At 72.4% G+C, this 54,482-nt stretch carries 61 protein-coding genes (2 of these 61 only partly in view); 35 read left to right on the top strand and 26 right to left on the bottom strand.

The genetic code is table 11. The annotated features are described in order from the left end of the window. On the top strand, nt 1-631 hold the 3' end of the coding sequence (locus tag AA23TX_RS06505) for a hybrid sensor histidine kinase/response regulator (protein WP_155541665.1). It extends 1,115 nt beyond the left edge of the window; only the last 631 of its 1,746 coding nucleotides appear in the window; its start codon lies off the left edge, out of view; it ends in the stop codon at nt 629-631. 1 nt (nt 632) lies between these two features. After that, nucleotides 633-2,183 carry a fused response regulator/phosphatase gene (locus AA23TX_RS06500; protein ID WP_155541664.1) on the top strand — a complete coding sequence of 517 codons (1,551 nt, stop codon included), beginning with the start codon at nt 633-635 and terminating at the stop codon, nt 2,181-2,183. A gap of 16 nt (nt 2,184-2,199) precedes the next feature. Here AA23TX_RS06500 and AA23TX_RS06495 read toward each other — a convergent pair whose 3' ends face one another. From AA23TX_RS06495 to AA23TX_RS06485, 3 genes are all read right to left on the bottom strand, one after another. Continuing rightward, complete coding sequence (locus AA23TX_RS06495) at nt 2,200-2,547, bottom strand: STAS domain-containing protein (RefSeq protein WP_155541663.1); 348 nt, start codon at nt 2,545-2,547, stop codon at nt 2,200-2,202. A 121-nt stretch (nt 2,548-2,668) separates the two neighbouring features. Further along, nucleotides 2,669-3,904, bottom strand: a complete 1,236-nt coding sequence (locus AA23TX_RS06490; RefSeq protein WP_155541662.1) for a cytochrome P450 family protein — start codon at nt 3,902-3,904, stop codon at nt 2,669-2,671. A gap of 124 nt (nt 3,905-4,028) precedes the next feature. Further along, nucleotides 4,029-5,138 (bottom strand): FAD-dependent oxidoreductase, encoded by a 1,110-nt coding sequence (locus AA23TX_RS06485; protein WP_155541661.1) that lies wholly within the window; start codon nt 5,136-5,138, stop codon nt 4,029-4,031. Between the two features lie 68 nt (nt 5,139-5,206). Here AA23TX_RS06485 and AA23TX_RS06480 point away from each other — a divergent pair, with 68 nt between their 5' ends. After that, nucleotides 5,207-5,887: a TetR/AcrR family transcriptional regulator gene (locus AA23TX_RS06480; protein ID WP_155541660.1), complete on the top strand. Its 681-nt coding sequence runs from the start codon at nt 5,207-5,209 to the stop codon at nt 5,885-5,887. A gap of 3 nt (nt 5,888-5,890) precedes the next feature. On the opposite strand, the gene AA23TX_RS06475 is transcribed toward AA23TX_RS06480, so the two are convergent. Next, nucleotides 5,891-6,481 (bottom strand): TetR/AcrR family transcriptional regulator, encoded by a 591-nt coding sequence (locus AA23TX_RS06475; protein ID WP_155541659.1) that lies wholly within the window; start codon nt 6,479-6,481, stop codon nt 5,891-5,893. 94 nt (nt 6,482-6,575) lie between these two features. On the opposite strand from AA23TX_RS06475, the gene AA23TX_RS06470 reads away from it, so the two are divergent. Both AA23TX_RS06470 and AA23TX_RS06465 read left to right on the top strand, forming a co-directional pair. Beyond that, nucleotides 6,576-8,519: a primary-amine oxidase gene (locus tag AA23TX_RS06470; RefSeq protein WP_277875405.1), complete on the top strand. Its 1,944-nt coding sequence runs from the start codon at nt 6,576-6,578 to the stop codon at nt 8,517-8,519. Between the two features lie 105 nt (nt 8,520-8,624). Further along, complete coding sequence (locus AA23TX_RS06465) at nt 8,625-10,061, top strand: APC family permease (RefSeq protein ID WP_155541657.1); 1,437 nt, start codon at nt 8,625-8,627, stop codon at nt 10,059-10,061. On the opposite strand, the gene AA23TX_RS06460 is transcribed toward AA23TX_RS06465, so the two are convergent. Next, nucleotides 10,046-10,345, bottom strand: a complete 300-nt coding sequence (locus AA23TX_RS06460; protein ID WP_155541656.1) for an EthD family reductase — start codon at nt 10,343-10,345, stop codon at nt 10,046-10,048. The genes AA23TX_RS06465 and AA23TX_RS06460 overlap by 16 nt on opposite strands. Before the next feature lie 126 nt (nt 10,346-10,471). Beyond that, complete coding sequence (locus AA23TX_RS06455) at nt 10,472-10,843, bottom strand: winged helix-turn-helix transcriptional regulator (RefSeq protein ID WP_155541655.1); 372 nt, start codon at nt 10,841-10,843, stop codon at nt 10,472-10,474. A 99-nt stretch (nt 10,844-10,942) separates the two neighbouring features. Here AA23TX_RS06455 and AA23TX_RS06450 point away from each other — a divergent pair, with 99 nt between their 5' ends. Further along, entirely contained in the window at nt 10,943-11,782 is an 840-nt protein-coding gene (locus AA23TX_RS06450; RefSeq protein WP_439328749.1) for an alpha/beta fold hydrolase, read from the top strand. 43 nt (nt 11,783-11,825) lie between these two features. Next, nucleotides 11,826-12,179: a hypothetical protein gene (locus tag AA23TX_RS06445; RefSeq protein ID WP_155541653.1), complete on the top strand. Its 354-nt coding sequence runs from the start codon at nt 11,826-11,828 to the stop codon at nt 12,177-12,179. Between the two features lie 9 nt (nt 12,180-12,188). Here AA23TX_RS06445 and AA23TX_RS06440 read toward each other — a convergent pair whose 3' ends face one another. Further along, a complete protein-coding gene (locus AA23TX_RS06440; RefSeq protein WP_155541652.1) occupies nt 12,189-13,235 on the bottom strand; it encodes a T6SS phospholipase effector Tle1-like catalytic domain-containing protein in 1,047 nt (348 codons plus the stop codon). Nucleotides 13,236-13,752: 517 nt separating this feature from the next. After that, the gene (locus AA23TX_RS06435) at nt 13,753-14,313 is read right to left on the bottom strand and encodes a hypothetical protein (RefSeq protein WP_230862372.1); all 561 of its coding nucleotides are present in this window, start codon (nt 14,311-14,313) and stop codon (nt 13,753-13,755) included. Between the two features lie 66 nt (nt 14,314-14,379). Between AA23TX_RS06435 and AA23TX_RS06430 the strand changes: the two genes are divergently transcribed. The 7 genes from AA23TX_RS06430 to AA23TX_RS06400 all read left to right on the top strand — a co-directional run bounded on the left by AA23TX_RS06430 (nt 14,380) and on the right by AA23TX_RS06400 (nt 19,589). Next, on the top strand, nt 14,380-14,598 hold the full coding sequence (locus AA23TX_RS06430; protein WP_155541651.1) for a hypothetical protein: 219 nt from the start codon (nt 14,380-14,382) through the stop codon (nt 14,596-14,598). A gap of 175 nt (nt 14,599-14,773) precedes the next feature. After that, nucleotides 14,774-15,439 (top strand): DUF4097 family beta strand repeat-containing protein, encoded by a 666-nt coding sequence (locus tag AA23TX_RS06425; protein ID WP_155541650.1) that lies wholly within the window; start codon nt 14,774-14,776, stop codon nt 15,437-15,439. Between the two features lie 87 nt (nt 15,440-15,526). Next, nucleotides 15,527-16,285: an IclR family transcriptional regulator gene (locus tag AA23TX_RS06420; RefSeq protein ID WP_439328748.1), complete on the top strand. Its 759-nt coding sequence runs from the start codon at nt 15,527-15,529 to the stop codon at nt 16,283-16,285. 84 nt (nt 16,286-16,369) lie between these two features. After that, a complete protein-coding gene (locus AA23TX_RS06415) occupies nt 16,370-17,401 on the top strand; it encodes a Rieske 2Fe-2S domain-containing protein (protein WP_155541648.1) in 1,032 nt (343 codons plus the stop codon). Then, nucleotides 17,398-17,562 carry a hypothetical protein gene (locus AA23TX_RS06410; RefSeq protein WP_155541647.1) on the top strand — a complete coding sequence of 55 codons (165 nt, stop codon included), beginning with the start codon at nt 17,398-17,400 and terminating at the stop codon, nt 17,560-17,562. The genes AA23TX_RS06415 and AA23TX_RS06410 overlap by 4 nt, the downstream gene beginning before the upstream one ends. Continuing rightward, nucleotides 17,559-18,488 (top strand): PDR/VanB family oxidoreductase, encoded by a 930-nt coding sequence (locus AA23TX_RS06405; protein ID WP_155541646.1) that lies wholly within the window; start codon nt 17,559-17,561, stop codon nt 18,486-18,488. The genes AA23TX_RS06410 and AA23TX_RS06405 overlap by 4 nt, the downstream gene beginning before the upstream one ends. A 48-nt stretch (nt 18,489-18,536) precedes the next feature. After that, nucleotides 18,537-19,589 carry a hypothetical protein gene (locus tag AA23TX_RS06400; protein ID WP_155541645.1) on the top strand — a complete coding sequence of 351 codons (1,053 nt, stop codon included), beginning with the start codon at nt 18,537-18,539 and terminating at the stop codon, nt 19,587-19,589. 3 nt (nt 19,590-19,592) lie between these two features. Here AA23TX_RS06400 and AA23TX_RS06395 read toward each other — a convergent pair whose 3' ends face one another. Continuing rightward, nucleotides 19,593-20,543 carry a zinc-binding dehydrogenase gene (locus AA23TX_RS06395; protein ID WP_439328747.1) on the bottom strand — a complete coding sequence of 317 codons (951 nt, stop codon included), beginning with the start codon at nt 20,541-20,543 and terminating at the stop codon, nt 19,593-19,595. Nucleotides 20,544-20,694: 151 nt separating this feature from the next. On the opposite strand from AA23TX_RS06395, the gene AA23TX_RS06390 reads away from it, so the two are divergent. From AA23TX_RS06390 to AA23TX_RS06380, 3 genes are all read left to right on the top strand, one after another. Further along, complete coding sequence (locus AA23TX_RS06390; RefSeq protein WP_155541644.1) at nt 20,695-21,816, top strand: serine hydrolase domain-containing protein; 1,122 nt, start codon at nt 20,695-20,697, stop codon at nt 21,814-21,816. 41 nt (nt 21,817-21,857) lie between these two features. After that, on the top strand, nt 21,858-22,016 hold the full coding sequence (locus AA23TX_RS06385; protein ID WP_155541643.1) for a hypothetical protein: 159 nt from the start codon (nt 21,858-21,860) through the stop codon (nt 22,014-22,016). A gap of 124 nt (nt 22,017-22,140) precedes the next feature. After that, nucleotides 22,141-23,805 (top strand): alpha/beta hydrolase, encoded by a 1,665-nt coding sequence (locus tag AA23TX_RS06380; protein WP_230862371.1) that lies wholly within the window; start codon nt 22,141-22,143, stop codon nt 23,803-23,805. Between the two features lie 61 nt (nt 23,806-23,866). Here AA23TX_RS06380 and AA23TX_RS06375 read toward each other — a convergent pair whose 3' ends face one another. Next, on the bottom strand, nt 23,867-24,763 hold the full coding sequence (locus tag AA23TX_RS06375) for an SDR family oxidoreductase (protein ID WP_155541642.1): 897 nt from the start codon (nt 24,761-24,763) through the stop codon (nt 23,867-23,869). Between the two features lie 119 nt (nt 24,764-24,882). Here AA23TX_RS06375 and AA23TX_RS06370 point away from each other — a divergent pair, with 119 nt between their 5' ends. Beyond that, nucleotides 24,883-25,470: a TetR/AcrR family transcriptional regulator gene (locus tag AA23TX_RS06370; protein WP_155541641.1), complete on the top strand. Its 588-nt coding sequence runs from the start codon at nt 24,883-24,885 to the stop codon at nt 25,468-25,470. Here AA23TX_RS06370 and AA23TX_RS06365 read toward each other — a convergent pair. Further along, nucleotides 25,446-26,216: a methyltransferase gene (locus tag AA23TX_RS06365; RefSeq protein ID WP_155541640.1), complete on the bottom strand. Its 771-nt coding sequence runs from the start codon at nt 26,214-26,216 to the stop codon at nt 25,446-25,448. The genes AA23TX_RS06370 and AA23TX_RS06365 overlap by 25 nt on opposite strands. Nucleotides 26,217-26,386: 170 nt before the next feature. Between AA23TX_RS06365 and AA23TX_RS06360 the strand changes: the two genes are divergently transcribed. Beyond that, nucleotides 26,387-26,776 (top strand): STAS domain-containing protein, encoded by a 390-nt coding sequence (locus tag AA23TX_RS06360; protein WP_155541639.1) that lies wholly within the window; start codon nt 26,387-26,389, stop codon nt 26,774-26,776. Then, nucleotides 26,766-27,554 (top strand): GAF and ANTAR domain-containing protein, encoded by a 789-nt coding sequence (locus AA23TX_RS06355; RefSeq protein WP_155541638.1) that lies wholly within the window; start codon nt 26,766-26,768, stop codon nt 27,552-27,554. The genes AA23TX_RS06360 and AA23TX_RS06355 overlap by 11 nt, the downstream gene beginning before the upstream one ends. Nucleotides 27,555-27,588: 34 nt before the next feature. On the opposite strand, the gene AA23TX_RS06350 is transcribed toward AA23TX_RS06355, so the two are convergent. Further along, nucleotides 27,589-27,957: an STAS domain-containing protein gene (locus AA23TX_RS06350; RefSeq protein WP_155541637.1), complete on the bottom strand. Its 369-nt coding sequence runs from the start codon at nt 27,955-27,957 to the stop codon at nt 27,589-27,591. A 117-nt stretch (nt 27,958-28,074) separates the two neighbouring features. On the opposite strand from AA23TX_RS06350, the gene AA23TX_RS06345 reads away from it, so the two are divergent. From AA23TX_RS06345 to infA, 9 genes are all read left to right on the top strand, one after another. Next, nucleotides 28,075-28,884, top strand: coding sequence for a MerR family transcriptional regulator (locus AA23TX_RS06345; protein WP_155541636.1), 810 nt, complete (start codon nt 28,075-28,077; stop codon nt 28,882-28,884). A 104-nt stretch (nt 28,885-28,988) separates the two neighbouring features. Next, the gene (locus tag AA23TX_RS06340; protein WP_155541635.1) at nt 28,989-30,971 is read left to right on the top strand and encodes an APC family permease; all 1,983 of its coding nucleotides are present in this window, start codon (nt 28,989-28,991) and stop codon (nt 30,969-30,971) included. Between the two features lie 160 nt (nt 30,972-31,131). After that, a complete protein-coding gene (locus AA23TX_RS06335; protein WP_155541634.1) occupies nt 31,132-31,938 on the top strand; it encodes a hypothetical protein in 807 nt (268 codons plus the stop codon). Continuing rightward, on the top strand, nt 31,938-32,372 hold the full coding sequence (locus AA23TX_RS06330; protein ID WP_155541633.1) for a phage holin family protein: 435 nt from the start codon (nt 31,938-31,940) through the stop codon (nt 32,370-32,372). Before AA23TX_RS06335 ends, AA23TX_RS06330 begins: the two co-directional genes overlap by 1 nt. Next, nucleotides 32,369-33,010 (top strand): DUF3618 domain-containing protein, encoded by a 642-nt coding sequence (locus AA23TX_RS06325; RefSeq protein ID WP_155541632.1) that lies wholly within the window; start codon nt 32,369-32,371, stop codon nt 33,008-33,010. The genes AA23TX_RS06330 and AA23TX_RS06325 overlap by 4 nt, the downstream gene beginning before the upstream one ends. Nucleotides 33,011-33,108: 98 nt before the next feature. Then, nucleotides 33,109-34,611, top strand: coding sequence for a phosphodiester glycosidase family protein (locus AA23TX_RS06320; protein WP_230862370.1), 1,503 nt, complete (start codon nt 33,109-33,111; stop codon nt 34,609-34,611). Nucleotides 34,612-34,639: 28 nt separating this feature from the next. Then, nucleotides 34,640-35,260, top strand: a complete 621-nt coding sequence (locus tag AA23TX_RS06315; protein ID WP_230862369.1) for a TMEM175 family protein — start codon at nt 34,640-34,642, stop codon at nt 35,258-35,260. A 175-nt stretch (nt 35,261-35,435) separates the two neighbouring features. Beyond that, nucleotides 35,436-36,218, top strand: a complete 783-nt coding sequence (locus AA23TX_RS06310; protein ID WP_155541631.1) for a GNAT family N-acetyltransferase — start codon at nt 35,436-35,438, stop codon at nt 36,216-36,218. Continuing rightward, nucleotides 36,208-36,429, top strand: a complete 222-nt coding sequence (infA, locus tag AA23TX_RS06305; protein WP_155541630.1) for a translation initiation factor IF-1 — start codon at nt 36,208-36,210, stop codon at nt 36,427-36,429. Before AA23TX_RS06310 ends, infA begins: the two co-directional genes overlap by 11 nt. A gap of 73 nt (nt 36,430-36,502) precedes the next feature. On the opposite strand, the gene AA23TX_RS06300 is transcribed toward infA, so the two are convergent. Further along, nucleotides 36,503-36,865, bottom strand: coding sequence for a VOC family protein (locus AA23TX_RS06300; protein WP_155541629.1), 363 nt, complete (start codon nt 36,863-36,865; stop codon nt 36,503-36,505). A gap of 76 nt (nt 36,866-36,941) precedes the next feature. Beyond that, nucleotides 36,942-37,829, bottom strand: coding sequence for a LysR family transcriptional regulator (locus tag AA23TX_RS06295; RefSeq protein ID WP_155541628.1), 888 nt, complete (start codon nt 37,827-37,829; stop codon nt 36,942-36,944). A 73-nt stretch (nt 37,830-37,902) separates the two neighbouring features. On the opposite strand from AA23TX_RS06295, the gene dapA reads away from it, so the two are divergent. Continuing rightward, a complete protein-coding gene (gene dapA / locus AA23TX_RS06290; RefSeq protein WP_155541627.1) occupies nt 37,903-38,778 on the top strand; it encodes a 4-hydroxy-tetrahydrodipicolinate synthase in 876 nt (291 codons plus the stop codon). Here dapA and AA23TX_RS06285 read toward each other — a convergent pair. Then, the gene (locus tag AA23TX_RS06285) at nt 38,726-39,454 is read right to left on the bottom strand and encodes a class I SAM-dependent DNA methyltransferase (RefSeq protein WP_155544290.1); all 729 of its coding nucleotides are present in this window, start codon (nt 39,452-39,454) and stop codon (nt 38,726-38,728) included. The genes dapA and AA23TX_RS06285 overlap by 53 nt on opposite strands. 96 nt (nt 39,455-39,550) lie before the next feature. Here AA23TX_RS06285 and AA23TX_RS06280 point away from each other — a divergent pair, with 96 nt between their 5' ends. Continuing rightward, on the top strand, nt 39,551-39,823 hold the full coding sequence (locus AA23TX_RS06280; RefSeq protein ID WP_155541626.1) for a hypothetical protein: 273 nt from the start codon (nt 39,551-39,553) through the stop codon (nt 39,821-39,823). A gap of 31 nt (nt 39,824-39,854) precedes the next feature. Further along, nucleotides 39,855-41,678 carry a glutamine--fructose-6-phosphate transaminase (isomerizing) gene (gene glmS / locus AA23TX_RS06275; RefSeq protein WP_155541625.1) on the top strand — a complete coding sequence of 608 codons (1,824 nt, stop codon included), beginning with the start codon at nt 39,855-39,857 and terminating at the stop codon, nt 41,676-41,678. A gap of 168 nt (nt 41,679-41,846) precedes the next feature. On the opposite strand, the gene AA23TX_RS06270 is transcribed toward glmS, so the two are convergent. From AA23TX_RS06270 to AA23TX_RS06240, 7 genes are all read right to left on the bottom strand, one after another. After that, entirely contained in the window at nt 41,847-43,019 is a 1,173-nt protein-coding gene (locus tag AA23TX_RS06270; RefSeq protein WP_155541624.1) for an NAD(P)/FAD-dependent oxidoreductase, read from the bottom strand. Beyond that, nucleotides 43,016-43,216, bottom strand: a complete 201-nt coding sequence (locus AA23TX_RS06265; RefSeq protein ID WP_155541623.1) for a ferredoxin — start codon at nt 43,214-43,216, stop codon at nt 43,016-43,018. Before AA23TX_RS06265 ends, AA23TX_RS06270 begins: the two co-directional genes overlap by 4 nt. Further along, entirely contained in the window at nt 43,213-43,869 is a 657-nt protein-coding gene (locus tag AA23TX_RS06260) for a TetR/AcrR family transcriptional regulator (RefSeq protein ID WP_155541622.1), read from the bottom strand. Before AA23TX_RS06260 ends, AA23TX_RS06265 begins: the two co-directional genes overlap by 4 nt. Before the next feature lie 7 nt (nt 43,870-43,876). Next, nucleotides 43,877-45,076, bottom strand: coding sequence for a cytochrome P450 (locus AA23TX_RS06255; protein WP_155541621.1), 1,200 nt, complete (start codon nt 45,074-45,076; stop codon nt 43,877-43,879). A 121-nt stretch (nt 45,077-45,197) separates the two neighbouring features. Then, nucleotides 45,198-45,629 carry a pyridoxamine 5'-phosphate oxidase family protein gene (locus tag AA23TX_RS06250; RefSeq protein ID WP_155541620.1) on the bottom strand — a complete coding sequence of 144 codons (432 nt, stop codon included), beginning with the start codon at nt 45,627-45,629 and terminating at the stop codon, nt 45,198-45,200. Nucleotides 45,630-45,633: 4 nt separating this feature from the next. Then, nucleotides 45,634-46,737, bottom strand: coding sequence for a cytochrome P450 (locus AA23TX_RS06245; protein WP_230862368.1), 1,104 nt, complete (start codon nt 46,735-46,737; stop codon nt 45,634-45,636). Further along, nucleotides 46,734-47,273 (bottom strand): TetR/AcrR family transcriptional regulator, encoded by a 540-nt coding sequence (locus AA23TX_RS06240; protein ID WP_230862367.1) that lies wholly within the window; start codon nt 47,271-47,273, stop codon nt 46,734-46,736. Before AA23TX_RS06240 ends, AA23TX_RS06245 begins: the two co-directional genes overlap by 4 nt. A 90-nt stretch (nt 47,274-47,363) precedes the next feature. On the opposite strand from AA23TX_RS06240, the gene AA23TX_RS06235 reads away from it, so the two are divergent. Then, nucleotides 47,364-48,383, top strand: a complete 1,020-nt coding sequence (locus AA23TX_RS06235; protein ID WP_155541618.1) for an aldo/keto reductase — start codon at nt 47,364-47,366, stop codon at nt 48,381-48,383. Beyond that, nucleotides 48,383-49,240, top strand: coding sequence for an LLM class flavin-dependent oxidoreductase (locus tag AA23TX_RS06230; RefSeq protein WP_155541617.1), 858 nt, complete (start codon nt 48,383-48,385; stop codon nt 49,238-49,240). Before AA23TX_RS06235 ends, AA23TX_RS06230 begins: the two co-directional genes overlap by 1 nt. 28 nt (nt 49,241-49,268) lie before the next feature. Here AA23TX_RS06230 and AA23TX_RS06225 read toward each other — a convergent pair whose 3' ends face one another. Next, nucleotides 49,269-49,952, bottom strand: coding sequence for a class I SAM-dependent methyltransferase (locus tag AA23TX_RS06225; protein ID WP_155541616.1), 684 nt, complete (start codon nt 49,950-49,952; stop codon nt 49,269-49,271). Continuing rightward, nucleotides 49,949-50,353 carry an SRPBCC family protein gene (locus tag AA23TX_RS06220; RefSeq protein WP_155541615.1) on the bottom strand — a complete coding sequence of 135 codons (405 nt, stop codon included), beginning with the start codon at nt 50,351-50,353 and terminating at the stop codon, nt 49,949-49,951. The genes AA23TX_RS06225 and AA23TX_RS06220 overlap by 4 nt, the downstream gene beginning before the upstream one ends. Nucleotides 50,354-50,406: 53 nt before the next feature. On the opposite strand from AA23TX_RS06220, the gene AA23TX_RS06215 reads away from it, so the two are divergent. Beyond that, nucleotides 50,407-50,823 (top strand): MarR family winged helix-turn-helix transcriptional regulator, encoded by a 417-nt coding sequence (locus AA23TX_RS06215; protein WP_155541614.1) that lies wholly within the window; start codon nt 50,407-50,409, stop codon nt 50,821-50,823. Between the two features lie 123 nt (nt 50,824-50,946). Here AA23TX_RS06215 and AA23TX_RS06210 read toward each other — a convergent pair whose 3' ends face one another. Together AA23TX_RS06210 and AA23TX_RS06205 are read right to left on the bottom strand one after the other, a co-directional pair. Beyond that, nucleotides 50,947-52,917 (bottom strand): cellulose binding domain-containing protein, encoded by a 1,971-nt coding sequence (locus AA23TX_RS06210; RefSeq protein ID WP_196425201.1) that lies wholly within the window; start codon nt 52,915-52,917, stop codon nt 50,947-50,949. Between the two features lie 81 nt (nt 52,918-52,998). After that, a protein-coding gene (locus tag AA23TX_RS06205) for an error-prone DNA polymerase (RefSeq protein WP_196425200.1) crosses the window boundary here: on the bottom strand, nt 52,999-54,482 show its 3' portion. It continues 1,822 nt past the right edge of the window; the window shows 1,484 of its 3,306 coding nt (coding positions 1,823-3,306); its start codon lies off the right edge, out of view; the stop codon is at nt 52,999-53,001.

Genomic DNA, 54,482 nt, shown 5'->3' with positions numbered 1-54,482 from the left:
GCACGTCCGCTTCACGGTCACCGACACCGGCATCGGCATCCCGGCCGAACAGCTCGAGCGCGTCTTCGAGGAGTTCCACCAGGTCCGGAACAAGCTGCAGGCGAAGACCTCCGGCACCGGGCTGGGTTTGTCCTACGCCCGGAAGCTGGCCGAGATCCTCGGCGGCGAGCTGACCCTGGCCAGCGAGGCCGGCCAGGGCACCACGGCGGAGCTGCGGTTGCCCGCCCGGCCGCCCGGCGGGGACATCACCGCGCTCGGCAGCGTGCTCGTCGTCGACGACGACCCGGTGTTCCGCGACGAGTTCACCCGCCGGATCGCCGACCTCTCCCCCGAGGTCCGGGTCGCCGGTGACGGCCGGGAAGCGCTGGAGACGCTGGGCGGGTTCCGGCCCGACGTGGTCTTCCTCGACCTGGCCATGGCCGGCATGAACGGCCGGGAGGTCCTCGCCGTGCTCCGCGCGAAGGACGAGCTGTGCGACCTGCCCGTCGTCGTGACCACCTCGGCCGTGCCCGACGGGCTCGACCTCACCGCGGCCGGGCTGCGCGCTGCCCTGCTGCTCAAGTCGCAGATCTCCGCCGAAACCGTCAGGCTCGCGGTCGGAGAAGCGTTCGCAGTAGTGCGGAGGACGTGACATGCCGGACCCGGCCGCGACGATCCTGATCGTCGACGACATGGAGGCCAGCCGTTACCTGGCCGGCAGCTGGCTGCGCCGCCACGGCTACCACGTCGTCGAGGCCGGCACCGGCGGTGCGGGGCTCGACGCGGTCGCCGAGCACCGGCCGGACCTCGTCCTGCTCGACGTCAACCTCCCCGACGTCAGCGGGATCGAGGTCTGCGAGCGGATCAAGGCGGACCCGGCGACCTCGGCGATCCCGGTGATCCACATGTCCGCCACGGCCATCGAGCCGGACGACCGGACCCACGGGCTCAACCGCGGCGCCGACGCCTACCTCGTCGAACCGGTGGACCCGGCCGAGCTGGTCGCGGTGGTCGAGTCGGCGCTGCGCTACCACCGCGCCCGCGCCGTGGCCGAGCGGCTGGCCCACCGGCTCACGAAGCTGACCGAAGCCACGCTCGCCATCAACTCCGCGACGACGTTCGACGGCTTCCTGGCGGCGGTCGCCGCGGGCGCGGCGGCGATCTTCGCGGCCCCGGCGGCGGCCCTGGCGACAACGCCGCAGGGCGCGGTGCGCACCGCGAGCGCCGCCGAAGACCACCGGGCGGCCACCGGCACCGAGCCTGCCGTCCTCGACCACCTGACCGCGTCGCTGCTGCAGCCCCACGTGCGCACGACCGTCAGCAGCGGCCACGAGCTCGCGTGGCGTCCCGGGCGCAGCTCCACGATCATGCTGGCCCGGGCGCGCCCCGGTGCCGACGTCGTGTGCGTCGCGGTCGACGACGAGGTGGCGGCCACCGACCAGGACCGGGACGTCCTGACCCAGCTCGGCCAGGTGAGCGCCCTGGCCGCCGACGCCCTGCGCACGCTGTCCCGGGAGCGCGATCTGGCCGTCGCGCTGCAGCGGAGCCTCCTGCCGCGCAGCCTGCCGAGCAGCCGGCAGCTGCCGATGGCGGCCCGCTACCTCCCGGCGTCGCGCCACACGGAGATCGGCGGCGACTTCTACGAGGTGACCGAGCTCGACGGGCGGCTGCTCATCGCGGTGGGCGACGTCTCGGGCCACTCGCTCCAGGCGGCGCTGGTGATGGGCGAGGTGCGGCACGCGTTGCGCGCCTACGCGGTCGAAGGGCACGGCCTGGTGGAGATCCTCGACCGCCTCGACGCGGTGGTGAGCCGCTTCCACCCCGACGGCCTCACGACGGCGTGCCTGATGCTGGTGGATCCCGCGACCGGCGCGACGGAGGTGGCCTGCGCCGGCCACATCCCGCCGCTGCTGGCCGACGCCGGTGGAACGCGCTTCATGGAGATCCGCGGGCCGCTGCTCGGTGTGGGCCTGCCCCGCCCGGCGGCGACGAAGATCGACCTCCCGGTCGGCACCCTCGCACTGTTGATCACCGACGGGCTCATCGAGCGATCCGGCACCGACCTCGACGCGGGAATGGCCGCACTGGCCGGCGCGGTCACGCACGACGCGGATCTGGAGGCGTTGTGCGACAAGCTGCTCGACGAGTTCGGCCGCGACGCCCAGGACGACATCGCCCTGCTCGCCTTCCGGCGCGACGCCTGAAGGTCTTTCCGGCGGTTCAGCGGTCGGTCAGCAGCGGAACCGCGGCCAGCCACGAAAGCGCTTCCCCCGTGTCCCGGTGGATCGGCAGCACCCGGCCCAGCCCGAGCAGCTCGATCGGCCGCAGCAGTACCCGGTTCCGGCCGGCGAGCGCGAACGGCACCCCGCGCAGCACGGCGTCGGCGGTCGCGTCCACCAGGATCGTCAGCACCCGCGCCGCGCAGAAGGTCACCGCCGCGGTGTCGACCACCAGGGCCGGCGGTCGCCGCCGGAGCTCCCGGTCCAGCAGCGCCTCGAGGACGTCCGTGACGGCGAGGTCGAGATCACCCGCCGCCGCGACGATCGTCGCCCCGGCGGTCCTGATCACCTCGAAGGAGCCTGGCACGGCGGGTGGGGCCTCCTGAACGGAAAACCGGCCCCGGGTGGGGACGCGGGGCGACGGCCCTGGAACGGAACCGGCGCTCCGCAACCGTACACGCCCCCGGTCGTCAGGCTCCCCCGCCGAGCACCGCCGGGATCGCCGTGTGGCCGTTGGACAGGAACGACGGGACGGTGGCCAGCTCCGCCGGGTCCACGGCCAGCCGGAGCCCGGGGAACCGGGCGAACAGCGCGGGCAGGGCGATCGCGGCCTCGAGGCGGGCGAGCGGGGCACCCATGCAGAAGTGCACCCCGTGCCCGAAGGCCAGGTGCTGCTTGTCTTCGCGGGACAGGTCGAACCGGCCGGCCGTCGCGCCGTGCTCGGCCGGGTCGCGGCCGGCCGCCGCGTACGCCGCGAGGATCGCCTCCCCCTTGGCGATGATCGTGCCGTCGTCCAGGGCGATGTCCTCGACCGCGTACCGCAGCGGCAGGTACGGGACGGGGGCCTGCCAGCGCAGCGTTTCCTCGATGACGTCGGCCCAGCTGTGGTCACCGCGCAGGACGGCGGCGAGCTGCTCGGGATGGGTCAGCAGGGCGGTGACCGCGTGGTCGAGCAGGTTGACCGTCGTCTCGTGCCCCGCCGTGAGCATGAGGATGAGGGTGTCGACCAGCTCGTCGGCGTCGAGCCGGGTCGCGTCCTCCGACCGTGCGGTGATCAGGGCGCTGGTCAGGTCGTCGGCGGGGTTCGCGGTCTTGTCGGCGACCAGGCCGCGCATGAGCTCGTACAGCTCGTGCGAGTTCGCCTGCGCCTGCTCGGCGGTGACGGTGGTGTCGAAGATGGTGTCGACGACCGAGCGCATCGCGGCCCGGCGGTCGACCGGCACGCCGAAGAGCCGGCAGATCACCTCGACCGGCAGCGGGTAGGCGAACTCCTCGCGCAGGTCGACGGGCTCGCCGCTCGCGCCCGAGTGCTCGAGCCGGTCGAGCAGCCCGGTCGTGATCTGCTCGATCTCCGGCCGCATGGCGTCGACCTGACGCGGGGTGAACGCCTTGGACACCAAGGCCCGCAGCCGCCGGTGGTCGGCGCCGTAGGTGGTGAACATGTTGCGCACCGACACCCAGATCAGCAGCGGCCAGTCCTCGCCGATCCGCCCTTCGCGCAACGCGGTCCAGTGCGCGCGGGGATCCTTCGACACCCGGGGGTCGGTGAGGAGCTTGCGCAGCGTGGCCGCGTCCGCGACCGCCCACGCCGGGACGCCGCCGGGCAGTTCCACGAGCCCGGCCGAGCCCTCGGAGCGCAGGAGCCGGCCTTCTTCGTGCACGTCCTGGCCGTTCACGTCGAGCCGCAAGACGTTGCCGCTGGTCATCTGGATTCCCTTCCACACCCCGGACCGGCCCACCCCGAACCGTAGGCCGTCCTTCCGGTTTTACCAGCAGCACAGGGGATTCCGGCACAGTGGTTCGAGAAAGAGGGGTGACCCCTGCTGCCCTTCAGCCCGGCTGGAAGAACGCGAGCAGTCTCCGGGCGGCGTCCGGAGACATCAGCATTTCCTTCATGTCCGCGGACTTCCGGGCGACGGCGGCGGTGCGTTCGAACATTTCGCTTTCGTATTCCTCGACGGCGGCGGGGAAGTCGTCCGGGTGCGCGGCCAGCGCGAGACCGAGCCGGGCGCCGTCGAGCAGGGCCATGTTGACGCCCTCGCCCACCGCCGGCATCAGGTGCGCGGCGTCGCCGAGCACCGTGACGTCCGGCCGCGACGGCCAGGTCAGGCCGACCGGGAGGGTGAAGAACGACCGCGGCACGACCGTGTCGTCGCAGGCTTCGATCAGCGCGGTGATCCGCGGGTGCCAGCCGGGGAGCAGCTCGATCAGCCGCGCGCGGGCGGCGGCCGGGTCGTCGAACGGGATCCCGCTGGTGGCGAACCAGTCCTCGCCGGTGTGGTAGAAGCTGACGCCGATGCGGACGCGGCCGTCGCCGTTGCGTTGTGCCGCCAGGGACTTCCCGTCGCCGAGCACCCAGTAGGTGCCGCGCCCGACCATCGCCGCGAGCTCGGGGTGCGTGCGGTCGATGTCGGGAATGCCGACCTCGACGGCGTTCTGGCCGATGTGCGCGGGGCGGGCGTCGGTGACCAGCGCGCGGACCCGGGACTGCGCGCCGTCCGCGCCGACCAGCAGGTCGTACTCCGCGCTGCTGCCGTCCGCGAAGTGCAGCAGGCCGTCTCCGGCGGATTCGAACGCGCGCCCCCAGCGCACCACGCCCTCGGGGAGGGAGTCCAGCAGCAGGTCGCGCAGATCGGCGCGGTCGACCTCGGGCCGGACGAGCGGGGCGTCGTCGGGCGTGTCCTCCTGCAGCAGCAGGGTGCCGTCCGGCTCGAGCAGGCGCATGTCCTGGCCTTCCCCGCGGGCGATCGCGAGGAATTCCGCCATCAGGCCGGCCTCGCGCAGCGCCTGTTGCCCGGAGTGGATGTCGAGCATGCCGCCCTGGCCGCGCGCGTCGCGGGAGGACTCCCGCTCGTACACGACGGCCTCGACGCCGTGGACGTGCAGCACCCGGGCGAGGGCCAGGCCGCCCGGCCCGGCTCCGACGATGGCGATCTTCATGGGAGCCCCTTCGATACACTGTATTGACAAATACACTGTATCGAAAGATGCGATGTACTGTCACTCGCATGTTGGTGTGGGAACGGCCGGAGCCGCCGGAACGACCGGTGCCGACCCCGCTGAGCAGGGAGCGGATCGTCCGGACGGCGATCCGGCTGGCGGACGCGGACGGCCTCGAAGCGGTGTCGCTGCGCAAGGTCGCCGCCGCGCTGGACGTCGGGCCGATGCGGCTGTACGGCTACATCGCCACGAAGGAGGAGCTGCTCGACCTGATGGTCGACGCGGTCTACGCCGAGATCCGCCCGTCCGGGGACGGCTGGCGGGAGGTGCTGACCTCCGTCGCCGAGCTGACCCGGCGCGCCGCGCACCGGCACGAGTGGCTGGCCGACCTGATCGGCGGGCGGCCCCAGCTCGGGCCGAACGCGCTGGCCAGGGGCGAGGCCGTGCTGGCCGCGCTCGACGGCGTCGACCTGGACCTGGTCATGCCGGTGGTCGGCGCGGTCGACGCGTACGTGATCGGCACCGTGCGCCGCGAGATCGCCGAACGCCGCGCCGAACGCGCGTCCGGGATGGACCAGCGGCAGTGGCAGGCCGCCTCCGGCCCGTACCTGGTGCGGATGTTCGCGACCGGCCGGTTCCCCGCGCTGGAGACCGTCATCCGCGACGCCGCCCACCTGGACGCCGACGAGACCTTCCGGATCGGCCTCGGCTTCCTCCTCGACGGGATCGGCGCCGGCATCCCGAGCTGACGCTCAGCGGCGGAGCCGGGCGAAGAACTCGTCGAGCTGACCGAGCTGCCGCTCCGGCGTCGCTTCCCGCGGCGAGAGGACGCCGAGGATCTGCAGGCCCATGAGCATCGAGAGCAGCTCGTCCACGACGGCGTCGATGCTCGGCAGCTCGCCGATCTCGCCGTCGGCCGTCGCCTCCGCCAGGAGAGCGCGCATCTCCACCCGCCAGCGGTTCATGAAGCCCGCGTGCATCTCGGCCTTTTCGGGGGAGTTCAGCGCCTGCTGCCAGAACGTGATCGCCAGCCGCGCTTCGGTGAGGCGCTCGTCGTCCAGCGGCATGATCTCCAGGCACAGCGTCCGGAGCCCGCTCAAGCCGTGGCGATCCCCCTCCGCCTTGTCGGCGCGGGTGTTCGTCGAGTCGAAGATGTGCTGGAAGGCGGCGGTGAGGACGGCGTCCTTGTTCGGGAAGTAGTAGAGCAGCGCCCCGTTCGCGAAGCCGGCCGCTTCGGCGATCCGCCGGGTGGTCACCGACTGGATGCCTTCCTCGGCGACGAGCCGCCACACCACCCCGATGATCTCCCGGCGGCGCGCGTCGTGATCGACAACCTTGGGCACGAACGTTCCCTTCCCGCCGGCGGCCTCTCCGTCCAGCCTAGGCCGTGACCCAGCCGTGACTTCCGCCCCTCTTTATTTTGTACAAGCGTTCAGTATAGTTGCCGCCACGCGCTCAAGGAGGACGCCGATGCCTCAGCATCCGCTCGCCCCGGTGACGGCCGAAGAGATCCGGACCGTCCGCGAAACCGCCGAGAATGCCGGACTGGTCGCCGAAAGCACCCGGTTCGTCTACGTCGGACTCGAAGAACCCCCGAAAACAGACGTGCTCGCCGGCACGGCGGGCCGCCGGTTCCGCGCGCTGCTGCTGGACCTGGCGACCCAGGAGTCGCGGGACGTCGTGGTCGACGTGCTCGCCGCCGAAGTCGTGTCCGCCACCGAGCTCGACACCGCGACCAGCGGCCAGCTTCCCGTGCTGGACGAGGAGTTCGAGCTGGTCGAACAGGTCCTCGCCACCGACGAACGCTGGCTCGCCGCCCTCGAAATCCGTGGGCTCGCGGTCGAAAACGTCCGCGTGGCCCCGCTTTCGGCCGGCGTCTACGCCGACGAGTACCCGGACGAGTCCGGCCGGCGGATCCTGCGCGGCCTGGCTTTCCTGCAGGAGAAGGAAAGCGACTCGGCGTGGGCCCATCCGATCGACGGCCTCGTCGCCTACGTCGACACGATGAACCGGGTCGTCGACCAGGTCATCGACAGCGGGCCCGTCCCGGTGCCGCGCGAGTCCGGCGACTACGACGACCCCGCGGTGCACGGACCGCTGCGCACCACGCAGAAACCGATCGAGATCACCCAGCCCGAAGGATCGAGCCTGCACCTCGACGGCAACCTCCTCACGTGGGAGAAGTGGTCGCTGCGCGTCGGGTTCGACGCTCGCGAAGGCCTTGTCCTGCACCAGATCGGCTTCGACGAGGGCGACGGCGTCCGCCCGATCGTCCATCGCGCCTCCATCGCCGAAATGGTGGTGCCCTACGCCGACCCGGCGCCGGTGCGGTCGTGGCAGAACTACTTCGACACCGGCGAGTACCTCGTCGGCCGGTACGCGAACGCGCTGGAGCTCGGCTGCGACTGCCTCGGCGAGATCACCTACCTGGACGCGGTGATCGCGGACGAACAGGGCGAGCCGAAGACCCTCCCGAACGCCGTCTGCCTCCACGAAGAGGACTTCGGGATCCTGTGGAAGCACACGGATCTGTGGTCCGGGTCCGCCCAGACGCGGCGTCAGCGCCGGCTGGTCGTGTCGTTCTTCACCACCGTCGGCAACTACGACTACGGCTTCTACTGGTACTTCTCCCTCGACGGCACGATCGCCTTCGAGGCCAAGGCGACCGGCGTCGTGTTCACCTCGGCCCACGACGGCGGCGACTACCCGTACGCATCGGAAATCGCCCCCGGGCTCGGCGCGCCGCTGCACCAGCACCTGTTCAGCGCGCGGCTCGACATGACCGTCGACGGCGTGCGCAACCGCGTCGAGGAGATCGACGTCGAGCGCGTGCCGATCGGGCCGGACAACCCGCGTGGCAACGCTTTCACCACGCGCCGGACCGTTCTCGAGAAAGAGTCCGAAGCGCAGCGCGACGCCGATCCCGGCCGCAACCGGGCGTGGCACATCGTCAACCCCGGCCGCGAGAACCGCCTCGGGCGGCCGGTCGGCTACGCCCTCGTCCCCGAAGGCCTGCCGACACTGCTCGCCGATCCGCGGTCCTCCATCGCGCGGCGCGCCGGGTTCGCCACGAAACACCTGTGGGTGACGCGTTATGACCCGGCCGAGCGGTACTCGGCGGGCGACTTCGTCAACCAGCACGCCGGCGGCGCCGGGCTCCCGGCCTACGCGGCCCAGGACCGTCCACTGGCCGACGAGGACATCGTCGTCTGGCACACGTTCGGCCTGACGCACGTGCCGCGCCCCGAGGACTGGCCGATCATGCCGGTCGACTACACGGGCTTCACGCTCAAGCCGGTGGGGTTCTTCGACCGCAACCCGACGCTCGACGTGCCACCGTCGGCGAGCGCGCACTGCCACCACCCGGGAGACCCGGCCTGAGCCGCGCGGGCCTCGTCGTCTCCGGGCGGCTCGTCCACGAACGCGAGCCGTCGAGCACCTGACGCACCAACCCCTCCCTCCCTCCCCGTCCCCTCGGAGCCGACCATGGCCGAACCGAGTACCACTCCCGTCCCCGCCACCGACACCGGCCACACCCTGCGCGGATCCATCGGGATCGCCGGGATCGTCTTCCTCGTCGTGGCGGCCGCCGCCCCGCTGACCGCGATCGGCGGCGCACTGCCGGTCATGCTCGCGATCAGCAACGGGCCCGGCGTCCCGCTCGCCTACGTCGTCGTCGCGGTCGTGCTGCTGCTCTTCAGCGTCGGCTACGCGACCATGAGCCACCACGTCGTCGACGCGGGCGCGTTCTACGCCTACGTCACTCGCGGGCTGGGTCCCGCGACCGGGCTCGGCGCGGCCGGGCTGGCGCTGCTGACCTACACCGCCATCCAGGCCGGGATCTACGGCCTGGCCGCGACGACGCTGCAGGGGCTCATCACCCACTACGGCGGCCCGTCCATCCCGTGGTGGGTCCTCGCCGGGGTGCTGCTGCTCGTCGTGGCCCCGCTCGGTTACCGCAGCATCGACCTCGGCGCGCGCGTCCTCGGCGTGATGCTGGTGCTCGAGATGAGCGTGCTGGCCGTGCTCGCCGTGACGATCCTCGTCAAGGGCGGGCCGGAGGGGTATTCGCCCGGCTCGTTCAGCCCGGCGGGCTTCTTCCACGGAGCGCCGGGGATCGCGATCATGTTCGCCGTCGCGTCGTTCATCGGGTTCGAGGCGACGGCGATCTACGGCGAGGAGGCCCGTTCGCCGCGGCGGACGATCCCGGCGGCGACCTACACCGCCGTCCTGCTGATCGGTGTGTTCTACGCGGTCTGCAGCTGGACGATGGTCATCGCCTACGGCCCGTCGAAGGTCGAGGCCGCGGCCGGCGGCGACACCGCGGGTCTCGTGTTCAGCGCGGCCGCCCGGTACCTCGGGACCGCGTACGCCGACATCATGAACATCCTGCTGCTGACGAGCTTGTTCGCCGCGCTGCTGGCGTTCCACAACGCGATCGCGCGCTACCACTACGCCCTCGGCCGCCAGGGCGTCGGCCCGGAGGCGTTGGCCCGCACGCACCACCGGCACGGCTCCCCGCACATCGGCTCGCTCACGCAGTCGGCGTCCGCGGCCGTGATCCTGGCGGTGTTCGTGGTCGCGGGCTCGGATCCGGTGCTGAACCTGTTCACGTGGATGTCCGGGCTGGCGACGGTCAGCATCCTGGCGCTGATGGTGCTGACCGGCGCGGCGATCATCGTGTTCTTCGCGCGCAACCGGGTCGACGACCGGCTGTGGCACACGCGAGTCGCGCCGGCGCTGGGCTTGGCCGGCATCGTCGTGGTGACGGTGCTGGTGCTGGCGAACTTCACGACGTTGATCAGCGGCTCGGTGACCCTGGCGATCGTCCTGCTGGCGCTGGTGGTGCTGTTCTTCGCGGGCGGGCTCGTGGTGGCCCGGGTGACGCGTGGGTCACGCCGGGAGAATCAGCTGAGCGGGTAGTGGATCAGCTCCACGCCGCCGCTGGCGTAGTTGGGTACGTCCGCCGACACGGCTTTGCCCTCCTCGGAGCCCAAGGCCGATGCCATCGCCTCCGCCGACTCGAAGTCGGCGTGGAACACCGCGAAGTACTTGCTCTGGCCGGCGAGGGAGGCCACGTCGAAGGAGTACTGCGACTGCACCAGCCCCGGCAGCTTCGCCGCCAGCGGCAGGTGGGTGTTCACGTAGTAGTCGCGGAAGTGGGCCTCGTCGGCGGGCGGCGGGTAGAGGACGGTGAGCCGGTGCATGGCGTTCCTTTCGGCGGCGGTCTCCCCCAGCCTGGCACACCGCCGCCGGCGTCGTCAGCCGGTGAAGCCGATCTTGTCCGACGCCATCTGTCCGGCCGGGCACGGTGGTGACGACCTCGGCGCGGTTCAGTCCCGGGCGACGGCGTTGGCCCGGTCGATCGCCGGCATGTGTTCCTCGGCCCAGCTGCGCAGGGCGGCCAGCGGCACCTCGAGCGAGCGCCCCAGGTCGGTGAGGCGGTAGTGGACCTTCGGCGGCACTGTCGGCTCGACCCGGCGCGCCACCAGTCCGTCGCGCGTGAGGCTCTGCAGCGTCACGGACAACATCTTCTGCGACACCCCCGGCATCCGCCGTTGCAGGTCCGCGAACCGCACTTCGGCCGGGCCGGCGTCGGCCAGCACCTTGACCGCCATCGACGTCCACTTCGTGCCGATCCGGTCGAGCAGCTTGCGGGTCGGGCACGCGGGGTCGAAGAGATCGCCCTTGCTCGAAGGGGTCACCTGGAGCTCACCACCTGTCGGGGAAGTGCCGTCTTGGCCGGGCCACGGCCGTTACCTATCGTCAGCCACTAACCAATGGTAACCACTTCGGGAGACAGCGTGCGCGAACACCGGATCACCGCGAACGGCATCGACCTCAACGTCGCCATCGGCGGCGAAGGACCCGCTCTCCTGCTGCTGCACGGGTTCCCGCACACCTGGCGCGTCTGGAGCGCGGTGCTCCCGCACCTGACCCCGCACCACCGCGTCATCGCCCCCGACCTGCGCGGGCTCGGCGGAACCACCCGCGCCGACGGCGGTTACGACGCCGGCACCCTCGCCGCCGACGCCGAAGCCCTCCTCGACGCCCTCGGCGAACCGGCGGCGACGGTCGCCGGCATCGACGCGGGAGCCCCGCCCGCGTTCCTGCTCGGCATGAGGCGGCCCGAGCGGGTCCACCGGCTCGTCCTCATGGAGTCCCTGCTCGGCCGCCTTCCCGGTGCCGAAGACTTTCTCGCCGGCGGGCCGCCGTGGTGGTTCGGGTTCCACGCCGTCCCCGACCTCGCCGAGACGGTCCTGACCGGGCACGAAGCCGAGTACATCGGCTGGTTCCTCGACGCCGGCACCCGCGGCGGCGTGCCCCGCGAACTCCGGGACCACTTCGTCGCCGCCTACACCGGCCGCGACGCGCTGCGGTGCGCGTTCGCCCACTACCGGGCCATGCCGGAGAGCGCGCGGCAGATCGCGGAAGCGGTCGCGACCGGCCGGCTCACCGTGCCGACGGTGGCGATCGGCGCCCACCCGGTGGGCGAAACCCTCGCGCGGCAGCTGCGCCCGGTGACCGACGTCCTCGAGTCCCACGTCCTCGACGACTGCGGCCACATCATCCCGCTGGACCGCCCCGACGCCCTCGTTCCACTGCTGAAGTCCGGCGATTTCGCCCGTACCGGCCACCGGTGAGCGCTACGATCGAACGGTAACGCCACTCGAGAAGCGGACCCCGATGACGGACAGCCGGTCGTACCCGGCCATGCACCCGCCCCGCCGGATCGGGTTCGCGGTCACCTGCTGGTTCCTGGCGCTGCTCGGCGGGGCCGGCGCGGTCCTGTTCGGCTCTGCCGCGGCGATGAGCACCGACTCGTGCCGGCCGGACGAAATCGTGTTCCCCTGTACCGAAACCGGGCAGCAGGTCGTCTTCTGGCTGCCGCCGGTCGGCTGGATCGTCTCGAACCTGCTGGCCTGGCTGACCAGCGCACTCCTGATCCGGCGCGGCGGGCCTCGCTGGCCGGGCGTCTTCGTCGGCGTGGTGGTCTACACGATCGCGATGGTGGCCGGCTGGTTCGTCGCCGTGCGCTGAGCTTTCCGCTCAAACCGTGGTGATCTTGGGGCTGCCTTCGAGGTAGGTCGCGAGGTTCGCGGGCGAGTACGCCATCGCCTGGTGCCGGTCGCGGGCGCTGGACGCCAGGGACTCCGACGGCTCGTCCGCCTTGCCGATCGGGCGGTCGGCCGAGCCGAACAGCCGGAAGAACGCGTTGAGGGAGTTGTGCAGCTCGCCTTCCGCGTTCGCGTCGGCCAGGTCGCCGAACGCGCCCGGGTCGAAGCCGAGGCCGCACCGCTCGGCGCGGTTCGCGAGCCACCGCAGGGCGATGTCGGACAGGTCGTGCTCCTGGTACCCGCCGCCGACGTCGGAATGCGCGCCGGTGAACCAGACCTGCTCGCGTTCCTGGTTCTGCTCCGCGCGCTTGAACGAGGGTTGCCAGACGGCCGGGACGTAGGACTTCCGGTGCTCGTCCACCGCCAGTGCCTGGAAGGCCGACCGGACGGTCGAGCTCAGCGTCATGTCGTGGAACTGCCAGCGCCGGTTGATCAGGTGCAGCAAGCGGCCGCCGCTGAGCGGGATGCCCAGCGCGCCGACTGTGTCCCACACCCCGATGAACCGGATGGGCGTCACTTTCTCGCAGGCGTGCTCGGCGCGGAACCGCACGGCCGCGGGACTGTCCGGCCCGGTCGCCACGTCGCGGTCCCGGTAGAGCCGGTACGCCTCGCCGATCCGGTCGGCGTGGTCGGGACGCAGGACTCCGCAGTTGCGGATGAGCCCGACCGTGCTGCGCGCGGTGTAGGCACCGCGGCTGAACCCGAAGAAGTACAGGTCGTCGCCGGGCGCGTAGTTCTCGACGACGAACCGGTAGGCGTCCCGCACGTTGGCCGACAGGCCCCAGCCGAACGCCCCGCCGGCCAGGTGACCCAGCCACGGCAGCCCGGCGCCGACGCCCTTGAGGTAGCAGGTCAGCTGGCGCACGCCGTCCGGGGCTTCGCCGGGCACCGCGTCCCACACCTTCGCGACGTTCGTCCGAGCCGGCTGCTTGAGGGAGTTCCACGTCCCGTCGCAGCAGATCACCAGTCGTTTCTTCATCCTGCCTCCCCGGCCCGCCGGACACGCGTGAGTCGCGTCCGGACGGTCGCCCGTTACGCCCGGGGCGGAGGTTTCGGACTCGTCTCGTTCCCGGTGATCATCCGGCGGACCTTCAGTCGGAGACGGTCAGCCGGATCGACGGCGCAAGAGCCTTCGCCGGGTCCGCTTCCGGGCCTGCGGCCTGCGGCCCGCGGCGCGCGGCGCGCGGCGCAGGGAAATCGTGCGCTCCACCATGCTCGCGAGGAGGCGGGCGGCGTTCGCGCAGTCCACGTCCGCGCGAACGGTGCCCGCGCCGCCGCTCCTGCTCCAGCCGCCGCTGCTCGGTCGCCACGAACGCGCCGACCTTGCCCGGCCAGTACGCGCCGACTTGGTCCGCTCGACGCCCGCCGGGCCGTCCCCGGTAGTCGGCCGCACTACACGGCCGCCGGATCCGTGACGGCGCAACCGCCGGTCGCCGGCCTCGCGACGGGTCGGCCCACCCGGGGGTGAGCCGACCCGTCATCGCGGGAGCGACGCGTCAGCCGCGCAGCAGGGCGAGGATCTGGTTCAGCAGGTTCACCAGCGCCTGCAGGTTGTTCAGCGGGCCCGGGTCGAGCAGGCCCGCGATCGCGCACAGCAGGTTGCCGAGCAGGTTGCCCGGGCCGGCGTCGGCCGTGATGTTCAGGTGGACGCGGTCGAGGTGGACGACCAGGCCGAGCAGGTCGAGGTCGAGCGGCCCGAGCACCAGGTCGAGGATCTGGCAGGACGCCGCCGCGACGCCGGCCGGCACCGTCACCGCGCGGGACTCCGTGCCGACCTGCCGTCCGGCCGAGTCCGTCAGCGTCACGTCGGCGACGCCGTCGGCCAGCAGGTTGCTGCCGTCCGCGACGAAGCCGGTCGGGGTGAACGTGCCGGCCGCCGTGCCGGTGCCGCCCGACGCGTCGGTGAACGTGCCCGTGATCGGGGTGGACAGCGCCGGGATCGCCGGGGCGGCCGGTGCCGGGGCGGCGGACGCCGGGCCCGCGCCGGTGAACAGGGCGACCATCGCGGTCACGAGGATCGCGATGACGGCCGCGATGCCGGTCTTCCGAACTCTCATCGTGGACTCCTTCAGCGGAGGAATGGGACGCTCCAGGGATCCACCGAAACGGCAGCGAGAAACACGATGGGCGGAAAATTCCGCGGTGAGCAATCTCAACTGATCGACATCGCGGATCGCCGTAACCAATCCGGAATGGACTCGTTTGCGCCGCCGCGCGCGATCACGGATTTTCCTTACTGTAGCACGTTTATCGAGCTTGACCAGGTGCGGGCCGTCGACAAAGAACTGTCCACTCAGAACTACTGTGACAGACCGGAAGAAATGTTCCCAAGCCCGGGTTGAACCGAATGCACGACTCGCATTACCCCCGAATGCCGCACCGTGATCACCCGTGGTTCCCGCGTCACCGGCCGCCGTGTCAGGCGCGGTGTCAGTGCCGTGGCCGCCGGGTGTCAGCACGCCCGGCGACAGTGGTTCTCGTCCCCAGCACCGGGGGCCACGAACCCAGGAGAACACGATGCGCACCTTCGCCACCGCCGCCCCGATCACCGCCGCCTTCGACCTGGCCGCCGGCCGCATCCGGCTCGCCGCCGCCGAGCGCGCCGACACCACCGTCGAGGTCCGCCCCGCCGACCCCGGCAAGAACCGCGACGTCAAGGCGGCCGCGCAGACCACCGTCACCTACGAAGACGGCGTGCTGCGCGTCCACACCCCGCAGGGCCGCAACCAGTACTTCGGCCCCTCGGGATCCGTCGAGGTCACCGTCGGGCTGCCCGCGGACTCCCGCGTCGAGGCGACCACCGCCGGCACCGAGCTCGACGGCACCGGCCGCCTGGGCGAGGTCACCTTCACCGGCGCTTACCGCCACATCAAGCTCGACGAAGCCGCGAGCGTCCACCTCACCGCCACCGACGGCGACGTCGAGATCGGCCGCCTGGCCGGACCGGCCGAGATCACCACCGCCCGCGGCGACATCCGCATCGGGGAGGCGACCAGCGGCCTGGTCACGCTGACGACCCAGGCCGGTTCCATCGACGTCGGCGCCGCTCCCGGCGTCTCGGCTTCGCTGGACGCCGGTACCTCCTACGGCCGCATCGACAACACCCTCAAGAACACCGGCACCGCCGAGCTCGCCATCCGCGCCACCACGAGCCAGGGCGACATCGTCGCCCGCGGCCTCTGAACCGCCGACGCCGAAGGGGGACCACACCGGAAGGTCCTCCTTCGGCGCACCCGGGGACGGCGCGCGCGTCCACTAAGCTCCGTGGCCGTGCCGCGTCGAGGTCGTGCTCCGGGGCCCACCGGGCCGGTTCTCGGGCGGGCGCTGGGGGTCCTCGCGGCCTTCACCCCGGATCACCCCGCCCTGCGGCTCGGCGAGATCGCCCGCCGGGCCGGGATGCCCGCCGCCACCGCGCACCGCGTCCTGCGGGAGTTCTGCGAGTGGGGTGCGCTCGAGCGGGACGACTCCGGCGTCTACCGCGTCGGGCTGCGGCTGTTCGAACTCGGGTCGCTCGCGCCACGGGGGCTGGGGCTGCGTGAGCGCGCCCTGCCGTTCCTCGAAGACCTCTCCCAGATCACCCGCGAGAACGTGCAGCTCGCGGTCCGCGAAGGCACCGAAGTCGTCTACATCGAGCGGATCGCCGGGACCGGCGCCGTGCCCGTGCTGACGCGCGTCGGCGGGCGGTTCGCGCTCACCGCGACCGGCGTCGGGCTCGTCCTGCTCGCCCACGCGCCCGCCGAGGTCCAGGAGGACGTCCTCCGCAACCCGATCGAGCGGTACACGCCCGAGACCGTCACCGACCCGGACCGCCTGCGGCACATGCTGGCCGACGTGCGCACCCACGGCTTCTCCACCAGCGAACGCCAGGTGACCCTCGACAGCCTCTCGGTCGGCGCGCCCATCCACGACGCGCGCGGCCAGGTCGTCGCCGCCGTCTCGCTCGTCGTCCGGTACGGCAGCGCGTCGCCGCACGCGCTGGCCCCGCTGGTGATGACCAGCGCCCGCGCGATCTCCCGCGCGCTCGGCTGAGCTTTCCATCTTATGAAAATGCCCTTCGCGGGCGTCTCGCCGTGAGCGCAGGCTGTGAGCCCCGCCACGAGAGGACGAAACCCTATGAGCGCCATTCCCCGCGATCAGTGGTACGTCGCCGCGTACGGCTCCGAAATCGGCCAGGACCTGTTCAGCCGCACCATCTGCGCCGAGCCGATCCTGTTCTGGCGGACCCGCGACGGCGGTGTCACCGCGATGGCCGACCGCTGCGTGCACCGCCGGTTCCCGCTGTCGCAGGCCCCGTCGCGGCTCGTCGACGACCAGGTCGTCTGCGGCTACCACGGCTTCACCTACGGCGTCGACGGCAAGTGCGTGTCCGTGCCCGGCCAGACCCGGGTGCCGCGGACCGCGCGGCTGCGGAGCTATCCCGTGGTGGAACAGGACTCCTTCGTCTGGGTGTTCATCGGCGACCCGGAAAAAGCGGCTGCCGCGAAGATCCCGCGGGCCCCCTACCTCGCCTCCCCCGGGTACACGACGGTCGCCGGGATGGAGCCGCTGAAGGCGCGCTATTCGCTGCTGGTCGACAACCTGCTCGACCTCTCGCACGAGACCTACCTGCACGGCGGCTACATCGGCACGCCGGAGGTCGCCGACACGCCGATCACGACGGAGGTCGACGACGAGGCCGGCGTCGTCTACGTGTCCCGGCACATGGCCGACGCGGCGTGCCCGCCGTTCTACGCCAAGTCCACCGGCCTGCAGGGCCGGATCACCCGCTGGCAGGACATCGAGTACACGCCGCCGTGCCTCTACAAGCTGCACAGCCGCATCGCGCCGGTCGGCTCCGTGCCGAACCCGGACGGCAGCGACCCGGACGCCTTCCACGTCGAAGTCGTCTACGCGATCACGCCCGAGACCGAGCACTCGACGCACGACTTCTGGGCGGTGGCCCGGGACTTCGCCCTCGACGACGACGGCGTGTCGGCCTTCCTCGCGGAGAACAACCGCACGGTCGTCCTGCAGGACGTCGAAGCGCTCGACGTCCTCGAGCGGGTGCTCGCCGCCGAACCGGACGGCTACCAGGAGCTGTCGATCAACATCGACACCGGCGGCCTCGCGGCGCGCCGGCTGTTGCAGCGCCTGGTGACGTCGTGACGGGGCCGATGCTCACCGGTGACCGCGTCTACCGGATCCACTGGGTGCTGGGCACCGACCGCCTGCGCGCGGTCTGCCACTGCTCGGCCGAGCGCGAGTTCGACGATCCCGTGGCGCTGTGGGACTGGCTCCTCGCCCATCCCGAGGGGCACGACGCATGAGCCTCGACTTGGTGGTGGCGGACAAGGAAAAGCTCGCCGACGGCGTCGTCCGGCTGACGCTCCGGGCGCCCGACGGGCAGCCGCTCCCGGCCTGGGAACCGGGGGCGCACATCGACCTGCTGCTGCCCGGCGGCACCCGGCAGTACTCGCTGTGCGGACGGCCCGGCGACCCGGCGGCGTACCAGGTCGCGGTCCTCCGTGAGCCCGACGGCCGGGGCGGCTCGGCGTACGTCCACGACGAACTCGTTGCCGGACAACGCATCCAGGCGGACGGACCGCGGAACCACTTCGCACTCGTCGACGCCAAGCGCTACCTGTTCGTCGCCGGCGGCATCGGCATCACGCCGATCCTGCCGATGATCGACCGGGTCGCCGAAACGGGCCGCGAGTGGCAGCTCGTCTACGGCGGCCGGACGCGCTCGTCGATGGCCTTCACCGCCGAACTCGCGCGCCACGAAGACCGCGTGACGATCCGGCCGCAGGACGAGCACGGCCTGCTCGACCTGCCCGCGCTGCTGGCCGAGCCGCGGCCGGACACCGCGGTCTACTGCTGTGGCCCGGAACCGCTGCTGGCGGCGGTGGAACAGCACTGCGCCGGCTGGCCCGAGGGCGCCCTGCGCGTCGAGCGGTTCGCCCCGGTGGCGGACGACGGCCCGCGGACGGCGTTCGAGGTCGAGCTGGCCGGGTCGGGCCGCGTCCTGGCGGTCCCGGCGGACCGGTCGATCCTGGAGGTGATCGAGGAGTCGGGGCTCACCGTCCTGTCGTCGTGCCAGGAAGGAACGTGCGGCACGTGCGAAACCGGCGTCCTCGGCGGCACCCCGGACCACCGCGACTCGGTGCTGACGGCGGAAGAACGGCGGACGGCCGAGGTGATGATGATCTGCGTTTCGCGCTCGTGCTCGCCCCGGCTGGTGCTCGACCTCTGAATCGAGGTGCCCCCGGACCGGCCGGCCGCGTGCCACAATCTGCGTCTTGTGGGTTTCGTCTGGTTCCTGGTCCCCGGTCTGGTGCTCGGTGCGGTCGCCGTCGTGCTCGCGGCCATCGCGTTCTTCAGCTCGCGAGCCGCCGTCGTGCGGTACCGGCTGTTCCTGATCGGGAGCGTGCTGGGCGCGGGCGGCGCGCTCCTGCTCGTGACCGGCTGGCTGCTGGGCGACCCCGCCACGCCGCGGGGTGACGCGCTCAAGACCGGCGGCTTGGCCGGGGGTGCGATCCTCGCCGTCTACGCCCTTTGGATCAACGACCGTCGGCGGCGCACCGAGGAAGCGCGTCACGAAGTCGAGCGGACCCGCGCTCAGCAGGATCGCGAGCGCACGGAGAACGAGCAGTTCGCGAAGGCCGTCGAGCTGCTCGGGCACGCCGCGGACCAGGTCCGGGTCGGTGCGCTGCACGCGCTGGCCGGCCTGGCGCGCACCCGCCCGGCCTACACCCAGACGGTGCTCGACGTGCTGTGCGCGTACCTGCGCCGCCCGTTCGGCCACCCCGGGTACGACGCGCGGCCGGACAACCCGGACGAGGCCGAGCCGGAACCCGACGAGGACTGGCCGGCCGAGCGGATCGCCGAAGCCGACCGCGAACAGCAGGTCCGCCTCACCGCCCAGCGGCTGATCGCCGCGCTGCTGCCCGGCCGGGCCGACGAGGGGGCGGTCCGCTACGACCTCGACCTGACGGCGGCGAACCTCGAGTACCTCGACCTGACCGGCCGCAGCCTCGGGCGGCTCATCGCCCGCCGCGCCCGGCTGCACGGCGTCAACCGGCTCGGCGAGTTGCGGGTCGGGGGCCCGGCGCTGTTCTCCGGCGCGACCTTCCACGGCCGGACCGAGCTGGCCGGCGCCCGGTTCGACGGCGGGATTTCGGTGCTGAAAGCGGAGATCAAGGGCGCCTGGCGGGTGACCGGGGCCCAGGCGCGGGTGTTCGCCGACCTGCGCACCGCCGCTCCCGACGAGCAGTTCGGCGCCTTGACCCTCCTCGGGGACGCCGAGCTCAAGGTCGACGACGACAGCGGCTGGGCGACCCGGTCCGGCGCGTGACCCTCAGGGGAGCACGACCAGCTTCCCGCTGGCCTGGTCGTCCTCCATGTACCGGTGCGCGGCCACGATGTCGGCGAGTCCGAAGACCCGGTCGACGTGGGGCTGGTGGACCCCCGTCTCGACCTCGCCGACGATCCGCTGCAGCACGTCCGCGCGGCCCTTCATGTCCTTGCTGTGGAAGGCCGTCAATTTGGTGCCGGACGGGATCATCGCCACCGGCTGGAAGTCCGCGATCGACCACCCGCTCAGCGACCCGGCCACGCAGACCGTGCCGCCGCGGCGGACCAGGTTCAGCGAGTCGACCGCCGTGCGCGCGCCGACGAGGTCGAGCACGTGGTCGGGTACCCACGGCAGGTCCAGCGGGCCGTCGTCGACGAGGACGTGGGCGACGCCCGCCGCGGTCAGCGCGCCGGCCTTGTCCGGACGCCGGGTCGTCGACGCGACCTCGACGCCGTGGCCGGCCGCGATCGACGCCGCCGCCAGCCCGACCGACGACGTCCCGCCGCGGATCAGCAAGCGTGTTCCCGGCGCGGTGTCCAGGGTGTCGAGCGCGCCCTGGGCCGTCAGGTAGGTCTCGGGAAGGGCCGCCAGGACCTCCCACGCCAGCGTGGTGGTGATGGGCATCAGCAGGTCGTCCGGCAGCAGCGCGTATTCCGCGTAGCCGCCGTCGAACTCGCGTCCCATCTCGCCCATCACCGCCGCGACGGTCGTGCCCTCCGGCAGCGCGGCCGACTCGGCCACGACCCCCACGCACTCGATGCCGAGCACCCGCGGGAACCGCACGTCCGGCGAATGCCCCTGCCGGGTCCGCAGCTCCGACCGGTTCAGGCCGGCCCCCTTCACCCGGACCAGCGTCCAGCCGTCCTGGACCGCCGGTACCGGCAGGTCACGGACCTCCAGGACCTCCGGGCCACCCGCTCCGACACAGACCGCCGCACGCATCGTCGAACTCACGGCGACACCGTGGCACGGGAAGATCCCTCCGGCAACGCATTTGCCCGCGGTAGCGCCAGCGCTACCGGGGATCGGGTAGCCCGCGCTACTGATCTTCGCGCCGGATTCGAGCAGCATTTCCGTATCGAACCGGATCAAGCGAGGAGAACCGATGCGCAAGGGTGCAGTGATCTTGACGGTGGCGGGGCTGCTGGGCGGCCTGACCACGGCGGCGGCCGCGAACCCGAGGTCGCCCGTGCAGGACGGTCTCGACGCGCTGGTGAGCCAGGAGAAGTTCCCGGCCGCCCTCGCCTGGGTGGGCAAGAACGGTACGTCGGCGTCGCTGGTCGCCGGGTCCGCCCGCCTCGACCGCCGCGTCCCGGTCCCGCGCGACGGCCGGGTCCGCGCGGGCAGCAACACGAAGACGTTCACCGCGGTCGTCGTGCTCCAGCTCGTGGCCGAGGGCAAGGTCGAGCTGGACGCGCCGATCGAGAAGTACCTGCCCGGGCTGGTGCGCGGCGAGGGCATCGACGGGAACGCGATCACCGTGCGGCAGCTGCTGCAGCACACGAGCGGGCTGCCGAACTACACCGAGTACATCGGCGTGGAGAACTTCGAAGACGTCCAGCACAAGTTCTTCCAGCCGCACGACCTGCTCGCCGCGGCGCTGGCCCACCCGGCGAAGTTCGCGCCGGGCGCGAAGTGGGAGTACAGCAACACCAACTACCTGCTGGCCGGCCTGCTCATCGAGCACGTGACCGGGCGCCCGGTGCAGGAGCAGATCACGAAGAGGGTGATCGCGAAGGCGGGCCTGCGCGACACGTACTGGCCGCAGCCCGGCGACGAGACCATCCAGGGGCCGCACCCGCACGGCTACGCGCTCGCGAACAGCACGTCCGCGAAGGTCGTCGACGCGACCGAAATGGACCCGTCGTGGGGCGGCGCGGCCGGTCAGCTGATCTCGACGCCGAGCGACCTCGCCCGGCTTTCGCGCGCGCTGCTCGGTGGCGAGCTGCTGCCGCCCGCGCAGCTGGCCGAGATGCGCAAGACGGTGTCCGCGCCGCTGTTCCCGGGGTGGGAGTACGGCCTCGGCCTGTTCCGCGTCCCGCTGAGCTGCGGCGGCGTCTACTGGGGACACGGCGGCGACATCGACGGCTACGAAACCCGTGGTGGCGCCACGGAAGACGGCCGTTCGGTCGGGCTGGCGGTGACCGCGCTGCCGGGCACCTTCGGCGACGGCGAGAAGGCGGCGGTCGCGGTGTTGTCCACTGTGGACACGGCGTTCTGCCGGTGACCGGGGGCTTGGGAAGCCCGGCTCGCGGGTAACCGGCCGCCATGACCGAAGCCGAGAAGGAACCCATCAGCCCCGACGTGCCCCGCCCGCCCGGCGTCCCGGACGTCGACCTCGACATCGAGATCCCCGAGACCGAGCGCAAGAAGCCCGAGCACGAGGACGTCGAAGAGGACGCCGGCGAGGCCGAACCGCCCAGCTGACGCCCCCGCCGGTCACCGGATCGAGGGAATCCGCGGCGCGAACGGTGGTCTCCGGGCTGCCCGCGCCCGTCCCCCCGTGCTTGGGTGGTCCGGGGTGGCCCGGGGACCAAGGGAGGAAGCTGCGGTGCGGACGTCGCGAGCGGGGTTGGCGGTGGCCGTCGCGGTCCTGGTGGCGGCCACGGCGCCGGCCGCCGCGACCACGCCCGATCCGCTCGCGCCCTACCTGACCCAGAAGGTCGCCTGGGGTGCCTGCCCCTTCAAGGCGGAGCAGGACCGGTGCGCGCGGATCACCGTCCCGCGGGACTGGTCCGCGCCGGCCGCGGGGAAGGACCTCCAGGTCTCGATCAGCCGAGTCGCCGCGACCGGGGAGCGGCGGGGCGCGATCCTGGTGAACCCCGGTGGGCCCGGCGGGCAGGGCACCTCGCTCGCCGGCGTGCTGGCCGGCCTGGAACCGGCGGTCAGCGAGCACTACGACTTCGTCGGGATGGACCCGCGCGGCACCGGCCAGGAGGGCGGCGACGACAAGGGACTCGTCTGCCGGGTGCCGACCGGGCGGATCCCCGACGGGGACGACCTCGACGCGCGGAACCGGTCGGCCGCCAGCATCGCGCTGCACCAGCGGACGCCGCGGGCGCTGGCCGAGGCCTGCCAGAGCGACGCGCTCGCGCCCTTCGTCACCACCTGGCAGACCGCGCACGACATGGACCTGATCCGCGCGCTGCTGGGCGACGAGAAGCTGAACTACCTCGGCTACTCCTACGGCACCTGGCTCGGCGCGAAGTACGCGTCGCTGTTCCCCGGGCACGCCGGGCGGGTCGTCCTCGACTCCAGCGTCGACTTCGAAGGGCGGCTCCAGGCCGCTTTCGAGGCGTTCCCGAAGATCGACCAGCGGCAGTTCGACCGCGTCTACGCGCCGTGGCTGGCCCGCCGGTACCCGGACCAGCTGGGCAAGACGGCCTCGGCGGTCAAGAAGAACTGGGAGCGGGTGCGGGCCTACTTCCGCGACGAGGGCGTGTCGCCGGACGCCTTCGACCACGTCTTCGTCGGCAACGGCAGCACGAAGCAGTGGCTGGTCGGCGCGCTGATCCTCACCAAGGGACTGGCGGCCCTCGACGGCACGGCCCCGCCCGCGCCCGCCGACCTCGACCGCGTGGCGCGCACGACGTTCGGGCGCCCGGCCGCGCAGCTGACGGCCAGGGACGTGGCCCCGCCCGAGCCCGACTACGCGGACGTGGGCGGTACCCGGCTGGCGGTGGCGTGCGGCGACCAGCCGACCCGCGCGGCGACCTGGTACAAGGTGCTCAGCGACGTGCAGGGCCCGCAGTACCCGCTCTTCGGCTGGGCGTACGGGCTCAGTGAGGCGTGCGGCTACTGGTCCGACCTCCCCCGGCAGCCGTTGCCCCGGCTGTCACCGGAAGCGGCGAAGAACGTCCTGGTCGTCCAGGGCGAGTTCGACCCGCAGACCGGCTACGAACAGGCCGAGTCGGCGGCGCGGGCGGCCGGTGTCCCGATGGTCTCGGTGGCGGATTCGCCGTTCCACGGCCAGTACGCGGTGAGCGGCAATTCCTGTGTGGATGATTTGGTGAGCGGCTACTTCCTCGGCGCCGCCCGGCCCGCCGCCACGATCTGCCCCGGGGTCCCGCTGCCCGGGGAGAAGCAGGTGTTCCCGGTGGCCGGCCCGGCGGGCGAGGCGACCGGGGAGCCGGTACCGGAGCCGGAGCCGCGGGACGCGCTTTCGTCCACGCGGCAACGGCTCCAGGATCGGATCAGCGAAGTCAACCGCGGCTAGGCTCCCGGGTCTGCCGCGGCCGGTCGTGAGTGAGAAACAGTGTTCTAACCCGGTTTCTCACTCACGACCCCGAGTACGCGCCCGTGTCGAGGTCCTCGATCAGCGTCTTGCCGGTCGGGGTCCACCCGAGCAGCTCCTGCGTGGCGGTGCTCGTCGCCGCCAGGTCCATCGCGAAGAACCCGCCGATCCACCCCCAGTGCTTCTGCGCGTCGGCCGCCGGGATCGAGGCCACCGGCAGGTCGAACGCCCGCCCGATCGCCGCCGCGATCTCCTTCGTCGGCACGCCTTCCTCGGCCACCGCGTGCAGTCGGCTGCCCGCCGGCGCCTTCTCCAGGCCCAGGACGGCCATGCGCGCCGCGTCCGTCACGTGGACCGCCGCCCAGCGGTTCGCGCCGTCGCCCGGGTAGCCGGACACTCCCTTCTCGCGGGCGATCGCCGACAGGATCGCGATGAACCCGTGGTCGCCCGTGCCGTGCACGGTCGGCGAGAACCGCAGGCTCACCGGGTGGACGCCGCGGTCGGCGAACCCGAGCGCGAGGTTCTCCGCGCCGCCGCGCGGGGAGTCCGGGCCGTGGAACGGCGACGCGTCGGCTTCGGTGACCGGCTGGCCCTGCACCAGGCCCGCCACTCCCGAGGCCAGCAGGAACGGGCGGCCGCTGCCCGCGAGCGCGTCGCCGATCGTCTGGACGGCGGCCCGCTCGGCCGCGTTCGACACGGCCTGGTTCGCGAAGTCGTGCTTGTTCGCCAGGTGGATGACCGCGTCGGCCGCTTCGGCGCCGGCGCGGAGGCCGGCCAGGTCGTCGAGGTCGCCGCGCCGGACCCGGACACCCTTCGCCTCGAGCTTCGCGGCGGACCCGTCCGACCTGGCCAGCCCGGTGACCTCGTGGCCCGCGGCGAGCAGCTCGCCGACGACGGCGGTGCCGATCCAGCCGGAGGCTCCGGTGACGAAAACGCGCATGGCGTGAACTCCTTCGAGTGGCTGTGCTTCCCAAAACTGATGTCAGTGACCGACGTCAGTCGCTGACATCCACACCGTACGCCTTTATGTCAGCCGCTGCCATCACTAGACTCGGCCGCATGGTGCGCTGGGAACCCGGGACCGCGGAGCGGCTGCAGAAGGCCGCGCTCGAACTGTTCGCCACCCGCGGGTACGAGCAGACGACCGCCGCGGAGATCGCGCAGTCCGTCGGGCTGACCGAACGCACCTTCTTCCGGCACTTCAGCGACAAGCGCGAGGTGCTGTTCCAGGGGCAGGAACTGCTGGTCCAGGCGTTTCTCGACGGTATCGACGCCGCTCCACCGGAAGCGTCGCCGCTCGAGGTCGTCGCCTCCGCGCTGGCGACGGCCGCGAAGTTCTTCCCGGACGAGCGCCGCCCGCACTCCCGTATGCGGCAGTCCGTCATCGACCGGAACCCGGCGCTGCAGGAACGGGAGCAGCACAAGCTGACCACCCTGGCGACGACAGTCGCTGACGCCCTGCGTGCCCGGGGCGTCGACGAACTCGCGGCCACGCTGGCGGCGGAGTCGGGCGCGACCGTGTTCGGGATCGCGTTCACGCGGTGGTTGCGCGAGGAGAAGTCACTGGCTGACATCGCGGCGGACGTGCTGGCCGAGCTGCTGCTGCTGGCCGAAACGGCCGCTCAGGCCTTGCGCCCGACCAGGTGAAAGACGCGGCTGAGCCGGCGGTAGGGGTCTCGCCGGCCGGCTTCGAGCTCGACGGCCGCCACGCGCTCCGCGTCGGCCGGATCCACCTCGGCGCCGCCGAACCCGAGCCAGTCGACGAACAGCCAGACGCCGTACCACCGCACGGGCTCCACGCCCCGGTCGCGAAGGAGCTCGCTCAGCTCCTCGACGGTGTCCGCCCGGGTCGGGACGCCCAGCACGCCGATCTCCGTGTCCGCGTCGAACGCCGCGAGGGCGTCCTCCCACCGCTGCTCCAAGGCCGGCCGCACCGCCATCGCGTGGGCGTTGCCGGTCATGATCGAGACGACACCCCCGGCCGCGACGCACCGGCACAGCCGGTCGAGCACCGGTTCCGGCCGCACGAGGTAGCCGAGGACACCGTGGCAGAGAACGGCGTCGAAGCGCCGCCCGCCGACCGCCTCCTCGGCGTGCTCCCCGTCGGCCTCCACGAACGTCACGCGGCCGCGGATCCCGGGTGACAGCCGCTGCCGTGCCTTGTCCAGCATCGCCGGGGACGGGTCCAGCAAGGTGACGTCGTACCCCGCCCCGGCCAGCGGAAAGGACTGGTGACCGGCGCCGCCGCCGACGTCGAGCACGGTGGCCGGGGGCGCCGGGAGGTGCTCCAGCAGCTGGCGGTGCAGGACGTAGGTGCGCACGCGCCCCTTCACCGACGCGTAGGCGTCGTCGGCGAAGTGGCCGGCCAGCGCGGCCCAGGCGTCGTCACCCACGCGGACCACCGTACCGGCGCGGGCGTGGTGACTCGGGGGCCGCGGGCGGGGTAATGTCAGCGTCGCTGCGGTTGAGCACAGCAGCCGCCCCCTGGAACCCATCCGCCCGCGCGATTCCCCGCGCCGGCCGGGACGGCGGGCTCGCCCGCCTCACCGAGGTGAGGACGCTCATGCACGACACCATCACTCGCCCAGGCGTTGCCTTCCTGGTGGAAGCACCGCCCCGGATCGCCATCACGACGACGGCCGAGCGCACGGTCGTGGCCGTCACCGGCGAGCTCGACCTGTCGGCGACCGGCCGGCTCGCCGCCCGGCTCGGCGAAGAGCTCGACCTCGCGCCGCGAGCGCTGGTCATCGACCTGACGCGCCTCGACTTCTGCTCGGTGCGCGGGCTGAGCGTGGTGCTGGACGCGGTGGCCGCGGCCCGCGCGGCCGGGATCCCGGTGGCCGTCGCCGCCGACGGGCGGGCGGTGCGGCGTCCGGTCGAGGTCCTGGGGCTCGGCGACGCGCTGCCGCTGTACCGCACGCTCGCCGACGCGGAGGAGCACCGTGTCCGCTGAGCAGGAGTGGCAGCGCGCCAAGGAGACGTTCGTAGCCGGCGAAGACCGGCCCACGGCCGGCCCCCTGGCCGGGGAGTTCGCCCGGCTGACGAGCCGGCTGCTCACCGCCCTCAGCGTCGAAGACGTCCTGGAGCGCGTCCTCGAAGCGACCACGCTCATGGTGCCGTCGGCCGACCTGGCCAGCTTCACCCTGGTCGACGCGGACGGCCGGTTCCACACCCCCGCCGAGACCGACGCGGTCGCCATCGAGCTGGACCTGCTGCAGTACCGGTTCCGGGAAGGGCCGTGCGTCGAGGCCGCCGTGCCGGCCGGCCCGGCCGTGGCGATCGCACCGGACCTGGCCGACGAGCCCCGCTGGCCGCAGTGGGCGCCGGCCGCCGTCGGGCTGGGCGTGGGCGCGGTCCTCTCCACCGCGCTCATCCCCGGCGCGCCGACCGGCCGGTCCGTCGGCGCGCTCAACGTCTACTCGCGCTCCGCGGGCGGGCTGGACGACGCCGACCGCGACGTCCTGCTGCTGCTGGCCACGCACGCGTCGCTGGCCATCGCCACCACCGACGCCGTGACGCGCAGCGAGCTGCAGGCGGCCCACCTGCGCACGGCGATCGAGAGCCGGGACGTGATCGGCCAGGCCAAGGGCATCATCATGGCGCGCCGGGGCGTTTCGGCGGAGGAGGCGTTCGACGTCCTGCGGCGCACCTCCCAGGACCTGAACGTCAAGCTGGCCGAGCTGGCGCGGACGCTGGCCGAACGGCACGCCGAGATCGACCTGCCCGGCTGACGCCGTCGCCTCGGCTGTCCACAGTGGAGCGAACTCAGCGCCCGGGCCGCCGCCGGATCCAGTCGCGGGCGTCCTCGACCGTCGCGTGCAGGGTGAACGCCTCGTCCAGGTGGCTGAGCCGCACCGCGCGCACCACCGCGCGGTGGGCGGCGACCACCGCGAGCGGCACGCCGCCGTCGGCCGTCTCCGCGACGAGCTCGGCCAGCACCTGCAGGCCCGCCGAACCGCAGAACCCGATCCCGGCCAGGTCGACGATGAGCGCCGCCGGCCGGTCGTCCAGCACGGCACGGGCCCGCTCCCGCAGCACCGGCGCCGACCCGAGGTCCAGGTCGCCGGAGGCCGCGACGACGACGGCTTCGGGCACGGTGCGCACCCGCACGCTCAGCGTCCGCTCGCCGGTCACCGCGCCTCCCTTCGCCGGTGCCGACCTTAAGCCGCCCGCATCGTTTTGTCATCGATTCGCCGCGCGACCGGGGCGCGGAGCGCGGCGGCCCGCGCCCGGCGGGTCCATCATGGGGAGATGAACCAGCCGGTCACCACCCCCGCCGTCACCTGGACGGCGGGAGCGGTCGCCCGGATGCTGGACTTGCCGCCGTCCACCCTGCGCGCGTGGCACCGGCGCTACGGCCTCGCGCTGTCGGCGCCGCAGACCGGCAGCCACCGCCGCTACGGACGCGCCGACGTCGACGCGCTGTTCCGGATGAAGCACCTGATCGAGCAGGGGCTCGGCACCGAGACCGCGGCCGCCCGCGCGTTCCACGCCGACGGCACCACCGACGCCGGGACGCTGCTGGCCGCGGTGCGCGGCCTCGAGCTCGACACCGCGACCGCGCTGCTGGACGCGTACCTCGTCGACCACGACGTCGTCGACACCTGGGAGCACCTGTGCCGGCCGGTGTTCGGCGCGTTGTGCGGCCCGGACGCCGACCACTGCGTCGACCTGGTGCACGGGCTCGCGTGGGCCGTCGCCGCGGCCCTGCACCGCATCCCCGCTCCCCGCAGCGCCGCCCCGCCGGTCCTGCTCGCGTGCGCCGACAGGGACCGGCACACCCTGCCGCTGGAGACACTGCGCGCGGCGCTGGCCGAACAGGGCCGCGCGGCCCTGTTCCTCGGCGGGTCCATTCCGGACACCGCGCTGCGCGACGCCGTCGCCCGCACGCACCCGGCGGCGGTCGTCCTGTGGAGCAGCCGCCCGGCGGCTCCCCCGCGCCGGATCCGCGCGCCCCGGCTCGTCCTCGCCGGGCCCGGCTGGCCACGCCGGACCGGACGCGCCCTGCGCCCGGCCTCCCTCGGCGAAGCCGTCGCACTGCTGACCACCGGGACGCGGTAACCCGCGGAAAACGCCCAAATCGGCCAACGGTGAGCCCCCGGAAAAGGGCATCCCGCGCGTCCGGCATCCTGGGGACCGCTGTGTCCAGGGACGAGGGGACGACGATGGCTGCTTCACCCGAGGTGACCGTGCCGGCGAGTGTCGACAGTCCGGTACCGCCGAAGCCGCCGGCCTCCGGGCTCGCCCGCTGGCTGCTGGAACACCGGGTGGCCCCGGTCGGCCGCCAGGGCGGCGAGGACCACGGCACGCCGCAGGCCTGGTGGAAGGTCATGTGCCTGACCGGCGTCGACTACTTCTCCACCCTCTCCTACCTGCCCGGGATCGCCGCGCTCGCCGCCGGCGCGCTGTCCCCGCTGGCGACGCTGCTGATCGTCGCGCTGACCCTGCTCGGCATGCTGCCGATGTACCGCCGCGTCGCCCGCGAAAGCCCGCACGGGCAGGGCTCGGTGGCGATGCTGGAGGACCTGCTGCCGTTCTGGCGCGGGAAGCTCTTCGTGCTCACCCTGCTGGGCTTCGTCGCGACGTCGTGGATCATCACGATCACGCTGTCGTCGGCCGACGCCACCGTGCACATGCTGGAAAACCCGTACGTGCCCGGCTTCCTGCACGGCCACGCCGTGCTCATCACCGTCGTGCTGCTGCTGATCCTCGGCGGGGTGTTCCTGCTGGGCTTCAGCGAGGCGGTCGGCGTCGCCATCCCGCTCGTCGCGGTCTTCCTGCTGCTCAACGCCGTGGTCACCGTCGCCGGCGTGGTCGACCTGCTCGGCGACTCGGCTGACCTCTCCCGCTGGACCGACGCGCTGACCGCGGGCGGCGGCGGGTTCTTCGGCGTGGTCGGGCCCGCCGTGGTCGCGTTCCCGCTGCTGGTGCTGGGCCTTTCGGGCTTCGAAACCGGCGTCAGCATGATGCCGCTGGTCGCCGCGGACGGAAAGACCGCCGAGGAGCGGCTGGAGTCGCGCATCCGCAACACGCGCAAGCTCCTGACCGCCGCCGCGCTGATCATGTCGGTGTTCCTGATCGCGACGAGCTTCATCACGACGGTGCTGATCCCGGCGGACGCGTTCAAGGAAGGCGGCGAGGCGAACGGCCGGGCCATGGCCTACCTCGCCCACCACGAGCTGGGCGAGATCTTCGGCACCGCCTACGACATCAGCAGCGTCCTGATCCTCTGGTTCGCCGGCGCGTCGGCGATGGCCGGGCTGATCAACATCGTCCCGCGGTACCTGCCCTCCTACGGCATGGCCCCGGAGTGGGGCCGCGCGGTGCGGCCGGTGGTGATCGTCTACACGGTGATCAGCATCCTGATCACCGTCGCGTTCGGCGCCGACGTCAACGCGCAGGCCGGGGCCTACGCGACCGGGATCCTCGCGATGATGGTGTCGGGCGCGGTCGCGGTGACCATCTCGGCGATCCGGCGTAGCCAGCGCGGCGCGGCGATCGGGTTCGGCGTCCTGACGCTGGTGCTGCTGTACGCGCTCGTCGAGAACGTCATCGAAAAGCCGGACGGCATCGCCATCTCGGCCCTGTTCATCCTCGGGATCATCGTCGTCTCCCTGGTTTCGCGGGTTTCGCGGACGACGGAGCTGCGCGCCGAGCGCATCGAGTTCGACGAGGAAGCGCGCCGGTTCATCGCCGATTCCCTGGCCCACGACGGCAACCTGCACATCATCGCCAACCGGCGCCAGGGCGGCGACGAAGCCGAGTACTCGGCCAAGGAAGCCGAACAGCGCTCGATGAACCCGGTTCCCGGCGCCGCCGACATCATCTTCCTGGAGATCGACGTGGTCGACCCGTCGGAGTTCTCCAACGTGCTCGAGGTGCGCGGCGTGGACATCGACGGGTACCGGATCCTGCGCGCGGACAGCCCCGCGGCGCCGAACGCCATCGCCGCGATCCTGCTGGCGCTGCGCGACGTCACCGGCGTCCGGCCGCAGTGCCACTTCGAGTGGGCCGAAGGAAACCCGCTCGGGCACCTGTTCCGCTACCTGATCCTCGGCCGCGGCGACACCGCGCCGGTGGTCCGCGAAATCATCCGCAGCGCGGAAAAGGACCCGGCCCGCCGGCCGGGCATCCACGTCGGCGGCTGACGGCCGGCGCCGGACCCCGCTCGATCTCGACGGCACGCGCGCCGGGACTACCCCCGTTCGCGCCGGACACGCATGCCGGTTTACCGGCGGAATGCCCGGGTAGCCCGCCGCTCTACGCAGCCGTGGGCACCGGAAGTGCCTCGCCCGCAAGGAGGTCGAGATGACACAGGGATCCGGCGGTCAGTCGCCGCCGTCGACGACGGACACCGCGAAGGACGAAGCCCGCGAGGTGGCCACCACGGCCGCCGACCGCGGGGGTGCGGTGGCGCAAACCGCCGCGCAGGAAGCGAAACACGTCGCGGAGCACGCCCAGCGCGAAGCGCGCGATCTGCTTCGCGAGGGCCGGGACCAGCTCGAGGCCCAGGCCAAGGACGGCCAGCGGAAGGCGGCGCAGAGCCTCCACCAGCTGGCCGGTCAGCTGGACCGGATGGCCGAGCAGACCGACTCCCCCGGCGTCGCCGCCGACGTTGCGCGGCAGGTGTCCGGCCGGACCAGGACGGTCGCGGACTGGCTGGAGCACCGCGAACCCGGGGACCTGCTCGACGAGGTGCGGCGCTTCGCCCGCCGCCGTCCGGGCGCGTTCCTGGTCGGTGCGGCCGTGGCGGGCGCGGTCGTCGGACGGCTCACGCGGGGTGTCGTCGCGCAGCAGCAGGAGAATTCCGGGAGCTCGCCGAACGGGCGCGCGGCCGCGGCCGTCCCGCCGGCGCACCCCGGGCCGGCCGGGATCCCGCCGGTGCCGCCGGCTCCCGGGCCGGGCGGGACGGGGTATCCGCCGCCGGTCGCCCCGGGCGGGTACAACGCACCGCAGCCCGGCCCCGGCGCTGCCGCGCCCGGGTACGACGCGCCTCAGCCGGGCGGGCCGGCCGCTCCCGGCGGTCCCGAAGCGCCGTTCCCGGGCGGGTACGCCGCACCGGCGGAACCCCTTCCCCAGCCCACCCGCTACTCCACGCCCGGGCAGGTGCCGTGATGACGCAGACCCCCGGCCCCGCGCCCCGGCCGGTGGTACCCCCGCCGGTCGACGTCGCCGGCTCCTCCGTCGGCGAGCTGTTGTCCAACGTCATGAAGGACGTCTCCACGCTGTTGCGGCAGGAGGTGGCGCTGGCCAAGGCCGAAACGAAGGCCGAAGCCACCAAGGCCGCCAAGGGCGCGGGCCTGTTCGGCGGCGCCGGGTTCGCCGGCTACCTGGTCCTGCTGTTCCTGTCCGTCGCGCTCTGGCAAGGCCTGGAGAACGTGATGGACGGCGGCTGGGCCGCGCTCATCGTCGCGGCCCTGTGGGCGATCATCGGCGCGGTCCTGTACGCCACCGGGCGCAGCGAGTTCCGCCGGATCAACCCGAAACCCGAACGCACCGTCGAGACCCTGCAACGGGTTCCGGACGCACTGAAAGGCGAGCGCTCATGACCGACCCCGACCGGATCCGCCGGGAAATCGAAGGCACGCAACGGAACCTGAGCACCGACGTCAACGCGCTGACCGAAAAGGTGAGTCCCGGCCGCATCGTGGAGCGTCGCGTCGGCCGGCTGCGCACGGCGTTCGGCAGCGCGAAGGACCGCGTGATGGGCACCGCGAACGACCACGCGTCGGCGGCGGGCGACAAGGTCGGCTCGGTCGCCTCCACCGCGCAGGACAAGGCGAGCTCGGTCGCGTCCACGGCCCAGGACAAGGTGAGCGCCGCGGCCGGCGCGGTCTCCGACGCCCCGGAGCAGATCCGCCGCGGCACGCAGGGCAACCCCTTGGCCGCCGGGCTGATCGCGTTCGGCGCGGGCTGGCTCGTCTCGTCCCTGCTGCCGGCGAGCGAGCCCGAGCGCAAGCTGGCGGGCCAGGCGACCGACCTGGCGCGCGAGCAGCTGACCCCGGTGGCCAAGCACGCGGCCGAGGAGCTCAAGGACAACCTGCGCGAGCCGGCTCAGCACGCGGCCGAGTCGGTGCGGTCCGAAGCCGCGGACAGCGCGTCGACCGTCAAGGACGAGGCGCGGTCCGCGGCCGGCGAGGTCACCGACCGGGCGCAGGAGGCCCGGCGGAACGTCCGTTCGTCGTGACCCCCCGGGGCACGGCGCGCACCGCGGGGTCGCGCCGTGCCCCGGAAGTTCAACCGGAACTCCCGCGCGGTCCACCCCGGCGGGGTAGCTTGCTCCGCGTGAAGACTCCGGCGCCGTTCGTCCTGGCCCTGTCCGCCGCGCTCACCCTGGCGCTGAGCACGCCGGCCTCGGCCGCCGGTGCCGTGCTCGCGCCGGGGCTGACCGTCTCCACGACCGTCACCGGGGAAGGCACCGGGCACAACACCTGGACCGTCACCGCGCAGGTACCCGGCGGGTCGAGCCCCGATCCGGACGCGCCGCCGTCCGCGCTCGGGAGCCGTGACCACGCTGATGCGCTCGTAACCTCCTTGCGGGGCAAGGGTTTCGCCGCGCGCGCCGAGCAGGTCGACTGGCCCGCGTTCGCCGACACGCCCCGGGGCGCCCTGGGCTGGCGGGTGCGGGTCGGCTCGTTCGCCGACCGCGCGCAGGCCACGGCCACCGCGAGCGCCATGACCGCGAACGGCTTCACCGGCGCCGTCGAATGGACCGGGCAGGACGGCCCGGAAGCACAAGGTCCGCAACGCGTTCGCGTCGCGGTCGTCGACCCGCGGCGGTTCCGCGGCGACGTCGTCGCGTCCCACGGCGAGTCGGTGGCGGGGCGGCGCACGACGTCGGCGCTGTCGGCCGCCGCGGGGGCGCTCGTCGGGACCAACGGTGGCTTCTTCGTCATCGACCCGCGCGATGGCATCCCCGGCGAACCGGCGGGCATCGGTGTCTACCAGGGCCTCCTGCAGAGCGAAGCCACCACCGGGCGGCCCGCGCTGCTGCTCGGGGACCGGCCGTCGATCGGCGTGCCGCGGACGGCGCTCACCGTCGGCGGCCACGACGTCAACGGGGTCAACCGCAAGCCCGGCCTCGTCCGCAACTGCGGCGAGCCCGGCGACGTCCCGACGGACCGGCCGCTGCACGACACGACCTGCACCCACCCCGACGAACTAGTGCTCTTCACGCCGCAGCTCGGCACGCCGACCCCGGCCGGTGCCGGCGTCGAAGCCGTGCTGGATGCCCACGACGTCGTCACGGCGGTGCGTCCCGCGGGCGGCGACGTGCCGGCGGGCGGGCACACCGTGCAGGGCATCGGCGCGGCGGCGACCTGGCTGAGCGACCACGCGCGGCCGGGCACGAGGCTGCCGGTCGGGACGCGGATCTTCGAAGCGGGCCGGCCGATCCACCCGGCCGGCGTCGTCAACGGCGGCCCGTGGCTGGTCCGCGGCGGGCGGGTCGCGGTGAACGCGGCGGCGGACGGCATCGTGCACCCGGGCGACCCGTCGTTCGTGTACGGCTGGGGCGTCAAGCGCAACCCGCGCACGATGGTCGGCCTCGACCGCCAGGGGCGGCTGCTGATCGTCACCGCCGACGGCCGCCAGCCGGGCTTCGCCGAGGGCCTGTCCCTGATCGAGGGCGCGAAGCTGATGGCCCGGCTGGGCGCGGTGACCGCGATCAACCTCGACGGCGGCGGCTCGACGGCGATGGCGATCGACGGCAAGCTGGTCAGCTCCCCTTCGGACGCGACGGGAGAACGCCCGGTCGGCGACGCGCTGCTGGTGCTGCCGCGGCGCTGATCCGGGAGCGCGCGGCACGGGTGGTTTGATGTTGCCCGTGGAGCAGAAGAAATCATCCGAGCGGCTGGTGTTCTTCACCGACGCCGTGGTCGCGATCGCGCTGACGTTGCTGGTCCTGCCGCTGACGGACCTGGTGCCGGAGCTGGTCGCCGAGCACAAGCCCGCGGTGGAGGCCGTGACCGGCAACTGGTCGAAGATCATCAGCTTCGTGCTCAGTTTTCTCGTGATCGGGCGCTTCTGGTCCGTCCACCACCGCATCTTCGAGCACGTGCGGTCGTACAGCACCGCGCTCGTGCGCGTGAACTTCCTCTGGCTGCTGACGATCGCCCTGCTGCCCTTCCCCACCGAGCTGATCGGCGCGTACCAGTCCGAGCGCTTCACCGTGCTGTTCTACCTGGGGACGTTGCTGGCCAGCAGCCTGTGCCACACCGCGATGGTGTTCATCATCCGCCACGACCCGCAGATCCGCGGAGACGCCGAGCCGGTGTCCGACGAGACGTTCTGGAACCACGTGCTGAGCGCGGCCGTGTTCGCGCTCGCGGTCGTCGTGGCGGTGTTCGTGCCCAGCATCGGCTACTACGTGCTGCTGTTGCTGCTGTTCCCGGCGAGGATCGCCCTCTGGCTGCGGAGCCGCCGGGCCGCGCGGTAAATCGGTGGGCACGGCGGCGACGGGCCGCTATCGTGCCCTTGACCGTGACTCGACGCCGGGAGGTGAGCCCCATGAACGCTGTTTCGATGGTGGGTGCTCCCCTCGTCGTCACGGTCGGGCGACTGTCGTAGGGGTCGCCGGGAGCGCTTCAGGCACTCCCGAGAGGTACGAACCCATGGAAACTTCCCATTTCACTTCAGGCGCGCCCGCGGTGGTGATCACGCGGGTCGCGCAGCGGCTCTGGCACGCGCTGGCGGACGACCGGGTGATCGGCCGCTGCGAAGCCACGACGCGGCCCGACGGGCGGATCTTCGTCAGCATCGACGCGTGGCACCGCTCGGTCTTCGACCAGCTCGCCGACGCGATGGTGACGCAGCTGCGGGGCCCGCTCCACACGATCGTCGACGAGGCCGACGCCGAGCTGACGGCCGGCTGGGAACGAGCCGGCTTCACCCTCCGGCGTCGCGAGTGGGAGTACTCGGTGCCCACCGGCGCCGGCCCGGTGCTCGCGCCGCCGGGCGTGACGATCGTGCCCCGCGGCTCGGCTTCGGAGGGCCCATTGCGCGCGTTGGACCGCGTGGTGCGCGCCGAGGTCGAGGCGGCGGTCGGCTGGCAGGAGATGCCGGCCGAGGTCCTGCCGCACCCGCCCGGGGACACCGTCGTGGACCCGGCGTTGTACGCGGCCGCGGCCGACGCCGGCGAGTACGTCGGTCTGGTCCGGGTGGTCCAGGTGCCGCGGCTGCCCCGGATCGGCCTGATCGCGGTCCGCGCGGACCACCGGCGCCGCGGCATCGCCCGGGCGCTGCTGGCCGAGGTACTGGGCTCGTTGCACGCGGCGGGGATTCCGGCGGCGTCGGCGGAAGTCAACGAGGCCAACCCGGCGGCGACGGCGTTGTTCGAGGGCGCCGGCGCCCACCGGGTGAGCAGCAACCTGGAGCTGGTGCGCCATGGCGAATAAGGGCGGCATCGAAGTCGAGGGCACCGTGCTCGAGTGCCTGCGCAACGCCATGTTCAAGGTGGAGCTGCCGAACGGGCACCAGGTGCTGGCGCACATCAGCGGCAAGATCCGGAAGAACTACATCAAGATCATGCCGTACGACCGGGTCCTGGTGGAGCTGAGTCCGTACGACCTGACCCGAGGCCGGATCCTGTTCCGCTACCGGAACTAGTCCGGGCGCGATCCGGGAGCCCGCGCTCCCGGATCGCGCTCACCCGGCCGGCTTCCGCGGCGTGGCAAGGAGATCAGCCCCGGGGGCTCCGGTCGGCGAACTCGACCGTGAAGCCGTCCGGGTCCCGCAGCTGCAGCTGCCGTTCGAAGCCGCGGTCGCGGGGCGGCCCGGTGACCGGCACCCCACGGGCGACGAAGTCGGCGTACAGCTCGTCGAGGTCGTCGGCGAGCAACTCGACCTGCACGAACCGGCGCAGCCGGTCGGCCTCGCGTGACACGACGGCGCCGAGTTCCAGCAGCCCGAGCGTGCCGCTTTCCAGGCGCAGCAACACGAACCGGCCGTTGCGGACTTCGACTGCGAACCCGAGTGACTCGTAGAACGGGACCGAACGGTCCAAGTCGGTGACGGGCAGGCTCATCCCGGCGAACGTGATCAAGGCGCACTCCTTCGGCTCAGTGCGCCAAAGGGAGTCGCGGGCGGGCGTTCCGACGCTGCACCCGCTCGCGCCCAGCCTAGCCGAACTCCGCGAGCACTGCCCGCAGCGCCGGGCTCGCGTCCGCGCTCTGCCGCCATGCCGCGTGCACCTCGCGCTTCGGCTGCCGGCGCAGCGGATGCGCGATCAGGTCGTCCCCCAGCGGCGGTCGGGCCAGGCGGGGGATCAGCGCGATCACCTCGCCCGAAGTGACCAGCGACAGCTGCGTCGCGAAGTCGTCGACCAGGTGACGCACGTCCGGCTCCTCCGGCGCCTCCGCGAACAAGCGCCGGAACCATTGGTGGCACACGGTTCCCGGCGGGCTGGTCACCCACGCGTGGCCCGCGAGATCGGCCCGGCCGAGCGGTTCGGTGGCCGAGGCCAGCGGGTGCGACCGGCTCAGCACCACGTCGCCGACGTCGGTGTGGACGAGCCGCTGCGTCAACGACGGCGGCTGCGCGGCCGGGAGCCCGTCGGCGTCGTGGACGAGGGCGAGGTCGGCCGTCCCGGCGTCGACGCTGTGCAGCGCTTCCTCGGGGTCCTGCTCCGTGATGTGGACGCGCAAGCCGGGACAGCGCACCGACAAGCCGCGCAGCAGCGGCGCGAGCAAGCCGCGGATGGCGGTCGAGAACGCCACCACCCGGAGCGTGCCGCGCGGCGCGCCCTCCGAGACCGACCGCGCCGCTTCGCCGCACCGCTCCAGCGCCTGGAACACCTCCGGCGCCGCGTCGACGATGGCCTGCCCGGCCGGCGTCAGCACGACCCCGCGGCCCGCCGGCGCGAGCACCGGCACCCCGACCTGCCGCTCCAGCCGCTTGATCTGCTGCGACACCGCGGACGCCGTGAACCCCAGCTCCTCGGCCGCCCGCGCGAGCGTCCCGAGTGCGGCCACCGACCGCAGCGCCCGCAGCGCACCGACCTCGATCATCAAGCCAGATTACGCAGTATCGGCAAAAAAGCATCGCTGGACCGCACCAGTCACCCTCCGGCAAGGTCGAGGCATGACCGACTTCGGCGCCAACCTCGTCGCGATGGTGACCCCCATGCAGCCCGGCGGGACGCTCAGCGAACCCGGCCTCGCGAGCCTCGTCGACCACCTGCTGGCCACCGGGTGCGACGGCCTCGTCGTCGGCGGGACCACCGGCGAGTCCCCCACCCTGACCGAGCCCGAAGCCGCCGGGCTCGTCCGTGCCGTGGTGGCGCGGGCCGGGAGCCGGGCCCGCGTGATCGCCGGCGTCGGCACCTACGACACGGCCGCGAGCGTCCGCCGCGCCCGCGAAGCCGAGGCGGCCGGCGCGGACGGGCTGCTGCTCGTCTGCCCCTATTACTCGCGGCCGACGCAGGCCGGGGTGATCGCCCACTGCCTCGCGGTGGCCGACGCGACCGAGCTGCCGGTGATGCTCTACGACGTCCCGGCGCGGGCCGGCATCGCGATGACGACGGAGACGGTGGTCGAGCTGGCCGCCCACCCGCGGATCCGGGCGGTCAAGGACGCCAAGGGCGACCTGTTCGAGGCGATGACGGTCATGTCCCGCACGTCGCTGGCGTACTACTGCGGCATCGACGAGCTGAACCTGCCGTACCTGGCGTGCGGCGCGGCGGGCGTGGTGAGCGTCGTGGCCAACGTGGCGGCCGAGCGCACGGCCGCCCTCATCGCCGCCGTCCGCCGCGGTGATCTGGAATCGGCTCGGTCGATCAACGACTCGCTGCTCCCGCTGACGGACGCGATCATGCGCTCCGGCCCCGGCGTGACGGCGGCCAAGGCGGCGCTGGCCGAGCTGGGTGTCATCCCGCACGCGACGGTCCGGCTGCCACTGGTCGAGGTCAGCTCGGAGGCAGCCGGTACACCGATACGTGCGACCGCGATCGCGTCGTGAACTCCCCGCCGGTCCAGTCCTCGTGCCGGGACTCCAGCTCGAAGCCGGCCAGCCGGCCCATCAGGTCCAGCTCGGCCGGCCAGATGTAGCGCTGCGGGCAGCGTCCGAGCCGGGCTTCGCGACCCTCGCCGAACTTGAAGTGGTGCGACACCAGGTGCTGGCGCACCGTGTCGTAGGTGTCCACGCCGACGTACCCCTGCTCGGCCGTGAACACCAGCGCGTCCTGCCCCGGCGGGAGGCGGCGCAGTTCGGGAACGCCCAGCTCGATCACGAACCGGCCGCCGGGGTCCAGGTGCCGGGCCGCGTTGCGGAAGCACTCGACCTGCTCGTCCTGGGTGAGCAGGTTCCCGATCGTGTTGAAGACCAGGTAGACCAGCGAAAAGCGGCCCGGAGCCGTGGCCGTCGCCATGTCGCCGACGACCACCGGGAGGTCCGCCTTCTTCCGCAATCGGCCGAGCATCGGCTCGGACAGTTCGATGCCGGTGACGGACACTCCCTGCGCGGCCAACGGGACGGCGATGCGTCCGGTGCCGATGGCGAACTCGAGCACCCGCCCGCCGCCGGCCAGCGCGGCGAGGCGGTCCACAGCCGGGTCCACGACCTCGGGCGCGAACATGCCGCGGCCCGGGGTGTCGTAGCGTTCGGCGGTCTCGACGTCCCAGATGTCTTCCTGCAGCACACCTCCACCCTGGTCGGAACCCCTATGGTCGTCCAACGATTAAAGCTTGCCCGATTTCGGGCAGGAATTTGAAGTTCATGACGTCCGCAGGGCATGATGACCGGCGTGGAAGACACCGACATCGTCGAGCGCGTCGCCGCGTCCACCGGGTTGCCACCCGGGGTCGCCGCCCGCGTCGTCGACGACGTCCTGGCCTTCTACCGGATACCCACCGAGCAGTACGTGCGCCGCAGGCACGCCGAGCTGCAGGCCGAAGGCCGGAAGAACCCCGAAATCTTCCCGCTGGTCGCCGCCGAGCTCCGGGGCCGGCTCGTGGCCGCCCCGGACCTGTCCGAGCGCCAGCTGCGCCGCATCGTCTACGGCTGAGACCCAGCCCCTACCGAAGAAGAGGTCCGCCATGTGCGGGATCGTCGGCTACATCGGCGGCCAGAACGCCGCCCCCATCCTCCTCGAAGGCCTGACCCGGCTCGAGTACCGCGGGTACGACTCCGCGGGCATCGCCGTCCTCGGCCCGAAGGACACCACGCAGGTCCACCGCGTCGTCGGCCGGGTCCGCAACCTCACCGCCGCGCTGCCCAAGCGCCTCACCGGGAAGGTCGGCATCGGCCACACGCGCTGGGCCACGCACGGGCCCGCGTCGGAGGACAACGCGCACCCGCACACCTCGGAGGACGGCCGGATCTCCGTCGTCCACAACGGCATCATCGACAACGCCGACGCCCTGCGCGCCCAGCTCGCCGACGCGGGTGTGAAGCTCACCTCCGAGACCGACACCGAGGTCCTCGCCCACCTGATCGCGCGGTCCGGCGCGGACACCCTGGAAGACGCCGTCGTCGAGGCGGTTTCGCGGATCACCGGCACGTACGCGATCGCCGTCACCGACTCCGCGCACCCGGACCGTCTCGTCATCGCGCGCAACGGCTCGCCGCTGATCATCGGCGTCGGCGAGCGCGAGATGTTCGTCGCCAGCGACCTCGCCGCGCTGGTCCGGCACACCTCGCAGGTCGCGCACCTCGACGACGGCGAGTTCGCGACGGTCTTCGCGACCGGCTACCGGACCTTCACCGTCGACGAGAGCGACACGACCAAGCCCACCACCGAGATCGACATCGCCGCCGAAGACCTCGACCTCGGCGGGTTCCCGCACTACATGGCCAAGGAGATCCAGGAGCAGCCCGAGTCCATCGAGCGGATCATCCGCGGCCGGCTGGACCACCGGTTCGGCGTCGCCCGCCTCGACGGGCTCAACCTGACACCCCGCGAGCTGCGCGGGTTCAGCCGCGTGAAGATCCTCGGCTGCGGCTCGGCGTACTACGTCGGCCAGATCGGCGCGACGATGATCGAGGAGCTGGCCCGCATCCCGGCCGACGCCGAAGCCGCGTCGGAGTTCCGCTACCGCAACCCGATCATCGAGGCGGACACGCTCTACATCGCGGTCAGCCAGTCCGGCGAGACGATCGACACCGCTTTCGCCGTCGAGGAGATCAAGCGCAAGGGCGGCCGGGTCGTGGGCCTGGTCAACGTCGTCGGCTCGACGATCGCCCGCGCCTGCGACGGCGGCGTCTACCTGCACGCCGGCCCGGAGATCGCGGTCGCCTCGACCAAGGCGCTGACGAACATGGCGGTCGGGTTCGCCCTGATCGCGCTGTCGCTCGGCCGCGTGCGGGATCTGTCCAATGCGGACGGTCAGCGGATCATCGCCGCGATCCGCGCGCTGCCCGACCAGATCCGCACGATCCTGGCCGCGGAAGGGGAGATCGCCGAGCACGCGAAGGTCGCCGCGTCCGCGAACAGCCTGTTCTTCATCGGCCGCGTCCGCGGGTTCCCGGTGGCTCGGGAGGGCGCACAGAAGTTCAAGGAGATCTCCTACCGCCACGCGGAGGCGTACCAGACGTCCGAGCTGAAGCACGGCCCGCTCGCCCTGATCGACGAGTCCCTCCCGACGGTGGCGATCGTGCCCGCCGACGAGCTGGCCGACCGCAACCTGGCGGCGATGCAGCAGATCCGCGCCCGCGGAGGCGCGGTCTTGGCGGTGACGCACGAGGACGTCGACTTCGGCGAGCTGGACGTCCCGCGGATCGTGGTGCCGCGGACCGAGCCGGAGCTCGACCCGATCCTGCTGACCATCCCGCTGCAGCTGCTGGCCTACCACGCCGCGCTGACGCTGGGCTACGACATCGACAAGCCGCGCAACCTGGCCAAGTCCGTCACGGTGGAGTGAGGCGCAGCCAGGTGAAGCGGGCGAGCGAGCCACTGCGACTTTGCCGGGACCGCAGCGAAGGTCGCGCGCGTTGCACTGGCGAGCGACCAGGTCCGCGACCGGCCACCGGCGCGGGGCGTCGCGGATCGCAGCCGCCCCGCCGCTCCAGCGGGGCGCTGGCGCCAGGCGTTACGCGCGTCCCACCGGCACCGCCGCGCCGGCGATGGCCTGCCGGTTAAGCCGGGCCTGCTTGGGCATGTTCCAGCCCAGCACCCCGGTCACCCGGCCGCCCTCGCGGTACTCGGCCACGAACCGGCGCGTCGTCACGTCACCTTCCACAATGGACATTTCGGCGTCGGCGGACAGCGTCCCGTGCACGTGGATCCGCGCGTCGAACTGGTGGGTCCAGAAGTACGGCACCGGCGCATACGGGCGGTCGTCGCCGAGGATGGTTCCCGCGACGGCGATCGCCTGCTCGGTCGCGTTCGTCCGGTTCTCCAGGCGCAGCAGCACGTCCAGCCCCTCGTGGTGCCACCGGGCGACGTCGCCCGCGGCGTAGATCCCGTCCGCGGCGCGGCACCGGGAGTCGCACACGATGCCGTTGTCGCACAGCACCCCGCTGCCCGCCAGCCAGTCCGTCGCCGGGGCCGCGCCGAACGCCACCACCACGACGTCCGCCGGCAGCTCTTCCCCCGTCGCCAAGCACACGCCGGTAACTCGTCCATCCGATGAGGACAGTCCGGTCACCGCCGCACCGAGTCGCAAGTTGACACCGCGGTCGGCGTGCAGCGTCGCGAGCAGACCCGACACCAGAGGACCGAACTGGTACGCGAGCGGCGCCGGCTGCGGCCCGGCCAGCGTCACCGGGACGCCCAGCCCGCACACGGTCGCCGCGATCTCCGCGCCGAGGACGCCGTCGCCGACGACGACCACGCGCTTGTCCGGCGCCAGCTCCGCGCGCAAAGCCAGCGCGTCGTCGAGGGTGCGCAGGACGTGGACGCCCGCGAGGCCGTCCTGGCCCGGCAGGGTGCGTGGACGCAGGCCCGTGGCGAGCACGATCGCGTCCGCGGTCAACGCCCGGCCAGCCGACGTGCGAACGGTCCGCGTCCCGGCGTCCAACCCCGCCGCGGGGGCGCCGAGCACGAACTCGGCGTCCAATGCGGACAGTGCCTCCGGCGTGCGCAGGCTCGCCCGGGAAGGCGTCCAGCTCCCGGCGAGCACCTGCTTGGACAGCGGCGGCCGGTCGTACGGCAGGTGCGCCTCCGCGCCCAGCACGGTCACGCGCTCGTCGTACCCCTTGCGGCGCAACGCTTCCACCGTGGCCAGCCCGGCGGCCGAGGCGCCGACGACGAGGACCGTCACGCGTCCTCGCTCACCGAAATCGCGACACCCGGGCACACGCTCGCCGCCTCCCGGACGATCGCGTGGTGCGCTTCCGCCGGGGTCTCGTCGAGCAGGATGACGATGCCGTCGTCGTCGCGCTGGTCGAACACGTCCGGCGCGAGCATCACGCAGGTGCCGGCACCGCAGCACTTGCCTTCGTCCACGGTGACCTTCATGGTCGTTCCTCTCCTTCGTCGGTGTGGGTCACGGGGGCGAGCCAGAGCCCGACCAGTGCGTCGGTCAGGCCGGTGGCGGCTTCGCGCCAGCCGGCTCGCGGGGTGTCGCCGCCTTCGGCCACCGCGCGTTCACGCTCGGCCATCGTGTGGATCAGCAGCTGACGGGTCATGGCGCTGCGCTCGGCGCGGACCTCGGCGGGCAGCTCCGGCAGGCACCGGCTCAGCCCGTCGACGGTCCGCGCCAGCGCGGGCGACGACAGCGTCTCCTCGGCGACGGCGAGCCGCAGCGACGGCTCGGTCATCACCTGCGCGGTGAACCGGGCGAACCAGCTCGGCCGGCCCGCCGCGGCGAGGTACTCGGTGGAGGGGTGCACCAGGCACCGGACCCAGTCTCGCAGGTCCGCGCACGCGCCGACCTCGGCGAGCATGCGTCCGCGCAGCTCTTCGACGGCCGCGGAGTGCCGGCGGGCGATGGCCCGGACGAGGTCGGCGCGAGTGCCGAAGTGGTAGCCGACGGCGGTGTTGTTGCCCTGCCCGGCGGCTTCGCTGATCTGCCGGTTCGACACGGCGAGCACGCCGTGTTCGGCGTAGAGCCGTTCCGCCGCCGTCAGGATCGCCTCGCGCGTCGCGTGCGCCCGATCCACCGTGGTCACAGCGGGGTCACCAGCGGACGGGCAGTTCCCGCAGTCCGCCGACGGCGAGCCCCTCGACGCGGCGCAGCTCGTCCGCCGGGACGGCCAGCTCCAGCGTCGGCAGCTTGCGCAGCAGGACTTCCAGGACGACCTGCAGCTCGGTGCGGGCGAGCGGCTGCCCGAGGCACGCGTGCGCGCCGGCGCCGAAGGACAGGTGCGGGTTCGGGCTGCGGCCCAGGTCCATTTCGGACGCGTTCTCGAACGCGCCTTCGTCGCGGTTGGCCGCGGCCATGCTGCACATCGCGGTCGTCCCGCCGGGCAGGACGGTGCCGGCGACCTCGAAGTCGTCGGTGAAGTAGCGCATCATCCCGACACCCGCGTTGGCGTCCAGCCGCAGCGACTCCTCGACGGCGGTGCGCACCAGCGCCGGGTCGGCCAGCAGCCGCTCCCACCGGCTCCGGTCGGCGAGCAGCATCGCGACCATCTTGGCGATCATGTTGGCGGTGGTCTCGTGGCCGGCGATCAGCAGGCCGATCCCGGTGGCGATCAGCATCGGGTCGGACCAGCCCTCGGGCAGCAGCGCGCTGAGGATGTCCTCGCCGGGTTCGGCGCGCTTGGCGGCGATGAGCCCGCCCATGTACCGCCCGAAGTCCTGCTGCGCGGCGTCGAACTCGGCTTGGGTGTAGCGGGTCATGCTGAGCATGACGTCCGACCAGTGCGCGAACCGGTCGCGGTCGGAGTCCGGCACGCCGAGCATGTCGCAGATGACCCAGACGGGCAGCGGGAAGGCGACGCCGGCCTTGAGGTCCCCGGGCGCGCCCTTGGCGACGAGGTCGTCGATGAGCTGCTCGGCCATCGCCGCCATGCCGGGGCGCAGGGCGTTCATCCGCTTGGCGGTGAACCACTTGCCGATCGTGCGGCGCCAGGTGAGGTGGGCTTCGCCGTGCTGCGGGAGGACGGTCGCCATCTCGCTGTTGAACACCCCGCCGGACTCGGTGTCGGCGACCCGCGCGGCGTTGTCGGCGGGCGTCGGCCGGGTCCACCGCGGGTCGGAGAGCACGCTCTTGACGTCGGCGTAGCGGGTGATCAGGGCGGCTTCGTCGCCGCTGGCCAGCCGAACGTGCGCGACGGGGCACTTCTCCCGGAACTCCGCCCATTCGGACGGCGGCTCGAGCGCGGTGCCGGCTTCGAACGGGAACCGCGGCAGCTCGGTGTGGCTTTGCGTCATGACGGACTCCTCGTCGGTGAATGACCCCTACGACGAGCATGGCGACGATCGCCAATTACGTCAAGCGATTGACTTAAGTCTCGCCTCCGAAGATGCCACGAACGACCCGCTCCCGCTCAGCTCACTCGCGCTCGACCTTGCGGAGCCCGCCCTCGGGCGTCCACCACTCGACGACCAGCAGCGTCGCCTCCGGGTTCAGATGAGTGTGGACCACCTCGGCGACGTCCACGCGGAAGCCGTCGCCCGTGTCGATTCCCCGGCCGGAGATCTTCGCCTCTCCCGGCCACTTCGCCTCTTCGCCGTCGACCGGGTCGACCGTCGCGCTGTGCAGCGCCAGCCGCGGGTCCCGCCTCAGGTCCGCGCCCTTGCGCGCGTCGGGCATCGAGCCGAACGTCAGCTCGCCGTCCGCGAACTTCGTCTCGATGCCGGAGATCCGCGGTGACCCGTCGGCCCGCAGGGTCGCCATCGTCTTGTGCTTGTGCGCGTCGAACAACGTCCGCACGCGCCGAGCGAACTCCGGTTCCGCCTCTTCGAACTCACGCCACGCCGTCATGCGGTCATGATGGCAGCCAGCGCACGTGAACCGCCGCGGGTTTGCGGAACACCAGCCCCGACGCCGTGGCCGGCTCCGCCAGTGCGATGCCCGGCAGCCGGTCGAGCACGGTTTCCACGGCGATCCGCGCCTCCAGCCGGGCGAGGTCGGCGCCGAGGCAGAAGTGCGGGCCGTGGGCGAACGCCAGCTGCTTGCGCAGGTTCGGCCGGTGCGGGTCGAACACGTCGGGCTCGGGGAACACCGCGGGATCGCGGTTGGCCGCGGTGAGCGACACCGTCACGAGGTCACCCCGCGCGATCGACGCTCCCCCGAGCGCGACGTCGCGGGTCGCGTACCGGTCGACCACCGCCGCGGCCGGTTCCAGCCGGAGCGACTCCTCGATCGCTTCCGGGACGAGCGCGCGGTCCAGGTGCTCCGGATTCCGCAGCAGGTGCACCAGGAGGTTGGCGATCATGCCTTCCGTGGTCTCGATGCCCCCGAACATCAGCACCGCGGCGTTCGACACCACCTCCGGCAGGTCCAGCACCGAAGCCGCCTCGGTCACCAGCGAGCGCCGGCCGACCGAGCCCTCGATGTGCGAGCGCAGCTCACCGAAGGCTTCCGCACCGCGAGGACCCGGTTCCCGGCCGGCCGAAATATCGTCCACTGTGGACACGATCGCGTCGTACCAGGCCAGCACCCGCGCGGTGTCGGTGTCGTCCAAGCCCAGCGCGTCGGCCACCACCGCGACGGACAGCGGCCCGGCCAGCGCCCGGCGCAGCTCCGCGCGCCCGGCCGCGGCGAACCCGTCGACCAGCCGGGCGCACTCGGCGCGCACGAACCCGTCGAACCGGTCCGAGATCTCGCGGGGCCGGAAGTGCCGGGCGAACGGCGTCCGGTGCCGGGCGTGCTCGGCCGCGTCCAGCGAGAGCATCGAAGGGCCGACGACCCGGGCCGTCGAAAACCGGGGGTCGTCCACGGTGAAGGTCGCCGCGTCGCGCATCACCCGCAGCGCCAGGTCGTGCCGCGTGACCAGCCAGCCGTTCAACGACGGCAGCCAGGCGACCGGCTCGGTCGCCCGGAGCCGCGCCAGCAGCGCGTACGGGTCGGTCGTGAGCTGCTCGATCACGCCCGCAGCCCCGCGATCAGGAGCTTGACCAGGCGGCGCGCGTCGTAGTCCGGGTTGCCGTCCTCCGCGCCGACGCACAGGTTGCCCACCCCGCGCATCAGCTCCAGCGGCCGCACCTTCGCGGTCAGCCCGGCGGCTTCGAGCAGCTGGGCGCACACCGGGACCAGGCGATCGAGGAAGTACGCGTGCAGCGAGGCGAACCCGTCGCCCTGCAGCACCCCCGCGAGCCCGTGCTTGGTCACCAGGAAGTCGACGAACAGGTCGATCCACTGGCTCAGCGCCTCGTGCGGCGAGGACGCCGCCTCCAGCAGCGCCGGCCCCGCGTCGGCGCAGGCTTCCACCTGGTGCCGGTAGACCGCGACGATCAGGTCCGCCCGGGTCGGGAAGTGGCGGTAGATCGTGCCCATCCCGACGCCGGCCTTCGCCGCGATGTCGCGCACCGGCGCGTCCACCCCCGACGCGACGAAGACCGCGGCCGCCGCGTCGAGCAACGTCTTCTCGTTGCGCCGGGCGTCCGCGCGCTTGGGTTTGCTCACCACACCTCCCGGGTTGCTAACCGGAACAATGCTCCGTATGGTTAACGGAGCAACGTTCCGCTTGTCATCATCTCACGGAGGAGCCCCCTCATGCAGTACCGCACCCTGGGCCGCACCGGCGTCCAGGTCAGCAGCCTCGCCCTCGGCGCGATGAACTTCGGCGCGATCGGGCGCACCACCCAGGACGAGGCCACCGCCATCGTCGACGCCGCCCTCGACGGCGGGATCAACCTCGTCGACACCGCCGACATGTACAGCCAGGGCGAGTCGGAGGTCATGGTCGGCAAGGCGATCAAGAACCGCCGCGACGACCTCGTGCTCGCGACCAAGGCCGCCATGCCGATGGGCGACGAGCGCAACCACCGCGGCACTTCGCGCCGCTGGATCTTCAAGGCCCTCGAAGACAGCCTGCGCCGGCTCGACGTCGACCACGTCGACCTCTACCAGATGCACCGCTGGGACCCCGCCACGAGCGACGAGGAAGCGCTTTCCGCGCTGACCGACCTGCAGCGCGCGGGCAAGATCCGCTACTTCGGCTCGTCGACGTTCCCCGCTTACCGGATCGTGCAGGCCCAGTGGGCCGCGCGGGAAAACCACCTGAGCCGGTACGTCACCGAGCAGCCCAGCTACTCGATCCTGCAACGCGGCATCGAGACCCACGTGCTCCCGGTGACCCAGGAGTACGGCCTCGGCGTGCTGGCCTGGAGCCCGCTCGCGTCGGGCTGGCTCTCGGGTGCGGCCCGCGCCGGGCAGGAGATCAAGACGAACCGCGCCGGCGTCCTGCCGCAGCGCTTCGACCTCACCGACCCGGCCAACCAGGCCCGGCTGGACGCCGTCGAGAAGCTCGTCAAGATCGCCGACCAGGCGGATCTTTCCCTGATTCAGCTGTCGCTCGCCTTCGTGACCGCGCACCCCGGCGTGACCAGTGCGCTCATCGGTCCCCGCACGCTCGGCCACCTGGAGTCGCAGCTCGCGGCGGCCGACACCGTGCTGGCCGCCGACGTGCTCGACGAGATCGACGCCGTCGTCGCTCCCGGCGTCGACCTGGCCGCCCACGAAAAGTTCGACACCCCGCCCGCCCTGCTCGACCCGTCCCTCCGGAGGCGTTGATGTCCCCCCGTTTCGGCATCCTGACCGCACCGATGAACGTCGGCTACGACGAGATCCTGCGCGTCTGGCGCGAAGCCGACACCGTGCCCGAAATCGAGCACGCGTGGCTGTTCGACCACCTCATGCCGATCGGCGGCGACCCGGACGGCCCGATCTTCGAAGGCTGGACGCTGCTTTCGGCGCTGGCCGCACAGACCGAGCGGCTGCGCGTCGGGCTCTTGGTCACCAGCAACCGCTTCCGGCCGCCGGCGGTGCTGGCGAAGATCGCGACCACGGTGGACATCGTGTCCGGCGGGCGCCTCGACTTCGGCATCGGCGCGGGGTCGCGCCCGAGCCATCCCCTGGCGCGGCGCGAATACGACGGCCACGGCCTGCCCTACCACAGCCAGGACGACGCCGTCGCCGCGCTCGCCGAGGCGTGCGCGATCATCCGTCGCTTGTGGACGGACGACGAGCCGTTCGACTTCGACGGCGAGTACGTCAAGCTGAAGGGCGCGTTCGGCAACCCCAAGCCGGTGCAGCGGCCGCACCCGCCGATCATGATCGGCGGCCGGGCGAGCGCGACGCTGCGCGTGGTCGCCGAGCACGCCGACCTGTGGAACATCCCGGGCGGCGGCGACATCGAAGACCTCGCCGGCCGCAGCAGGCTGCTCGACCGCTACTGCGCGGAGATCGGCCGCGACCCCGCGTCGATCACCCGCTCGATCTTCCTGCCGGTCGACTACGACAAGCCCGCCGCGACGCGCGAGAAGATCGAAGAGGCCGTGGGCGCAGGTTTCGGGCACATCGTCCTCGGCTTGGCGAACCCGTACCCCGACGGCGTCGTGCGGTGGGTCGCCGACGAGCTGATCCGCTGAGCTGCTTGTCGACACGCGGCTCGGGTTTTCAGTTCTTGCGGAACAGTCCGGCGAGCAGGAAGGGCACACCGAACAGGCCGGTGTTCGCCCGCATCGGGCGCAGTTCGAGCTCGGTGTAGCCGTCGAACAGCCGGCGCAGCTCGTCCGGCGTGTACGCGAGGCCGCCGTGGAGACTGCGGTCGCGGTAGAGCTGCGCGTCCGGGACCTCGGTGCCGGAGCCGCCATCGCCGGTGCCGGCGGCGAAGCACACGAGGCCGAAATGGCCGCCCGGTTTCAGGTGGCGGTCGAGCAGGGCCAGGTAGCTGATCCGCCGGTGCGGTGCGAGGTGGTGCAGGCAGCCCGAGTCGTAGACCAGGTCGTAGGTCTCGTGCGGCAGGTCCATGGCGAAGATGTCGGCGTGGTGGAAGCGGGCGTCACCACCGCGTTCCGTCGCCCAGGCGATCGCGGTTCGCGACCGGTCGACCGCATCCACCTCGTACCCCGCGGCGGCGAGCCTCCGCGCGTTGCGGCCGGGCCCGCAGCCCAGCTCCAGCGCGCGGCCCTTCCGGAGTGACCCGGCGCGGAGCCAGGCGTCGAGGTTTTCGTCGGGCTGGTCGGCGAAGAACGGGACGGGCCGGTCGCGGTCCTCGTAGAAGCCGTCCCACGGGATGTCTTCGAAGAGGCCGTCCAGCATCCGCAGGAGGTCCTCGACCGAGCGGATGTCCCGGTTCACGCTTCGACGCGCTCTCGCACGGCCTCGAGTTCCTGGGCGACGACCGCCATCTGCGCGTCGACGGCCGACGGTTCGGTTCCCTCGGGGAAGAAGAGGCTGAAGATCAGCTCGGCGCCGGTCAGGTTGGGGAGCACGCGGGCGAAGAGGCCTTGGTTCGGAGCCTCGGCACTGACGAAGTCGACAACGCCATGGCCCTTCGCGGTGCGCACGACGACCCGGCGCGGCTCGCCCGCACCGGGAATGCGCCAGACGTCGCCCTGTTCGTGTTCGACGGCGGGCGCGAAGCCGGGCGCCCATTCGGGCAGGTGGCGCCCGTCGGAGAGGTAGTCGACGACCCGCGCGGGCGCCGCAGCGATGGTGATCGTGCGGGTCTCGGCGTGTCCTGTCTCGATTGATGTCATGCCAGAAACGATACGCATCTGCTTATGATTTGTCCAAGCGTAAGATTCCCCGCGTGACGGAGGACGACGACCTGGCGGCCCTCTGCGCGGGAGCCGGCCGCGCACTGGCCGAGGCCGAGCGCCCGATCCTGGAGGAGCACGGGCTCTCGATGTGGCAGTACGTGGTGCTGTCGGCCCTGTCCCCGGGGGCGGCGCCGAGCCAGCTGGTGCTGGCCCAGCAGATCCACTACGACAAGACGCGGCTGATCGCGTTGCTGGACGGGCTGGTCGCGGAGGGGTTGGTGAGCCGTTCGCCGGACCCGTCCGACCGGCGCGCCCGGGTGGTGCGGTTGACGGCCGCCGGCGTTCGGCGGCACCGGGCGGTGCGGGACGCGATCCGGGTGGCGGAGGAGCGGATGCTGACGGGGCTGAGCGCCGAGGAGCGGCGAGTGCTGCGGTCGGCCTTGGCCCGGCTGGCCCGCTCGGACTGAGCGCAGCTGTCACGTTTCGCCCACCGCGGGCGACTTCACCGGCCACCTCGCCATCCGCCTGGGCGATTGGGCCGAGGGCGCGACCGGGATTCCGACCTACCCGGGCTGCCTGGCGACCGCCGGTCAGCCCACCGCGCACAAGGTTCCGTTCACCCGGAACGCCGTCGGCAGGATGTTCGGCCCGCCGTAGTCCGCCACGAACCCGACATCCGCGCCCGGCTTCAACGGTGCCGACGACGTCACCTTCACCGCCGCCCCCTCCTGGGTCCACGTTCCGTTCCAGCCGCTCGTCACCCGCTGACGCGCGGTCGGCCACGTGAACGTCAACGTCCAGTCACCCACCGCCGCCGACGACACCACGTGGATTCCGCCCACGAACCCGCTCGCCCAGTCGTTCACGTCCGTCAACGTCACCGTGCAGCTGCTGGCCGAAGGCGCACCCGTCGTCAAGGTCGACGGCGGTGACGCCCACGACACGTTCCCCGCCGCGTCGCGGGCCAGGACGTTCACCGTGTAGCGCGTTCCCGGGACCAGGTTCCCGACGGACAACGATGTCCCCGTCGTCTCGCCCCACTGCTCGCTCACCGCGCCCGCCTGCCGGTACACCTCGTACTTCACGCCGGGCGCCGACGCCGGCCAGCTGATCGTCGCCGTCTTGTCGGTCGTCGTCGCCGTCGGCTGGCCCGGTGCGGCCAACCGGACCGAAGCGGCGGGGTGCAGGACCACGGTCGTCAGGGAGTACGGCGGCACCGTCCGGTCCCACGAAGACGCGTGAACGATCGACGTCGCGCCGTTCGTGAAGGTGAAGACATCCGTGACGGACGCCGGGTAGTCCAGGTTCACCACCCGCGCCGCGGAAGGATCCTTGTTCACCAGCAGAACCGCGAGGTCCCCGTTCGGACGGCGAACCGCGTGGACGTCCAGAAGCGGGTCGTCCGCGCCGGCCCGGACGAACTGATCACCCGGACGCGCGAACGTGCTCAGCATCTTCAGTCCGTAATACGGTGCGAACGGCGTGTTGAGCGCGGGCTCGCACCCGCCGTCGAGACAGGTCGCACTGGAGAGCAGGCCGGAGTCGCCGTAGTCCGGGTAACCGGCCACTGTGGACAGTGCGGTCCCGCCGTTGTGCGTGTCCCACCAGTCCACCGTGAAGACGCCGTTCTCCAGCAGGGACGCGTACGCTTCGGCCGCGAACAGCGCGCCCGGCTGGGTGTCCATGCCGACCGGCGTGTTCGTCTCGGTCAGTGCGATGCCGAGCGACCGGCCCGCGTACCGCGTGATCTGCTCCCGCGCCAGGTAGATCATGTCGTCCACCTGCTCGGTCCTGGTCAGCGCTTCCGCGGCCGTCGAAGCGCTCGGATACCAGTGCAGCACGGCGAAGTCGATGTGCGGCCCCGCGATCGACAGCACCGTCCGGTTCCACGTTCCGGTGTCCCCCGCGCCGACGATGCCGTCCGGCCAGTTCGCCGGCGTCGTCAGCACCGCGCCGATCTTCACCGACGGGTCGGCGGCCTTCATCGCGTCGGCGTAAGCCACGACGCCCGCGGCGTACGCGGCCGGGCTCTTGTCCTCGTGGTCGTCGGCCTCCCAGTTCGCGCCGTAGTGGCCGTTGCCGTAGAGCTCGTTGCCGATCTCCCAGTACTTGACGCCATAACCCTTCGTGACGTTCGCGTACCGCACCCAGTCCGCGGCCTCCTGCGGCGTCCCGGTGCCGTAGTTGGCGATGACGATCGGCTGCGCGCCGGCCCGCCGGACGCCGCCCATGAACGTGTCGAAATCGGTGCCGGGCGCCACGTAGCCGCCCGGCGCGGTGTTGTCCTTCCAGTGGTAGATGTCGCCGTAGGAGCCGCCGGGGTAGCGCATCGTGCGAACCCCCGCGGCGCCGAACAGGTCGGCCACGGTGTCAGTGCCGAGCTGGCTGTCCCACACCGCGTGGTTGATGCCGAGCGCGGTGTCCGGCACGGTGGCCAGCCCCGCTTTCGCGTTGACCGTCACGGTCGCTTCGGGCGGGGTCGCCGCGGCCGCCGCCGGCACGGCCGCCACGAGCAGGGCGGCCACCGGCCACGCTGCCCAGCGCAGACGTCGAGCTGTCATGGATCGTCCATCCTCACTCGTCGAGACGTACGGATGGCTGAGAGCGCTCTCAGAGCAGAGAACCAGTGCGCGGCCCGGAAGTCAACGGAAGTCTCGCGACGGCCCCGCCCGCATCGACAGGTCGAGGCGTTCGAGGCGGTCGGCGACGAGCGTGACGACGCCCTCCGCGACCTGCGCCCGCCCGCGGATCAGCAGCGCCGCGCTGGTGCGGGCGACCAGGCGCTGCCGCTGCCACAGGCCGGGCGAGACGAGGACGTTGGCCATGCCGGTCTCGTCCTCGAGGTTGAGGAACGTGATCCCGCCGGCGGTGGCCGGGCGCTGCCGGTGCGTCACGGCGCCGCCGACCCACACCCGCGTCCCGTCCTCGACCCGCATGAGCTCGGCGACCGGCAAAGCGCCGCGCGCGGTGAGCAGCTCGCGCAGGTACTCGACGGGGTGGCTGTCCGGGGAGACGCCGGTCGCCCACAGGTCCGCGGCCGTCACCTCCAGCCGCGTCATGCCCGGCAGCGCGGGCGCGTCGAGGCCCGGGGCGAGGCCGGGCAGGTGCCCGGGGCGGGTGGTCGCCGCGGCACCGGCGGCCCAGAGGTCCTGACGCCGGTCGCCGCCGAACGCGCCCGCGGTGGCCAGGGCTTCGACGGCGTTCTTCTTCAGCCGGACGCGCCGGGTGAGGTCGCCGGCCCCGGCGTACGGGCCGTTCGCGTCGCGCTCGGCGACGATCGAGTCGGCGACGTCGTCACCGAGGTGCCGGACCCCGGCGAGGCCGAGGCGGAGCGCGACGCCGCCGGTGCTGCCGGCGTCGGGTTCGAGGGTGGCGTGCGCGAGGCTGGCGTTGAGGTCCGGTTCGCGGACGCGGACGCCGTGGCGGCGCGCGTCGGCGACCAGCGACTGCGGGCTGTAGAAGCCCATCGGCTGCGCGCGCAGCAGCCCGGCGCAGAACGCGGCCGGGTAGTAGCGCTTGAACCACGCGCTCGCGTACACCAGCAGCGCGAACGACATCGAATGCGCTTCGGGGAAGCCATAGCCGGAAAAGGCGTGGATCTGCTCGAAGATCCGCGTCGCCAGCTCGCGGTCGAGGCCGTTGGCTTCGCAGCCGGCGAAGAACCGCGCCATCAGCGCTTTCATCTTCGCGCTGGAGCGCTTGGCGCCCATGGCGCGGCGCAGCTGGTCGGCCTCGGCCGGGGTGAAGCTCGCGACGTCGACCGCCATCTGCATCACCTGTTCCTGGAACAGCGGCACGCCGAGCGTCCGGTCCAAGCTGGACGCCAGCAGCGGGTGGGCGTGCTGCCACTTCTCTTCCTCGCGGCGCCGCCGGATGTACGGGTGCACCGAGCCGCCCTGGATCGGGCCGGGCCGGATCAGCGCGACTTCGACGACGAGGTCGTAGAACTCGCGCGGCCGCAACCGCGGCAGCGTCGCCAGCTGCGCGCGTGACTCCACTTGGAACACTCCGATGGCGTCGGCTTCGCAGAGCATGTCGTAGACGTTCGGGTCGGCGAGGTCGAGCTCGCCCAGGTCCACAGTGGATCCGTGGTGCTCGGCGACGAGGTCGATCGTGTAGTGCAGCG

The organism is Amycolatopsis camponoti (assembly GCF_902497555.1).
Taxonomy (GTDB): domain Bacteria; phylum Actinomycetota; class Actinomycetes; order Mycobacteriales; family Pseudonocardiaceae; genus Amycolatopsis; species Amycolatopsis camponoti.
This window is presented reverse-complemented; position numbering and strand designations above follow the sequence as displayed.

What these genes read in the sequence shown, in the direction of transcription:
- AA23TX_RS06430 (WP_155541651.1), top strand. Translation starts at nt 14,380, where the DNA reads ATGGGCGGAAAATTCCGCGGTGAGCAATCTCAACTGATCGACATCGCG.
- dapA (WP_155541627.1), top strand. Translation starts at nt 37,903, where the DNA reads ATGACCGACTTCGGCGCCAACCTCGTCGCGATGGTGACCCCCATGCAG.
- AA23TX_RS06295 (WP_155541628.1), bottom strand. Translation starts at nt 37,829, where the DNA reads ATGATCGAGGTCGGTGCGCTGCGGGCGCTGCGGTCGGTGGCCGCACTC.
- AA23TX_RS06335 (WP_155541634.1), top strand. Translation starts at nt 31,132, where the DNA reads ATGACACAGGGATCCGGCGGTCAGTCGCCGCCGTCGACGACGGACACC.
- AA23TX_RS06330 (WP_155541633.1), top strand. Translation starts at nt 31,938, where the DNA reads ATGACGCAGACCCCCGGCCCCGCGCCCCGGCCGGTGGTACCCCCGCCG.
- AA23TX_RS06425 (WP_155541650.1), top strand. Translation starts at nt 14,774, where the DNA reads ATGCGCACCTTCGCCACCGCCGCCCCGATCACCGCCGCCTTCGACCTG.
- AA23TX_RS06280 (WP_155541626.1), top strand. Translation starts at nt 39,551, where the DNA reads ATGATGACCGGCGTGGAAGACACCGACATCGTCGAGCGCGTCGCCGCG.
- AA23TX_RS06485 (WP_155541661.1), bottom strand. Translation starts at nt 5,138, where the DNA reads ATGAAGATCGCCATCGTCGGAGCCGGGCCGGGCGGCCTGGCCCTCGCC.
- AA23TX_RS06370 (WP_155541641.1), top strand. Translation starts at nt 24,883, where the DNA reads ATGGTGCGCTGGGAACCCGGGACCGCGGAGCGGCTGCAGAAGGCCGCG.
- AA23TX_RS06220 (WP_155541615.1), bottom strand. Translation starts at nt 50,353, where the DNA reads ATGACATCAATCGAGACAGGACACGCCGAGACCCGCACGATCACCATC.
- AA23TX_RS06435 (WP_230862372.1), bottom strand. Translation starts at nt 14,313, where the DNA reads ATGAGAGTTCGGAAGACCGGCATCGCGGCCGTCATCGCGATCCTCGTG.
- AA23TX_RS06235 (WP_155541618.1), top strand. Translation starts at nt 47,364, where the DNA reads ATGCAGTACCGCACCCTGGGCCGCACCGGCGTCCAGGTCAGCAGCCTC.
- AA23TX_RS06460 (WP_155541656.1), bottom strand. Translation starts at nt 10,345, where the DNA reads ATGCACCGGCTCACCGTCCTCTACCCGCCGCCCGCCGACGAGGCCCAC.
- AA23TX_RS06405 (WP_155541646.1), top strand. Translation starts at nt 17,559, where the DNA reads ATGAGCCTCGACTTGGTGGTGGCGGACAAGGAAAAGCTCGCCGACGGC.
- AA23TX_RS06445 (WP_155541653.1), top strand. Translation starts at nt 11,826, where the DNA reads ATGACGGACAGCCGGTCGTACCCGGCCATGCACCCGCCCCGCCGGATC.
- AA23TX_RS06265 (WP_155541623.1), bottom strand. Translation starts at nt 43,216, where the DNA reads ATGAAGGTCACCGTGGACGAAGGCAAGTGCTGCGGTGCCGGCACCTGC.
- AA23TX_RS06345 (WP_155541636.1), top strand. Translation starts at nt 28,075, where the DNA reads ATGAACCAGCCGGTCACCACCCCCGCCGTCACCTGGACGGCGGGAGCG.
- AA23TX_RS06210 (WP_196425201.1), bottom strand. Translation starts at nt 52,917, where the DNA reads ATGACAGCTCGACGTCTGCGCTGGGCAGCGTGGCCGGTGGCCGCCCTG.
- AA23TX_RS06415 (WP_155541648.1), top strand. Translation starts at nt 16,370, where the DNA reads ATGAGCGCCATTCCCCGCGATCAGTGGTACGTCGCCGCGTACGGCTCC.
- AA23TX_RS06360 (WP_155541639.1), top strand. Translation starts at nt 26,387, where the DNA reads ATGCACGACACCATCACTCGCCCAGGCGTTGCCTTCCTGGTGGAAGCA.
- AA23TX_RS06385 (WP_155541643.1), top strand. Translation starts at nt 21,858, where the DNA reads ATGACCGAAGCCGAGAAGGAACCCATCAGCCCCGACGTGCCCCGCCCG.
- AA23TX_RS06500 (WP_155541664.1), top strand. Translation starts at nt 633, where the DNA reads ATGCCGGACCCGGCCGCGACGATCCTGATCGTCGACGACATGGAGGCC.
- AA23TX_RS06375 (WP_155541642.1), bottom strand. Translation starts at nt 24,763, where the DNA reads ATGCGCGTTTTCGTCACCGGAGCCTCCGGCTGGATCGGCACCGCCGTC.
- AA23TX_RS06490 (WP_155541662.1), bottom strand. Translation starts at nt 3,904, where the DNA reads ATGACCAGCGGCAACGTCTTGCGGCTCGACGTGAACGGCCAGGACGTG.
- AA23TX_RS06250 (WP_155541620.1), bottom strand. Translation starts at nt 45,629, where the DNA reads ATGACGGCGTGGCGTGAGTTCGAAGAGGCGGAACCGGAGTTCGCTCGG.
- AA23TX_RS06230 (WP_155541617.1), top strand. Translation starts at nt 48,383, where the DNA reads ATGTCCCCCCGTTTCGGCATCCTGACCGCACCGATGAACGTCGGCTAC.
- AA23TX_RS06340 (WP_155541635.1), top strand. Translation starts at nt 28,989, where the DNA reads ATGGCTGCTTCACCCGAGGTGACCGTGCCGGCGAGTGTCGACAGTCCG.
- AA23TX_RS06310 (WP_155541631.1), top strand. Translation starts at nt 35,436, where the DNA reads ATGGAAACTTCCCATTTCACTTCAGGCGCGCCCGCGGTGGTGATCACG.
- AA23TX_RS06390 (WP_155541644.1), top strand. Translation starts at nt 20,695, where the DNA reads ATGCGCAAGGGTGCAGTGATCTTGACGGTGGCGGGGCTGCTGGGCGGC.
- glmS (WP_155541625.1), top strand. Translation starts at nt 39,855, where the DNA reads ATGTGCGGGATCGTCGGCTACATCGGCGGCCAGAACGCCGCCCCCATC.
- AA23TX_RS06315 (WP_230862369.1), top strand. Translation starts at nt 34,640, where the DNA reads ATGTTGCCCGTGGAGCAGAAGAAATCATCCGAGCGGCTGGTGTTCTTC.
- AA23TX_RS06325 (WP_155541632.1), top strand. Translation starts at nt 32,369, where the DNA reads ATGACCGACCCCGACCGGATCCGCCGGGAAATCGAAGGCACGCAACGG.
- AA23TX_RS06255 (WP_155541621.1), bottom strand. Translation starts at nt 45,076, where the DNA reads ATGACGCAAAGCCACACCGAGCTGCCGCGGTTCCCGTTCGAAGCCGGC.
- AA23TX_RS06465 (WP_155541657.1), top strand. Translation starts at nt 8,625, where the DNA reads ATGGCCGAACCGAGTACCACTCCCGTCCCCGCCACCGACACCGGCCAC.
- AA23TX_RS06440 (WP_155541652.1), bottom strand. Translation starts at nt 13,235, where the DNA reads ATGAAGAAACGACTGGTGATCTGCTGCGACGGGACGTGGAACTCCCTC.
- AA23TX_RS06480 (WP_155541660.1), top strand. Translation starts at nt 5,207, where the DNA reads ATGTTGGTGTGGGAACGGCCGGAGCCGCCGGAACGACCGGTGCCGACC.
- infA (WP_155541630.1), top strand. Translation starts at nt 36,208, where the DNA reads ATGGCGAATAAGGGCGGCATCGAAGTCGAGGGCACCGTGCTCGAGTGC.